The sequence below is a fragment of the Streptomyces sp. NPDC055189 genome, from assembly GCF_053606765.1.
On sequence record NZ_JBSGSG010000060.1, the window covers coordinates 1 to 57179 of the forward strand.

General features: G+C 68.2%; 53 protein-coding genes and 1 pseudogene (1 of these 54 running past the window's edge). 40 read left to right on the forward strand and 14 right to left on the reverse strand.

The features are described from left to right. Positions 1-194 precede the first annotated feature (194 nt). Both ACWFR3_RS31950 and ACWFR3_RS31955 read right to left on the reverse strand, forming a co-directional pair. A complete protein-coding gene (locus tag ACWFR3_RS31950; protein WP_453738148.1) occupies positions 195-410 on the reverse strand; it encodes a hypothetical protein in 216 nt (71 codons plus the stop codon). Between the two features lie 101 nt (positions 411-511). Next, complete coding sequence (locus tag ACWFR3_RS31955; protein WP_453738149.1) at positions 512-799, reverse strand: hypothetical protein; 288 nt, start codon at positions 797-799, stop codon at positions 512-514. 154 nt (positions 800-953) lie between these two features. Here ACWFR3_RS31955 and ACWFR3_RS31960 point away from each other — a divergent pair, with 154 nt between their 5' ends. The 6 genes from ACWFR3_RS31960 (at position 954) to ACWFR3_RS31985 (ending at position 8691) form a co-directional block, all read left to right on the forward strand. Then, positions 954-1235, forward strand: coding sequence for a GntR family transcriptional regulator (locus ACWFR3_RS31960; RefSeq protein WP_453738150.1), 282 nt, complete (start codon positions 954-956; stop codon positions 1233-1235). A 79-nt stretch (positions 1236-1314) separates the two neighbouring features. After that, positions 1315-1956, forward strand: a complete 642-nt coding sequence (locus ACWFR3_RS31965; protein WP_453738151.1) for a hypothetical protein — start codon at positions 1315-1317, stop codon at positions 1954-1956. 117 nt (positions 1957-2073) lie between these two features. Then, positions 2074-6612: a DUF6531 domain-containing protein gene (locus ACWFR3_RS31970; protein ID WP_453738152.1), complete on the forward strand. Its 4539-nt coding sequence runs from the start codon at positions 2074-2076 to the stop codon at positions 6610-6612. 26 nt (positions 6613-6638) lie between these two features. Beyond that, a complete protein-coding gene (locus ACWFR3_RS31975; protein WP_453738153.1) occupies positions 6639-7190 on the forward strand; it encodes a hypothetical protein in 552 nt (183 codons plus the stop codon). A 291-nt stretch (positions 7191-7481) separates the two neighbouring features. Continuing rightward, positions 7482-8195: a hypothetical protein gene (locus ACWFR3_RS31980; protein WP_453738154.1), complete on the forward strand. Its 714-nt coding sequence runs from the start codon at positions 7482-7484 to the stop codon at positions 8193-8195. Beyond that, the gene (locus tag ACWFR3_RS31985) at positions 8188-8691 is read left to right on the forward strand and encodes an Imm26 family immunity protein (protein WP_453738155.1); all 504 of its coding nucleotides are present in this window, start codon (positions 8188-8190) and stop codon (positions 8689-8691) included. The genes ACWFR3_RS31980 and ACWFR3_RS31985 overlap by 8 nt, the downstream gene beginning before the upstream one ends. 99 nt (positions 8692-8790) lie before the next feature. On the opposite strand, the gene ACWFR3_RS31990 is transcribed toward ACWFR3_RS31985, so the two are convergent. Further along, positions 8791-9633 carry a S1 family peptidase gene (locus tag ACWFR3_RS31990; RefSeq protein ID WP_453738156.1) on the reverse strand — a complete coding sequence of 281 codons (843 nt, stop codon included), beginning with the start codon at positions 9631-9633 and terminating at the stop codon, positions 8791-8793. Positions 9634-10294: 661 nt separating this feature from the next. Here ACWFR3_RS31990 and ACWFR3_RS31995 point away from each other — a divergent pair. The 9 genes from ACWFR3_RS31995 (at position 10295) to ACWFR3_RS32035 (ending at position 16960) form a co-directional block, all read left to right on the forward strand. After that, positions 10295-11029: an RcpC/CpaB family pilus assembly protein gene (locus tag ACWFR3_RS31995; protein ID WP_453738157.1), complete on the forward strand. Its 735-nt coding sequence runs from the start codon at positions 10295-10297 to the stop codon at positions 11027-11029. A 17-nt stretch (positions 11030-11046) separates the two neighbouring features. Next, positions 11047-11913: a hypothetical protein gene (locus ACWFR3_RS32000; protein WP_453738158.1), complete on the forward strand. Its 867-nt coding sequence runs from the start codon at positions 11047-11049 to the stop codon at positions 11911-11913. Further along, complete coding sequence (locus ACWFR3_RS32005) at positions 11910-13220, forward strand: CpaF family protein (protein ID WP_453738159.1); 1311 nt, start codon at positions 11910-11912, stop codon at positions 13218-13220. Before ACWFR3_RS32000 ends, ACWFR3_RS32005 begins: the two co-directional genes overlap by 4 nt. Positions 13221-13227: 7 nt before the next feature. Continuing rightward, the gene (locus ACWFR3_RS32010; RefSeq protein ID WP_453738160.1) at positions 13228-14274 is read left to right on the forward strand and encodes a type II secretion system F family protein; all 1047 of its coding nucleotides are present in this window, start codon (positions 13228-13230) and stop codon (positions 14272-14274) included. Next, a complete protein-coding gene (locus ACWFR3_RS32015) occupies positions 14271-15206 on the forward strand; it encodes a type II secretion system F family protein (RefSeq protein WP_453738161.1) in 936 nt (311 codons plus the stop codon). Before ACWFR3_RS32010 ends, ACWFR3_RS32015 begins: the two co-directional genes overlap by 4 nt. An 80-nt stretch (positions 15207-15286) precedes the next feature. Continuing rightward, complete coding sequence (locus ACWFR3_RS32020) at positions 15287-15538, forward strand: hypothetical protein (RefSeq protein WP_453738162.1); 252 nt, start codon at positions 15287-15289, stop codon at positions 15536-15538. Positions 15539-15657: 119 nt separating this feature from the next. After that, complete coding sequence (locus ACWFR3_RS32025) at positions 15658-16041, forward strand: TadE family protein (RefSeq protein WP_453738163.1); 384 nt, start codon at positions 15658-15660, stop codon at positions 16039-16041. Then, positions 16041-16499 carry a TadE/TadG family type IV pilus assembly protein gene (locus tag ACWFR3_RS32030; RefSeq protein ID WP_453738164.1) on the forward strand — a complete coding sequence of 153 codons (459 nt, stop codon included), beginning with the start codon at positions 16041-16043 and terminating at the stop codon, positions 16497-16499. The genes ACWFR3_RS32025 and ACWFR3_RS32030 overlap by 1 nt, the downstream gene beginning before the upstream one ends. Then, on the forward strand, positions 16496-16960 hold the full coding sequence (locus ACWFR3_RS32035) for a Tad domain-containing protein (protein ID WP_453738165.1): 465 nt from the start codon (positions 16496-16498) through the stop codon (positions 16958-16960). Before ACWFR3_RS32030 ends, ACWFR3_RS32035 begins: the two co-directional genes overlap by 4 nt. A 32-nt stretch (positions 16961-16992) precedes the next feature. Here ACWFR3_RS32035 and ACWFR3_RS32040 read toward each other — a convergent pair whose 3' ends face one another. Continuing rightward, positions 16993-18897 (reverse strand): serine/threonine protein kinase, encoded by a 1905-nt coding sequence (locus tag ACWFR3_RS32040; protein ID WP_453738166.1) that lies wholly within the window; start codon positions 18895-18897, stop codon positions 16993-16995. Between the two features lie 127 nt (positions 18898-19024). Further along, entirely contained in the window at positions 19025-19468 is a 444-nt protein-coding gene (locus ACWFR3_RS32045) for a VOC family protein (RefSeq protein WP_453738167.1), read from the reverse strand. Positions 19469-19535: 67 nt separating this feature from the next. Here ACWFR3_RS32045 and ACWFR3_RS32050 point away from each other — a divergent pair, with 67 nt between their 5' ends. Then, a complete protein-coding gene (locus tag ACWFR3_RS32050) occupies positions 19536-19994 on the forward strand; it encodes a MarR family winged helix-turn-helix transcriptional regulator (RefSeq protein WP_453738168.1) in 459 nt (152 codons plus the stop codon). On the opposite strand, the gene ACWFR3_RS32055 is transcribed toward ACWFR3_RS32050, so the two are convergent. The 5 genes from ACWFR3_RS32055 to ACWFR3_RS32075 form a co-directional block, all read right to left on the reverse strand. Next, positions 19991-21601 carry a PstS family phosphate ABC transporter substrate-binding protein gene (locus ACWFR3_RS32055; protein WP_453738169.1) on the reverse strand — a complete coding sequence of 537 codons (1611 nt, stop codon included), beginning with the start codon at positions 21599-21601 and terminating at the stop codon, positions 19991-19993. The two genes, ACWFR3_RS32050 and ACWFR3_RS32055, sit on opposite strands and share 4 nt — an antisense overlap. 249 nt (positions 21602-21850) lie before the next feature. Continuing rightward, the gene (locus ACWFR3_RS32060) at positions 21851-22198 is read right to left on the reverse strand and encodes a hypothetical protein (protein ID WP_453738170.1); all 348 of its coding nucleotides are present in this window, start codon (positions 22196-22198) and stop codon (positions 21851-21853) included. Positions 22199-22376: 178 nt separating this feature from the next. Further along, positions 22377-23342 carry a barstar family protein gene (locus ACWFR3_RS32065; protein ID WP_453738171.1) on the reverse strand — a complete coding sequence of 322 codons (966 nt, stop codon included), beginning with the start codon at positions 23340-23342 and terminating at the stop codon, positions 22377-22379. A 17-nt stretch (positions 23343-23359) separates the two neighbouring features. After that, positions 23360-24430: a hypothetical protein gene (locus ACWFR3_RS32070; RefSeq protein ID WP_453738172.1), complete on the reverse strand. Its 1071-nt coding sequence runs from the start codon at positions 24428-24430 to the stop codon at positions 23360-23362. Between the two features lie 2 nt (positions 24431-24432). Then, on the reverse strand, positions 24433-25062 hold the full coding sequence (locus ACWFR3_RS32075; RefSeq protein ID WP_453738173.1) for a hypothetical protein: 630 nt from the start codon (positions 25060-25062) through the stop codon (positions 24433-24435). A gap of 437 nt (positions 25063-25499) precedes the next feature. Here ACWFR3_RS32075 and ACWFR3_RS32080 point away from each other — a divergent pair, with 437 nt between their 5' ends. The 4 genes from ACWFR3_RS32080 (at position 25500) to ACWFR3_RS32095 (ending at position 31247) form a co-directional block, all read left to right on the forward strand. Then, entirely contained in the window at positions 25500-28490 is a 2991-nt protein-coding gene (locus ACWFR3_RS32080; protein ID WP_453738174.1) for a BTAD domain-containing putative transcriptional regulator, read from the forward strand. A gap of 100 nt (positions 28491-28590) precedes the next feature. Beyond that, a complete protein-coding gene (locus ACWFR3_RS32085) occupies positions 28591-29316 on the forward strand; it encodes a prepilin peptidase (RefSeq protein WP_453738175.1) in 726 nt (241 codons plus the stop codon). A gap of 124 nt (positions 29317-29440) precedes the next feature. Beyond that, positions 29441-30640 carry a cyclic dehypoxanthinyl futalosine synthase gene (gene mqnC / locus ACWFR3_RS32090; protein ID WP_453738176.1) on the forward strand — a complete coding sequence of 400 codons (1200 nt, stop codon included), beginning with the start codon at positions 29441-29443 and terminating at the stop codon, positions 30638-30640. A 7-nt stretch (positions 30641-30647) separates the two neighbouring features. After that, positions 30648-31247, forward strand: a complete 600-nt coding sequence (locus ACWFR3_RS32095; RefSeq protein WP_453738177.1) for a hypothetical protein — start codon at positions 30648-30650, stop codon at positions 31245-31247. A 56-nt stretch (positions 31248-31303) separates the two neighbouring features. Here ACWFR3_RS32095 and ACWFR3_RS32100 read toward each other — a convergent pair whose 3' ends face one another. Beyond that, the gene (locus ACWFR3_RS32100; RefSeq protein ID WP_453738178.1) at positions 31304-32338 is read right to left on the reverse strand and encodes a chitinase; all 1035 of its coding nucleotides are present in this window, start codon (positions 32336-32338) and stop codon (positions 31304-31306) included. 217 nt (positions 32339-32555) lie between these two features. On the opposite strand from ACWFR3_RS32100, the gene ACWFR3_RS32105 reads away from it, so the two are divergent. The 6 genes and pseudogenes from ACWFR3_RS32105 to ACWFR3_RS32130 all read left to right on the forward strand — a co-directional run bounded on the left by ACWFR3_RS32105 (position 32556) and on the right by ACWFR3_RS32130 (position 39867). Then, positions 32556-32918: a hypothetical protein gene (locus ACWFR3_RS32105; protein ID WP_453738179.1), complete on the forward strand. Its 363-nt coding sequence runs from the start codon at positions 32556-32558 to the stop codon at positions 32916-32918. Next, complete coding sequence (locus ACWFR3_RS32110; protein ID WP_453738180.1) at positions 32915-35110, forward strand: bifunctional polysaccharide deacetylase/glycosyltransferase family 2 protein; 2196 nt, start codon at positions 32915-32917, stop codon at positions 35108-35110. The genes ACWFR3_RS32105 and ACWFR3_RS32110 overlap by 4 nt, the downstream gene beginning before the upstream one ends. Further along, entirely contained in the window at positions 35110-36198 is a 1089-nt protein-coding gene (locus ACWFR3_RS32115) for an acyltransferase family protein (RefSeq protein ID WP_453738181.1), read from the forward strand. Before ACWFR3_RS32110 ends, ACWFR3_RS32115 begins: the two co-directional genes overlap by 1 nt. Before the next feature lie 42 nt (positions 36199-36240). Continuing rightward, positions 36241-36933, forward strand: coding sequence for a demethylmenaquinone methyltransferase (locus ACWFR3_RS32120; RefSeq protein WP_453738182.1), 693 nt, complete (start codon positions 36241-36243; stop codon positions 36931-36933). A 225-nt stretch (positions 36934-37158) separates the two neighbouring features. Then, positions 37159-37227 (forward strand): annotated as a pseudogene (locus ACWFR3_RS32125) (zinc-ribbon domain-containing protein); the annotation flags it as partial. A 351-nt stretch (positions 37228-37578) separates the two neighbouring features. Then, positions 37579-39867, forward strand: coding sequence for a hypothetical protein (locus ACWFR3_RS32130; RefSeq protein WP_453738198.1), 2289 nt, complete (start codon positions 37579-37581; stop codon positions 39865-39867). Between the two features lie 39 nt (positions 39868-39906). Here the strand turns inward: ACWFR3_RS32130 and ACWFR3_RS32135 are convergent, their stop codons facing one another. Together ACWFR3_RS32135 and ACWFR3_RS32140 are read right to left on the reverse strand one after the other, a co-directional pair. Further along, positions 39907-40242 (reverse strand): PASTA domain-containing protein, encoded by a 336-nt coding sequence (locus ACWFR3_RS32135; protein ID WP_453738183.1) that lies wholly within the window; start codon positions 40240-40242, stop codon positions 39907-39909. A gap of 89 nt (positions 40243-40331) precedes the next feature. Further along, the gene (locus ACWFR3_RS32140) at positions 40332-40868 is read right to left on the reverse strand and encodes a GNAT family N-acetyltransferase (protein WP_453738184.1); all 537 of its coding nucleotides are present in this window, start codon (positions 40866-40868) and stop codon (positions 40332-40334) included. Between the two features lie 97 nt (positions 40869-40965). Between ACWFR3_RS32140 and ACWFR3_RS32145 the strand changes: the two genes are divergently transcribed. Continuing rightward, the gene (locus tag ACWFR3_RS32145; RefSeq protein ID WP_453738185.1) at positions 40966-42255 is read left to right on the forward strand and encodes a geranylgeranyl reductase family protein; all 1290 of its coding nucleotides are present in this window, start codon (positions 40966-40968) and stop codon (positions 42253-42255) included. A 72-nt stretch (positions 42256-42327) separates the two neighbouring features. On the opposite strand, the gene ACWFR3_RS32150 is transcribed toward ACWFR3_RS32145, so the two are convergent. Continuing rightward, on the reverse strand, positions 42328-43146 hold the full coding sequence (locus ACWFR3_RS32150) for a C40 family peptidase (protein ID WP_453738186.1): 819 nt from the start codon (positions 43144-43146) through the stop codon (positions 42328-42330). Between the two features lie 1055 nt (positions 43147-44201). Between ACWFR3_RS32150 and ACWFR3_RS32155 the strand changes: the two genes are divergently transcribed. The 13 genes in view from ACWFR3_RS32155 to ACWFR3_RS32215 are tightly spaced (at most 38 nt apart) and all read left to right on the forward strand, a layout consistent with a single transcriptional unit that may run on beyond the window. Further along, the gene (locus ACWFR3_RS32155; RefSeq protein WP_003992243.1) at positions 44202-44561 is read left to right on the forward strand and encodes an NADH-quinone oxidoreductase subunit A; all 360 of its coding nucleotides are present in this window, start codon (positions 44202-44204) and stop codon (positions 44559-44561) included. Positions 44562-44581: 20 nt separating this feature from the next. Then, a complete protein-coding gene (locus tag ACWFR3_RS32160) occupies positions 44582-45136 on the forward strand; it encodes a NuoB/complex I 20 kDa subunit family protein (RefSeq protein WP_160506582.1) in 555 nt (184 codons plus the stop codon). Continuing rightward, positions 45133-45855 carry an NADH-quinone oxidoreductase subunit C gene (locus ACWFR3_RS32165; RefSeq protein WP_453738187.1) on the forward strand — a complete coding sequence of 241 codons (723 nt, stop codon included), beginning with the start codon at positions 45133-45135 and terminating at the stop codon, positions 45853-45855. The genes ACWFR3_RS32160 and ACWFR3_RS32165 overlap by 4 nt, the downstream gene beginning before the upstream one ends. After that, positions 45855-47234, forward strand: coding sequence for an NADH-quinone oxidoreductase subunit D (locus ACWFR3_RS32170; RefSeq protein WP_453738188.1), 1380 nt, complete (start codon positions 45855-45857; stop codon positions 47232-47234). Before ACWFR3_RS32165 ends, ACWFR3_RS32170 begins: the two co-directional genes overlap by 1 nt. 38 nt (positions 47235-47272) lie before the next feature. Further along, the gene (gene nuoE, locus ACWFR3_RS32175) at positions 47273-48079 is read left to right on the forward strand and encodes an NADH-quinone oxidoreductase subunit NuoE (RefSeq protein WP_453738196.1); all 807 of its coding nucleotides are present in this window, start codon (positions 47273-47275) and stop codon (positions 48077-48079) included. After that, positions 48079-49440 carry an NADH-quinone oxidoreductase subunit NuoF gene (gene nuoF / locus ACWFR3_RS32180; protein ID WP_453738189.1) on the forward strand — a complete coding sequence of 454 codons (1362 nt, stop codon included), beginning with the start codon at positions 48079-48081 and terminating at the stop codon, positions 49438-49440. The genes nuoE and nuoF overlap by 1 nt, the downstream gene beginning before the upstream one ends. Continuing rightward, complete coding sequence (locus ACWFR3_RS32185; RefSeq protein WP_453738190.1) at positions 49437-51956, forward strand: NADH-quinone oxidoreductase subunit G; 2520 nt, start codon at positions 49437-49439, stop codon at positions 51954-51956. Before nuoF ends, ACWFR3_RS32185 begins: the two co-directional genes overlap by 4 nt. Next, entirely contained in the window at positions 51956-53329 is a 1374-nt protein-coding gene (nuoH, locus tag ACWFR3_RS32190; protein ID WP_453738197.1) for an NADH-quinone oxidoreductase subunit NuoH, read from the forward strand. Before ACWFR3_RS32185 ends, nuoH begins: the two co-directional genes overlap by 1 nt. Next, entirely contained in the window at positions 53322-53993 is a 672-nt protein-coding gene (gene nuoI / locus ACWFR3_RS32195) for an NADH-quinone oxidoreductase subunit NuoI (RefSeq protein ID WP_453738191.1), read from the forward strand. Before nuoH ends, nuoI begins: the two co-directional genes overlap by 8 nt. Continuing rightward, complete coding sequence (locus ACWFR3_RS32200; RefSeq protein ID WP_453738192.1) at positions 53990-54805, forward strand: NADH-quinone oxidoreductase subunit J; 816 nt, start codon at positions 53990-53992, stop codon at positions 54803-54805. Before nuoI ends, ACWFR3_RS32200 begins: the two co-directional genes overlap by 4 nt. Further along, entirely contained in the window at positions 54802-55101 is a 300-nt protein-coding gene (nuoK, locus tag ACWFR3_RS32205; protein ID WP_249588397.1) for an NADH-quinone oxidoreductase subunit NuoK, read from the forward strand. The genes ACWFR3_RS32200 and nuoK overlap by 4 nt, the downstream gene beginning before the upstream one ends. 14 nt (positions 55102-55115) lie before the next feature. Continuing rightward, positions 55116-57011, forward strand: a complete 1896-nt coding sequence (gene nuoL, locus ACWFR3_RS32210; protein WP_453738193.1) for an NADH-quinone oxidoreductase subunit L — start codon at positions 55116-55118, stop codon at positions 57009-57011. Positions 57012-57016: 5 nt separating this feature from the next. Then, on the forward strand, positions 57017-57179 hold the 5' end (the start) of the coding sequence (locus tag ACWFR3_RS32215) for an NADH-quinone oxidoreductase subunit M (protein ID WP_453738194.1). The gene runs 1409 nt beyond the window's last position; 163 of the gene's 1572 nt are visible here — the first part of the coding sequence; the start codon lies at positions 57017-57019; its stop codon lies off the right edge, out of view.

Genomic DNA, 57179 nt, shown 5'->3' on the forward strand with positions numbered 1-57179 from the left:
TCGGACGCTCCCCTCGATGACCTCTCCACGCACCGTCCTGCCCCCGCGCCGTCCCTTCCCGCCCGGCTCCCCCCGGCCCTCCCTCCCTCCCTCCCTCCCTCCCGGCGAGTGGACGGATTGCAGAAAAGTCCCGGCGAAATGCGGCAAAACCGCCCCCGCAGCGGGACTTTCCTGCAACGCACACCTCGGCCGGGTCAGCCCCCGGACAGGAGCCGATGCGCGTCGTCGCCGTCCGCGACGACCTCGACCTCGCCGCGGTCCTCGATGACGACTCCGTCGGCATTGACCTTGTAGACGCGGAGGGTGAGGCGGGACGGGGGGCGCCGGACCGGGGCGGCCGCCAGCTCAAGCAGCTCCAGGACATCGACGGACGGCGGATAGGACGCGGCACACTCCCCGCACGCATACACGTTGAACCCCGGCCCGGTCGCCGCATGTACTTCGTGTACGAGAACGGGTGCGTCGGTGGTGCACTGGCACCGGGCACACATCCGCACCGGAGGACGCGGGTTCACCGCGCGGCCACCGCTACGCCGTGAATGCGGCGCGGGCCGGTGTCGATGCCTAGGGTCGCCAGGTAGAGGGCGCGGCGGCGTTCGCGCTGGAGCCGGGTCTCGCTCGGCGCGAGCACGTAGGGGCGGACGAGGGCCGACGCGCGACCGTCGAGGCGCTCGGTGAAGCGGGGCGGGGGCGGGGGGACGAGTGGACGCGGGGCGGCTGCAAGCCGGTGCCGGCCCCGAGGACGCGGGGCGAATGCGGCAAGCATCCGTCCCAGGAATCGAACGATAGGGTCGCTCATGTCGACGCTCCTTGAGCAGCGTTGGCCATGCCCCGGGGCGGTGCCAGCCGTCGCCGGGGTCTGTGTTGCGTACGCCACAAGGCTAGCAAGCCGCATATAGCTATGTATAGCTCTTGGATGGTTTCTGCAGGTCAGCGGTGCTTACGGTGGCTCCATGAGTGGGCAGAGCAGGGTCCCGGACTTCGACCCGCAGGGTCCGCAACTGGTGTACGTCGCCATTGCCGACCACATCGCTGCGCGTATCGCCGCCGGTGAACTGCGTCCTGGAGCCCGGCTGCCCGCCGAGCGGGACCTCGCGGCCGAGTACGGAGTCGCGTACTTGACGGTCCGCCGCGCAGCTCAAGAACTCCGCGAGCGCGGACTCATCGTCACGGTCCACGGCAAGGGAACCTTCGTCGCCGACCCGCTCCCGGAAACCCCAGGCAGCGGGGACTGACTCTGCACGCCTCGTACGCTGACGGCGACAGTCGACTGTCGGCAGTCGACGGAACGACACAGGGGACGGGGACAACAGCATGGCCCGCTACACCGAAGCGCAGACCATCGCCCGCGGCGGATTCAGCATCAAGGTGCCGGAGACCTGGTGGGAGTTCGACGTCCGCCCGGAGTCGCGCGACGCCAGCATCCGGCAGATGATCAACGACCGCATACGCGAGCGCCCCGAGCTCGAACCGCACCGGGGCGCCTTCGAGGGCTTCCTGCGCAAGGCCTCCAAGGAGGCGTGGCAGTCCGGCGCCCTGTACTGCGGCTGCATGGCGGAGAGCTTCGGCGGCGACGTGCCGGTCACCGGCTCGGTCACGGTCTCCCTGGTCGGCGCCCGCACGTCGAACGGCGACGTCATGCCGACCGACCCCGCGGCGATCGTGGCCCAGCTCGGCGTACGGGAGGCCAAGCGCGAGGGCGACACGTACCGGAAGGTGAAGACGGTCGAGATACCGGGCGTTGGGCTGGCGGCCCGCACGTACGGCATCGAGGACGTCTCGGTCCCCGGCGACGACCGCACGATCCGCGTCGTACTGATGCAGACGTTCATTCCGGTGCCGGGCCAGGAGGGCAAGGTCGCACTGGTGGCGGGGAGCAGCCAGGTCCTGGACCTGGCGGAGTCGTTCTTCGACATCTTCGACGCGGTGACGTCGACGTTCCGCTTCGCGGAATAGGCGGGCCAAGCGGGTGAAGCCCCGTCGGCCCTGCCGCCTTCCCATCCTCCGTACACGGCTAGTAACTTCGCATGTGCGTACGGATACTTGCGAGGCGGAAGCGGCGGGGGTTGCGGGATGGCGGGGAATCGTCCGGCGGATTGGCACGTCCTGGACCTGGACAAGGACCCAACGCCCGGCGATCCGGACCGCGTCCGCAACCTGGCGAAGAACCTGCACGACTTCGCCGACGACGTGTCGAAGGTGCTCCGGGACATCAAGGGGATGGCGGGCGAGGACGCGATCCTCACCTGGGCGGGCAAGACGGCGGAGTCGTTCACGGCGGAGTTCGAGGACGCGCCGGGCAAGCTGAAGAAGCTCAAGAAGAGCTACGAGATGGCCGGCGACGCGCTGTCCACGTACTGGCCGGAGCTGGAGCGAGCCCAGGCCCTGGCGGACAAGGCCCTGGCCAAGGGCCGCGAGGCGCAAGGTGACTTGTCCTCCGCGCAGACCCGCCTGACCTCGGCGGACTCCTGGGTGGACAAGGCGGGCAAGGAAGCCGACAAGTACAAGGACGACGGCGGGTCCAAGGACAAGGACGTCCCCAAGCCGGACCCGGACAAGGTCAAGGCCGCCACCCGCAACGCCACTTCGGCGGAGAAGGCCCAGACGGCGGCCAAGTCGGACGTCACCGCCGCGCAGGGCAACCTCGATGCCGCGAAGAAGATGGCCGAGGACGCCCGCAAGATGCGCGAGGAAGCGGCCGGGACGGCGAAGAAGAAGCTCGAAGAGGCCTCCGACGCGGGTATTCAGAACCGCAAGTGGTGGGAGGAGGTCGGCGACTGGGTCACCGACAACTGGGACACCATCGTCGAAGTCTGCAAGGTCGTCGTCGCCGTCCTCGGCGTCATCGCGATGATCATCGGCGGCCCCATCCTGGGCGCGATCGTCCTCATCGCCGCCCTCGTCGTACTCGCCGACACCCTCAACAAATACGCCAAGGGGGAAGCAGGGCTGCTCGACGTGGCCTTCGCCGCCCTGGACTGCATCCCCGGCATGAAGGGGCTGACCTCACTCCGCGGCCTCGCCAAGGGCATGAAGGGCCTCAAAACCGGAATGAAGGGCCTGGCCCTCGGCGCCAAGGGCCTCGGTAAGGGCACCCGTGCGATGGGTCGGCAGATGAAGAAGCTTTTCACCTGCGGAGACCCCATCGACATGGCCACTGGCGAGATGGTCATGTCTGCCACCGACGTGGCTCTACCCGGTGTCCTGCCTCTTCTTCTGGAACGCCACCACCGCACCTCCACAAAGGCTGGCCGATGGTTCGGGCCGAGTTGGACCTCAACGCTTGATCAGCGTCTCATTCTCGACAAAGACGGCGTTCGGTTCATCAGCGACGACGGAATGGTCCTTCATTACCCGGTCCCGAACCCTGACGAGCCGGTCCAACCTGTCGAGGGGCCGCGCTGGCCACTGTTTTGGGATGGCGTCCCGGGGTCTGCAATGACCCTCCGCCAGCCGGAAAATAATCTCGTTCTGCACTTCAAGTCGGTGCCAGGGTGCTCGTCGTCCGAGCTTCCTCTTGCAGGCATGTCCGACCGCAATGACAACACCATCGCGATCAGCTACGGACAGAACGGTGAACCGCAAGAACTAGTTCACGATGGCGGCTATCGAGTAGGCGTCTCCACTGATCGAGGTCGTGTCACTGCCTTCACGCTTCTCAATGACGCCGATCAGCCAACACTCCTCCGCTATGCATACGACAACCGAGGGAATCTTGCCGAGATTTACAACTCTTCAGGGATTCCACTAAGGCTATTCTATGACGAACGTCGCCGAATCGATGGCTGGGAGGATCGAAATAGGACCTGGTATCGCTATGAATATGATGACGATGACCATTGTGTTCGTACAAGCGGAACGTCCGGCATCCTCGACTACACCTACGTCTATAACACCGAGACGAATACCACCCTCGCTGTAAATTCCTTGGGACACACCACCACCTATCAATTCAGTGAGGCCCTGCAGCTTCATGCCGAAACGGATCCCCTTGGACACACCACGACGCGCGAGTGGACCCGCTTCGATCAGTTGCTTTCTCTTACCGACCCGCTTGGCCGCACCACCTCGTACAATTACGACCTTGATGGAAATCTAACCTGTGTCACCCACCCCGACGGGGCGGAGGTCGTAGCCGAATACAATGAGTTGGGGCTACCGGCGAGGATTATTGATCCAGACGGTGTGCAGTGGTTGAGAGAGTATGACGGTCACGGGAATCTTACGAGGGAAACAGATCCTATCGGTGCAACGACGGAGTTGGATTACGACGATCGAGGTCATCTGAAGGCAGTGACTGATGCTCTGGGAAACACGCATGGCTTCCTTAATGATGCAGCAGGGTTGATTATTTCCACTACGAGCCCACTATCGGCCGTAACTCGAATCAGACGTGATTCATTCGGCCGTGTGTCATCAGTTTGTGAACCCTCTGAGGAGGAGACGCGATATGGCTGGACACTAGAAGGGGAGTCGGCGTGGCGCATCGACCCCGACGGATCGGAATCGCGTTGGACGTACGATGCTGAAGGAAATCTGCTTGAGCACGTTGACCCGGAACATGGAGTCACGCGATACGAAGTTGGTGGGTTCGATCAGCCCAGCCGCAGAGTAGATCCAGATGGGCGGATGAATGAATTCACCTACGACACCGAACTTCGCCTGACGAGTGTCACGACGCCACTCGGAACCTGGGTATACGAATATGACGCTGTCGGCAATCTTGTCAGAGAGAGCGACTTCAACGGCCGACCCGTTCAGTATCAGTACGATGCGGCATGCCAACTCATCGCTCGTATCAACGGTGCCGGACAACGAGTTGAGTACGTATACAACCCGCGTGGTGCTACCGTTGAACAACGCGCCGGCGGGAAAGTCACCTCATTCGAATTTGACGTGAACGGGGTGATGATGCGTGCGTCCAACTCTGAATCAGAAATTGTATTCGAGCGGGACGTCTGTGGTCGCTCGCTAATTGAGACTTGCAATGGCCGCATACTTGAACGTGCCTACGATGGCCTGGGGCGTACAACTCTCCTGCGCACGCCAAGTGGCGTTTCAAACGAATGGACTTGGGGCCCGGGTGATCGTCCCGTGAGTCTTCAAGTTGCCGGACGCACTCTCACATTCGACTACGACACCGCAGGTCGTGAACTGGAACGACGTCTCGACACGGGTGTTACGTTGCGTCAAGAGTGGGGAACCGAGAACAGGCTCACGGCCCAGTCCTTGATCAATCCGGAAGGAGCGATCACCAAACACCGCCAGTTCAGCTACCGAGCGGACGGTTATCTCACAGGAATCAGTGACTCGGGGAACGAATTCAGAAACTTCACACTTGATTCCCAAGGGCGAGTTACTGCCGTCGATGCCGAATCATGGAGCGAGGACTATGCCTACGATGCCGCGGGTAATCTAAGCCGGGCCGTATGGTCAGATGGAACTGCCGGTACCGAACCTCAAGGGTCACGCAGATATGAGGGATCGCGTCTCCGGGAGACTCGCCGTGATCGCTATGAGTACGACGGTCAGGGGCGCGTGGTCCGACATGTCCGGAAACTTTTGTCGGGTGGGCGGCACGTCTGGAGCTACACGTGGGATGCGTACGACCGGCTCACGCATGTCATCACTCCGGATGGACGAAGCTGGCGCTACCTGTATGACGCGCTTGGACGTCGCATAGCGAAACAGCTCCTGGCCGATGACGCGGAGACCGTCTCTTCTCAAACCATATTCACTTGGGACGGGAGCCGACTCACAGAGCAAGAGCAGTTCGCGGAGAATTTGGAGAAGAGCACGATCACTTGGGGGTGGGAGCCGGAATCGCATCGCCCAATTACCCAGGTCGAACGCAGAGGTGCACGGGATATCTCGCAGGAGGAGGTCGATGAGCGATTCTTCGAAATTGTCACAGACCTTGTCGGTACTCCAACGGAACTTGTGGACGATGTCGGCGATATAGCTTGGCGTAGTTCGTCCAACATTTGGGGTAGTCCTATTGGGGACTCTCGCTGCAGCGATACTGATTGCCCGCTTCGCTTCCCTGGTCAATACTATGACGCCGAGAGCGGACTCCATTACAATCTGTTTCGTTACTATGACCCAGCCGTCGGTCGATATTACACACCCGATTCGCTAGGCCTTGCTCCGGCCCCGAACCCGTACAGCTATCCAGTCAACCCTCTTCTCTGGGCTGATCCGCTCGGACTCACCCCCTGCGTAGCCAAGCAGCTCTCGAAGAGGGCATCTGAAATACACGCACAAGCTGGGCATCCGATTGCTAAATCAAAATCTACGGTTGCCGTTATTCGAGCCCGGACCCCTTATGGCGACATAGACGTCGTGGCTGGCAGCGGTCGTGGCCTCAACAAGACACAGGAGGGTATGCTTCGGAGAGGAGAACTGCTTGCGGATAACATTGACGGAATTCATGCAGAACAGAATGCGATGCTCCACATCATCAAGAACGGCTGGACTCCTGTCGCGGGCGGTGCTTCACGAAGCGTATGCGATGAATTTTGTGCACCCCTGATCCGCGCATCTGGCGGGCGAATTACAGGCGACGTATTTCAGCGTGAATCCGGGACAAAGATTAGGACCTTCCTGTGGTAGATCTTCAGCATCGACTCACTGCTTTCGTGGAGAATGCATCACCCATCCCGTGCCAAATTTTTCTGGCAGGCTGTGTCGAGCGCGCATCAACGTCATTCTTCTGGGGTCTGAGCGGCAAAGAAGGACGCTCACAAGATGCCGACGTATATCTTTCGTCGTTGGATTCCTTGTGGCGGATTGGCTCGGAAACAGCAGGAAATTCCGAATATGAAGAGATTCGGCAACGGATCTATGCCTTTCCGGAGCTGATGCAGGAGGACGAGCCATCTGGAGTCGACGCCTACGTCTCAGATGCGCTATCAGCTCTATATTATGCGTACTCCTACATGGCGACTCGCGATACATCATGGGTCGAATATACCTCTTCCTGCCTGGTGGATTCTGCGCACTTCCTGGGTCGGGCGGCAGGCAGTGGGGAATCTACTTGGGAATCCGAGGTCGCTGAACAACTCGAATACATCGATCTACTTTCATCCGATGTGGGAGCGGCCATCGCCTCGATCGCCACGTTGAGGGAGAAGTCGCAGACGGTGGGTCGAGATCGAGTGGCACTTCTTCAGACGCTGAGCTTCAGGTGAACTGAGTCTGGTGATGGTCACGGAAGTCTGGCGGAAGTCAGAGTGTTCGGGTCGACCTCCGTCGATCCGACGGTCAAGATTCAGGCCGTGAACGACGGGTTCGACATCCTCCTGATCCTCAGAAACCAGGAAAACGGTTAACGCGGTGGATGTATCAGGGCCCGATACCGAGGGGGTGGACCTCCGATTGCTGTACGACGGAGTTGATGTATTCCGCACCCCAGCAAGCCAGTTGCTCAAAATGTTTGGGGATCGCGGATATCGGGGCACTGGTACGCATCGGCCCCGGTCGTGGACGGCCTGCATCTGTTGGACGTTCCGGGCTTCTGGGCCGCTCATCTCGCGGATCTCAGCGAAGGCTTCCCGACGGAGGCGTTCGGTGTCGATGCCGCGGATGCCGGCGCCGCCCTTGAGCGGCTGCATGACCGGTCGGCCTGGCCGGTGTTCACCGTGCCGCTCGCCGGGGGCTTCGTGATTCTCGTGCATTACAACAGCGGCGAGGAGTTCACGACCACGGACTACTTCCTCATGCATCGGGACTGGTCGGCCTCCCGTGCCCTTGTCCTCACTTCCGGCGACCAGGACCGCATCGGCCCCGGCCTCTGCTGGCCGGAGCTGGCGGCTCTGCTCGACGCCCCGGCAGAAGCCGTCGGAGTCACCGATCCGCACGCTCGGCTGCTCCTCCTTCTCCCCGTGCTGGGAGACGCGGACGCGCCGCCCGCGGCCGTGGACGCCGTCGTCGAAGCGCTGGTCGCGCAAGGCGCCACGCCCGACTGTGACGGTTTGGCTGCCCAGTTGCTGAAGGGCCACCCCATGTGGGGTGCCGAGACATGGACGTACGACACCGATGAGCGGAGCTGGATCTGCGACGGCGAGCACAGCCCGCGGCAAGAGCCTCTCGGGGAGCGCCTGCCCGAGGTGCAGCGGGCCGCGCTTGAGGCAGTTTTGGGCGGGCGAGGCTTGGAATGGCCGGAGCTCGGAATGAGTGAGGCGCGAAATGGGTGACATCTTGAAGAAGATGCGGGGGCAGCGACGGCAGCATCTGGCGGGAGATGTGTTTGTTCTCCATTTGGCGGACGACAGCTACCGCTTCGGCCGAATTGTCAAGGTGGCCGAGGACACCCGGGAAGCGCGGTTTCCCGGCGGCATCCTTGCGTACATCTACGACATTCCCTCGGCCGACCAGGCTCCTGACCTGGCACAGCTCACCCCCGACCGGCTGCTAATGCCGCCCTTCTTCACCATGGGCTGGGTTTGGTACAAGGGCTACTTCCGTACGGTGACGCACGCGGAATTGAATCCGGGTGATCTGTTGAAGCAGCACTGTTTCTACGACGCGTACTACAAGGGCTATGTCGACGAGAACGATCGCCGCATAACCGAACGTGCCGACCCCTGCGGCGTCTTCGCTCTCTCCAACTTCGAGTTCTTCCAGCACCAAGTCGACGAGGCGCTCGCCGGGCGGCCCATCGTGGGCCGGCGCAGGGCCGGGGACGAGTAGCGCGGGCGGGGAGCCTCACCCCCGGGGGCGGGCGGGCGGGGGAGCCTCACCCCCGAGGATCGTGGATCGTGCCCCCGCCCGCGTGGTCGGCGTGGCGCTTCAGCGGCGGTTCATCCCTCGCTTGATCTTCTTCCCCGCCCCCGACTCATCCAACGTCTTCCACAGCTTCGACGAGCTAAGAGACGTGTACACCCCCGGAGCCCCCTGCGCCCCGCACCCATCCCCGTAAGAGACGACGCCGATCTGGATCGGAGTCCTGCGGCCGGGGACGTTGCGGAAGATGGGGCCGCCGCTGTCTCCCTGGCAGGAATCCTTCGTTTCGACGCCCGCGCAGAAGTTGACCTTTGAGTTGTACTCCGCGTAACTCGTCCCGCATTCCGCGTGCGAGAGGATCGGGACCTTTACCTGGCGGAGGCGGTCCGGGGTGCTCGGGAGGTCCGTGTCCGTGTTGCCCCAGCCTGCGACCGTGGCCTTCTGGCCGGGGCGGATCAGGGCGTCCGTGCCCTGGGTGGGCAGGGGGATGGGCGAGATTCCCCTTACCGGCTTGCTGAGTTGGATGAAGGCGACGTCGTACGCCTCCTGGCCCTTCAGGTAACGCGGGTGGACCACCACTCCGCCCGGAGCCACATTGCGTATCTGGCCCTGGTTGGCGGAGGACAGGACCGTACGGCCCACCGCCACCTGGAGCTTCTTCGGCTTCAGGGGCTTGCCCGCGTCGTTGACGAGGCAGTGGGCCGCCGTCACCACCGTGTCCGGCGTCACCAGGCTGCCGCCGCAGAACTGGCGGTCCAGCGCGCTGCCGGAGCCCTTGTCCATCACCGCCGCCATGAACGGATAGGCGTCGTTGGAGACTTCGGTGCCGCCGATGATCGCCTGCGCGGCGGGGGTGCCGGTGGCCAGCAGGGCGAGCGTCGCCGTGGCTACGCCGGCCGTTGCCGCCATTGACTTGCGTGATGTCGCCGTTGCCGGTGAGGGGCGTCGGACGTACGAAGGGAAGGAAGGGAAGGAGAGTCTCATGGGGGTGAACTTCTCTTTCGTTCTCAATGTGGGGCAGAACAGCTGTCTCTGTCGCGGTACGCCGACACTGCGGATCTCGGCGTTCCGGATGGTGAGAGGGGCAAGCGGGCGCCGGGGTTCATCGGGGCAGAGGGGAACCGAAGAGGCGCCAATCGCGCGCCAATCGCGCCCCGCGCGACCGCACATGGCCGAACTCCGCCCAACCGGGAACCACTTCCGTCCCTCCCGGCGTCATCCGTGCGGCTGATGGTCGGCGGTTGCCTCGGCCACCGAGCACCGGGTGTTCCTCATCACCGCCGCTCGCGGCACCCGTTGCGCAAAGGGAAAATATTCGCGTCCGCACATCGTCATCTCCACCCGGAATCCCGGAATGCGTGGGAACCATGGAGTACGGATTGCGCGTGGATAACGATGAGGGGTGCGAGCTGCAGCAGTCTTAACGCGCCTTGAGGGGCTTATGTGCTGCTGATACGGTGCGATGACTTGACACTGTGCCTGGGGCTGAATAGCCCGCCCGAGGCGGGCGAAGAGAGTCGCGAGTGTCTGAAAATGACCGAATCTTCTTGGGCGTGCGGGGAGCAGTTGCGTGAAGATCCAAGAGCGTACGGGGGCGGGCAACAGCCGTTCCGCCGCGCCGGTTCAGCCAGCGGTCGGTGAGCGCCTTCCCGCGCCGCCTCGCGAGCGCAAACCGGCACTCGCCGCCCTGGCCGTTCTGCTCATCCTCATCGGCGCCCTCGGTGCCACCGTCCTCGTGCTGCGCGCGGGCGACCGCGTAGAGGTCGTGAAGGTGACGGCGGAGATCCCCGCGGGGGAGTCGGTGAGTGACGACAACATCACCTCCGTCATGGTCGCCGACGACGCGGGCATCAACTACATCAAGTGGTCGCAGCTCAACCAGCTGAGGAAGCTCAAGGCCACCAACACCATCCCCAAGGGTGTCGTGGCCGTCGGCGAGATGTTCTCCGGCAAGGGCGGCCTGCCCGCGGGCAAGTCCGCGGTCGGCGTCTCCCTCAAGGAGGGGCAGTACCCCGCGTCCGGCCTGAAGGCCGGCGACACCGTCGACGTCTACCAGGTCGGCGACGGCGCCTCGGGGGCAGGCGACAAGGGCAGCAGCAGCGGCTCCGCCGGATCGAGCGCGAGCGACTCGCCCATCGTCTCGGCCGCCCGCGTCAGCAACGTCGCGAACAAGAGCGACGCCACCGTGAGCACCGGCGCCCTCGGCGTCACGCTCCAGGTGGACACCGCCGACGCGGCTGCCGTCACCAGGGCCGCTTCCGCCGGTGCCGTCTCCCTCGTCCAAGTGTCTCCCAACGGCAACTAGAGGCGAGTAGAAGAGACATGGCGCTCATTGCTCTCGCTGCGGAAAAGGGATCTCCCGGAGTCACCACCGCGGCCGTCGCGCTCGCAGCCGTCTGGCCGCGGCGCGTCCTCGTCGCGGAGACCGACCCTGCCGGCGGCGACCTGGTCTACCGCAGTGCCGCCGCGCACGGCGGACCGCTCAACCCCAACACCGGGATGCTCAGCATCGCGGCCACCGCACGCCGCGGCCTCGTGCCCGATCAACTCTGGGACCATACCCAGCCGTTGAGCGGCGGCCTCGAAGTGCTCGTCGGGCTCGGTGTCGCCGAGCAGGCCGCCGGTCTCGCGGGGCTCTGGCCGACCCTCGGCCGTGCCTTCTCGCAGCTCGCCGACTCCCCGCACGCGCCCGCAGATGTCATTGCCGACTGTGGTCGTATAAGTGGGGACACCCCGGCCGTCGAGCTCTTCCCGCAGGCGGCCCTCGTGCTGCTCGTCTCGCGGACCGAGCCCGAGGCCATCGCGCGCGTACGCGACCGTGCCGCCGCCCTGGCCACCAAGCTGCACGGCGGATCGCGCGGGGCCGCGTCGCTCGCGACCCCGCTCATCGGCGTACTCCTGATCGCGGATCCCTCGACGTCCGCCAAGCTCGTCCACCAGGTCAACGACATGCTGATGGCCGCGCAGACCGGCGCCCGCGTCGTCGGCACGCTCGCCGAGGACCCGGCCGGCGCCGAGCAGTTGGCGGGACGCAAGCGCGGGCGGCTCGACAAGTCGATGCTCATTCGCTCGGCCCGTAAGGTCACCGTCGACCTGTACCAGCAGTACGGCGCCGCCTGGGCCAACCCGAACGCGGGCGTACAGGGCACGCACGGAGGCGCGCACGGCGTGCACGGGGCAGGCCGATGAGCACACCCGTCGATCACCAGCTCGTGAAGCGGTTCCGGCAGGACGCCGGTGACCGCATCGCCGAGCAGCGCCGCCTGGACCAGGTCTCCGGCGTCACCCCCATGTCGGGCGAGGACGAGCGGCAGTACGCCCGCGCGGTCATCGCCCAGATCCTGGAGGAGTACGCCCGGATAGAGATCAACGCCGGGCGCACCCCGCTGGACGCCGACACCGAGGAGAAGTACGCGGCCGCCGTGCATGCCGCGCTCTTCGGAGTGGGACGGCTCCAGCCGCTGCTCGACGACCCCGAGGTCGAGAACATCGACATCAACGGGTACGACCAGGTCTTCGTCGGATACGCGGACGGACGCGAGGTCAAAGGCGACCCGGTCGCCGAGACGGACGAGGAGCTCATCGAGCTCATCCAGATCCTCGGCGCCTACTCCGGTCTCTCCTCGCGCCCCTTCGACTCCGCCAACCCGCAGCTCGACCTCCGGCTCCCCGACGGCTCGCGTCTGTCGGCCGTCATGGACGTCACGCGGCGCCCGGCGCTCTCCATCCGTCGTGCCCGTATGGGCAAGGTCTTCATGTCGGACCTGGTGGGCAACGGCACGGTGACCCCCGAGGTCGCGCACTTCATGGCGTGCGCGGTGCGGGCCCGCAAGAACATCATGATCGCGGGCGCCACGAACGCCGGAAAGACGACTCTGCTGCGGGCCCTCGCCAACGAGATCCCGCCGCACGAGCGTCTGGTGACCGTCGAACGAGCCCTGGAGCTCGGCCTCGACCAGTACGCCGATCTGCACCCGAACGTCGTCGCCTTCGAGGAGCGCCTGCCCAACTCCGAGGGCCAGGGCACCATTTCGATGGCGGAGCTCGTACGCCGTTCGCTGCGTATGAACCCGTCGAGGGTCATCGTCGGTGAGGTGCTCGGCGACGAGATCGTGACGATGCTGAACGCGATGTCGCAGGGCAACGACGGCTCGCTCTCCACGATCCACGCCAACAGTTCGAGTGAGGTCTTCAACCGCATCTCGACGTACGCCCTCCAGGCCACCGAGCGGCTGCCCATCGAGGCGAGCCAGATGCTGGTGGCCGGAGCCGTCAACTTCGTCGTCTTCATCCAGCGGCGCAACAACTACCAGACCGGCGGCAAGCTCCAGCGCATGGTGACCTCGGTCCGCGAGGTCAACGGCGTCGACGGCCGCGTCCTGTCCAGCGAGGTCTTCGCGGAGGCCCCGAACGGACAGGTCGTGGCGCACGCGCCGATCGCCTGCATGGACGACCTGGCCGTATTCGGCTACCGCCCCGCCGGGCAATGGGGGTGAGCACGACATGAACTCACTCGGCTCGATGGGCGGCCTTTTCTCGCTGCCCGTCCTGTACGCACTGGGCTGCGGCATCGCGGTCGGCGGAGGCCTCGCGGTCCTCGCCATAGCGCTGCGCGGACTGCCGGTGAAGCCCGAGCACGAGAAGCAGCGGGCCAGCGAGCGGATGGGCGAACTCATCCGGTTCGCGGGCCAGCGAGGCTCCCTGGCCATCGGCGTGGGCCTGGTGGTCCTTCTCCTCACGCGATGGGCGGTGGCGGGCATCGCGTCCGGCATCCTCGTCTTCTTCTGGGACAAGCTGTTCGGCGGCGCGAAGGAGGAGCGGGCGCAGATGCGCCGCGTCGAGGCCCTCGCCGCCTGGACGGAGTCCCTGCGCGACACCATCGCGGGCGCGGTCGGCCTGGAGCAGGCGATCCCCGCTTCGGCGCGGGCCGCTGCTCCGGTCCTGCGCCCGCACCTGGACGCCCTGGTGGACCGGCTGCGTGCGCGTACGCCGCTTCCCGAGGCCCTTCAGATCCTCGCCGACGAGATCGACGACGCGTCGGCGGACATCATCGTGGCCGCGCTGATCCTGAACGCGAAGCTGCGCGGTCCGGGTCTGCGTCAGGTCCTCGGCGCCCTGGCCAAGTCGGCGCGCGAAGAGGTCGACATGCGCCAGCGCGTGATGGCGCAGCGCGCGTCGACGCGGCGTTCGGTGCAGATCGTGGTCGCGGTGTCGGTCTCGTTCGTGCTCGGCCTCTCGATCTTCAACCGCGACTTCGTCTCGCCCTACGGCACGGCGGTCGGTCAGCTCGTGCTCGCCTGCGTCTGCGGCCTGTTCGCACTCGGCTTCTGGTGGCTGCGCAAGCTCTCGACGGTGGAGACCCCGGACCGCTTCCTGGTCAAGGACGAGCCGGGCGTGCAGTTCGTGCGGCCTCGGGGGCCGGCCGCCCCTGGTACGGGCGGCGAGCAGGCGCCGCTGACGGGTCAGGCGGGGCCGTACGGGCAGCCGCAGGCGCAGCAGCCGCAGCCGGGTGGTCAGGCCTACGGGAATCCTGAGGGGGTACGTCGATGAGCCTGACGATGCCGATAGTGATCGGCGCCATCATGGGCCTGGGCATCTACGCCCTCGTACGTGCCCTGATGCCTTCCAAGCGGAGCGCGGTCGCCACTGTCGCGCGGATCGATGCGATGCGGGCGCGGGGGGCGGCGTATGAGTCGCATCGCGCCACGTCCGACGACACCAAGGGCGACGCGGGCCGGCTCGGCTCGGCCCGTGCCCGGGTGGGCGCGCGAGTCGCCGACTTCTACTTGCAGCAGGGCTGGGAACAGCGTTCGCTGCGGGCCGACCTGGCGGTGCTCGATCGCAGCTGGGAGAAGTTCCTGGCCACGAAGACGCTGCTCGCGGCCACGGGCGTCTTCTTCGGACCGTTCCTGTTCGCAGTCATCTGGACGCTGGGGGTCGGCCGCAGCCCGATCATCCCCGTCTGGCTGGCCCTCATGTTCGGCGCATTGTTCTTCTTCCTGCCCGATCTGGAAGTACGCAGGGACGCCGCGAACAAGCGGCGCGACCTGCGCCGCGTCATCGGCGCCTATCTGGACCTGGTGTCGATGAGCCTGGCGGGCGGCCGGGGTCTCCCGGAAGCCCTGATGGCCGCGGCGGAGATCTCTGACGGGTGGGCGACGCGGCGCATCCGCGCGGCGCTTGCCGATGCCCGCATCACCGGCATCAGTCAGTGGCAGGCACTCGGCGCCCTCGGGGAGGAACTGGGCGTCGAGGAGCTCAAGGACCTGTCGGCGTCCCTGGCGCTGGTGGCGGACGACGGCGCCAAGGTGCGCGAGTCGCTCGCCTCGCGTGCCGAGACGATGCGGCACCGCGAAATGGCGGAGATCGAGGGCAGCGCGGGCGAGAAGTCCCAGTCGATGCTCGTCGCCCAGCTTCTTCTGTGTGCAGGCTTCCTGGTCTTCCTCATCTTCCCGGCGGCCATGCGCGTGTTCCAGGTCTAGCGATCTCTACGGCGATGGACGGGCCGGCGGACGGCGGCGGCCCGGGACCCTTCCCCCCACTCCTGAAAGGACAACTCACCATGAACGGACGGAACTTCAGCACCGGCAACCCCGGTCTGGACCTCGTGATCACCTTCCTGCAGGGCCGCGTACAGCGGGCCCGATCCGGCGAGCTCGACCGTGGTGCGTCCGCGGTCGAGTGGGTCATCATCTCGGCGGTCGTCGTGGCGATCGTCGGCGTGGTCGCCGCGATCATCAACGAGGCGCTCGGCACGGGCGCCGAGAAGGTCGGCGAGTGCATCAAGGGCGCGGACGCCGGCAGCACCTGCTGATCGGTCGGTTAGCTGATCAATCGGTTACCGGGGAACGAAGGCGGGGACGAGTGCGCGGGTGCGTGAAGCGATGGGTACGCCGCAGGGTGGAGGCAGCCTCCACCCGCGGTGAATCCGGCATGACCGCGATCGAGTTCGTGCTGCTCACTCCGGTCCTCTTCTTCATGATCTTCGCGACGGTGCAGTTCGCGCTGTACTTCTTCGCGGACCATGTCGCCCAGGCCGCGGCCCAGGCGGGCGCGCGCAAGGCCCGCGCGACGGCCGACGAGAACCCGGGCGGCTGGCGGGGCAACTCGCGCGACGTGGTCGACGCCTACATCCGGCAGCTGGGGCCGCAGCTGGTGATCGGCCCCGACGTGAAGACGATCGAGCCGAAGGCGAACACGGTCGGGGTGGAGATCACCGCGAAGGTGCCCTCGGTCTTCCCCGGCCTCGACCTGACGGTGCACGCGCAGTCGTCCGGGCCGGTGGAGCGGTTCGTGAAGGAGGGGGAGGGCGGCTGATGGGCAACGTACGAGTACGTGCTGCTCTGCGTCGGTGCCGTGAGCTCGTCCTCAGGACGGGTGACGACCGGGGGCTGTCGACCATCGAGGTGGTCATCCTCGCCCCCGTGATGATCCTCTTCATCCTGGTCCTGGTGGCCTTCGGTCAGCTCGTGGACGGCCGTGGCGCCATCGACGGAGCGGCACGTGACGCGGCACGCGCGGGCTCGATCCAGAAGGACTCGGGCACGGCGATGGCCGAGGCGGAGGCGGCCGCGCAGGCCGACCTCGCGGACGTCTGCTCCGGTCCGGTCGACGTCGTCAAGACGAGCAATGGCTTCGAGGCCGAGGTCGACCCGTTCTTCACGGTCGAAGTGAGCTGTGAGATCCGGGGGTTGGACATGATCGGCCTGAATGTCCCGACGACTCTGAAGGCCAGCTTCAGCTCCTCGCTCGACCCGCTCCGGAGGTCGGCATGAGCACCGTCTCCCCCCTTCGTGAATGGTTCTCGACCCGCCGCGAACGCCTGGACGACCGCGGCTCGGGCGCGGGCGCCGTGATCATCTTCGCGCTGGTCTTCCTCTCCCTCTCGGCCTTCGTGATCGACGGCGGCCTGTCCATCTCCAAGCGGGAGCGGGCCGCCGACATCGCGGAACAGGCGGCGCGTTACGCGGCGCAGGACATAGACCGCGAAGGCATATACGAAGGCGCCAAGGGCGCGCCCATCAACTACGAGAACTGCGGCGCACGGGCGCAGGCATTCGCCCGCGAGCTGGGCATGAGCGGCCCCGACGTAGCGGCGACCCACTGCGTGACGGCCAACGCCGACCAGGTCGAGGTCGAGGTCCAGATGACCTACAGCCCGGTCTTCACCGGGATGTTCTACGGCGGCGACGTGACGGTGCGGGGCAGCGCGATCGCGGAGAACGAGGTCGGCTGAGCGGGGTGGCGTGACGCGCACGCCCTCTTCCGCTACAGCTCTGGCTTCCACTGGGTCGCTGTCACCACGTACGTACGGAGATTGTCGTTCTCCGGCTCCTTGTTGACCCTGGTGATCCACAGGTGTGTGACGGGCCCGTCGCTGGACTCGACACAGATGCCGGTGTTGGCCTTGAGGAGCGAGTCGTTCCGGATCTTGCTCAGCGGGACCGGGTTGGGCAGATTCGCCTCACGCGCGGAGTCACGGCACGCGCTGGGGGTGGGGCGCTCCTCGGTGGTGGTGCTGAAGCCGCCGCTGCCGTCGGCGAGACGGATGCCATTGATGCTGAGGGGATCCGCGCAGTCCGTGTATGTGATCCAGGGGCCGGAGCGCGGCGCGGATTCCCTGTTCAGCTTCAGTTCCAGGTCGTTGATACCGAGCTGGGTGACGTCGCCGGGCTGACACACGGAGTCAAGGCCGGCGTCCTTCGAGTTGGGGTAGTACTTGGGCGCCCGCAGGGTCAACGGCTTGTTCTGCGCGCTGATCTGCCACCCCGCCTCGGTCTTCGGCCCCGCAGGCCCCTTGTCGGCGCCGCTGTCGGCCTCGCTGCCCGCATCGGGCTTGTTCCCGGCCTTGGCGTCCGAACTGCCCTTGGCTGTACCGCCCTTGTCGTCCGAATTGCCCATCAGCTGGTACGCGGCGAAGGAGCCGCCACCCACGGCGAGTACTCCGACGATGGCGAGCACGGGAACGAGGAGCGGACGGCGGCGCTTGCCGCTCTGCCCCGGCTGCTGGGCCCGGGACGGCACCGGAGCCTGGCCCGGCCGGGTCGGTGCGCCGGCAGCAAAGGCGGCACCCGGGCTCTGCGCGGGCTGGGTCGGTACCGCGGCGGCGTACGCGGCACCGGGGGAGTGGGCGGGCTGCGTCGGAACAGGCGGCGCAGTAAAGGGGCCACCTGGAGCACCGAAGGAACCCGGCGCACCGAAGGAACCCGGTATACCGGGTGAGCCTGGCGCACCGGATGAGCCGTGCGCACCGGAGGCGGAGGATGAGCCGCTCTGCAGCCGCATCGTCTGCTCCCGCTCCTGCTGTGCGATCTGCTGCGCGACGGCGGGCGGCAGCCACCACCCCTCCTGCCGGGCGAGTCCTGACGTACCCGCGAGCGACGCGCACGCCTCGACCAGCTGGGCCGGGGTCGGCCGGGAGCCGGGCTCCTTGGCGAGACAGGCGGCGATCAGCGGACGCAACTGGTCCGGGCAGACGGTGAGGTCGGGCTCGTTGGAGACGATGCGGTAGAGCAGCGCGTGCGAGGAGCCGTCGCCGAACGGATGCTTCCGGGTCGCGGCGAAATACGCCACGAGGCCGAGAGCGAAGACGTCGAGAGCCGGGGTGACCTCGCCGCCCATGGCCTGCTCGGGGGCCATGTAGGCGGGTGTGCCGAGCCGTACGTCCGTGCCGGTCAGTGCGGTGGTGTCGGCGGCGCGGGCGATGCCGAAGTCGATGACACGGGGGCCGTCGGCGGCCAGTAGGACGTTCGAGGGCTTGAGGTCACGGTGGATGACACCGGCGGCGTGGATGGTCTGCAGGGCTTCGGCGATGCCGGCCATCAGCTGCAGGACGGTCGGTACGGGGAGTACGCCGTGCTGGTACACGGCGGAGGAGAGGGAAGGGCCGGGGACGTAGCTGACGGCGAGCCAGGGCTCGGGCCCGTCGGTGAAGCTGTCCAGGACGGGCGCGGTGTAGGGCCCCTGAACGCGGCGGGCTGCGGTGACTTCCTGAGTGAAGCGCTGCCGGAACTCGGGGTCCTGCGCGTACTCCCGCCGCACGACCTTCAGGGCCACTGGCTGACCGCCGCGCGTGTGCGACAGATAGACGACGCCCATACCGCCCTCGCCCAGGCGGGCGCGCAGCCGGTATCCGTCAATCTCGCGGGCGTCGTCCGGCGCCAGCTCGTCCATGGTGGATCCTCCCCGAATCGTTGGGGGCCATGGTACGGAAGGGGCCTGCGGGGACTGTTGCCGCAGCCGCTGGACCTGGCGCAGGTCGTACCTGCCGCGCACCGTCAACTGGGTGTGATGCGTCTCGTCATCCGGCGGCGTTGTGGAGGGTGAGGCGGTAGCCGTCGGGGTCCGTGACGGTGAACATGCGGCCGAAGGGGCCGTCCACGGGCTCTCCCTCCGCCTGCGCGCCGCTTGCCGTGGCCGCCGTGACCGCCCTGTGGAGGGTGTCGACGTCGTCCACGGCGATCCAGAGCGTCACTCCGTGTCCGGCGGTTCCGGGCTGCGGCGTGTTGTCGGTACGCAGTGCCATGAAGACCGGCCGGGTGGCGATGAGCTGGGCTCCGGGCGGGCTGGTCGGCGCGGCGGGCAGGCCCAGTGTGTCGCAGTAGAAGGAGCGGGACTTGTCCATGTCGCTGACCTGCAGGGATACGAAGTCCACGCCAGTGGGGGCGGCGGGGGTGGCGGGGGCTGTGGTGTCGATCGTGTTGCTGGTCGAGCTGGTGGTGTCGGTCGTGTCGGTGGTGCTCATTGGGTTCCTCCGGGGCGTACGCGAAGACCGTTAGGGTGCTAATCGTTGCCAACGTAGCATGCAGCCCATGGACGACGCGCACTTTGACCCATCGGTCTCGCTCGGTTTCGCCGTCAAGCGGCTGCAGCAGGCCATGCGGCGCGAGATGGACGCCAAGCTGGCCGCGCACGGGCTGACCATGCCGCAGTACTCGGCGTTGAATCTGCTGGCCAAGAGCCCCGGCATGAGCAACGCGGAGCTGGCGGGGCGGGCCTTCGTCACGCCGCCCACCATGCTGCGCATCATCGACGGCCTCGTGCGGGCACGGCTGGTCCACCGTGCCGACATGACCGGGCGCCACCGCACCCTGTCCCTCACCGAGCAGGGCACCGCCACCCTCGCCAAGGCGTCCGGCGAGATCGGCGGCATCGAGGACACCCTGCGCGACCGTGTCGACTCGCCGGACCCGGAGCGGTGGCGGGAAATCCACGCATGGCTCACGCGGGCAGCCGAAGCGTTCGAAGGCTCGCCTGAGAGGGAGCGCTAGTCGGCAGGGCGGCAGAGCAGCGGCTTCTCCAGCTCCGAGCAGGGGCGGTGGCCGTGCACCGGGAGGCTGTCCTTGCCCGCGCCTTCCGTGAGGTAGCGCAGGAAGCCCGCGGCCACGGAGTCGGCGGGGGGTTCGCCGTAGGTGTAGGCGAACTCTGTCTGCCAGTACGGGTACGCGCCCGCGTCCGCGCCCTCCACCGTGGCGGGGTAACCGGCGATGCGGACCTGCTGGATGCCCTCGTGGGTGAGCGCGGCGCCCGCCTCGCTGTGGCCGATGGCTCCGGGGATCGACGCCACGTTGTCCAGGAGCGTGTCGGTGCCGCCGACCTCGCAGCGGCCGGGCTTGCTCCGGTCCATGCCGGCGCAGTCGCCCGAGGTGACCTCCAGGAGCTCCTTGTCGGCGAGGACCTGGTGGACGAGCGTGGAGCGGGTGCCGGAGCCCGGGTGGCGGCTCACGAGGTGGATGGGGACGTTGTTTCCGTTCACCTGGCGCCAGTTGGTGATGTCTCCGGAGTAGATCTGGCGCAGCTGTTTGAGGGAGAGGTCCTGGACACCGGTGTCCTTGTTGACGGCGAGGGTGAAGAGGGAGAGCGCGACGGGGCGGGGGAGCAGTTGAGGGCGGCCGTCGCCCTTGGCGCCGTCGGTGAAGGCGAGCCGGTCGGGCAGACCGAGGCCGCCCGCTCCCGCACTCGTGTCGGTCTTACCCGCATTACCGGCCTTGTCGGCCGCCTCCTTGGCTCTCTTCTTGCCCGCTGCTTCCAGTGAGTCGAGGCCCGCGACGCTGCCTTTGAACGTGTCGTCCGTGATGGTGATGCCGGCGTCCGTGCACTTCGCGACGTACCGCTTCGCCGCATCGGCGACGGCGGCCCTGAAGGCGGTGGAGCCGGAGAGGGTCAGCGTGCCCTCGGCGCAGTCGACCGGTGCGGCCTGGGCGGGGGCGTCATCCCTGGTGAAGGAGGTGAAGGACTGGGCGGCGGCGACGAGCACCAGGAGCGCGATGAAGACCATCACGGGCTTCGAGGCGAAGGTGTGGCTCGCGGTCTTCTTGATCCGCCCGCCGCGCACGCCGCCCTTTATGCCCGCGACGACCACAGGGTCGGGGAAGTCCTGGTCGGCCGGGAAGGCCCGGTCGCGTTCCAGGACGGCGAGGACCTTGTAGTGGTTGCCGCGGTTGAGGGGTACGCGGGGCAGTTCGATGTGGCCGTCGGCCATGCGCAGGCCGGTGGCGTCGTCGAAGCAGGGGCGCAGGTAGTCGTGGCTGAGCTCGGTGACGACCATGCCGTCGACGCGGCGGCCGGGGAAGTTGATCCGGATGCCGACTTGATCGTCGTCGCGTACGACGTAGTCGGTGGCGTCGATGTGGGTCCAGCCGCTGTTCTGGATGCGGAGGAGGACGAAGGAGGGGTCGAGGAGGGAGTGGCCGTTCTGCTGCATCTGCCGGAGGACTCCGGCGTGCGGGTGGGTGTCCGCGTTCTTCGCGGTGGTGTCCATCTGTACGCGGTAGCCGAGCCGTTTGCGCCCGGCGAATCCGAACTCCCACAGGGCGGCGCCGACGGGTATCGCGATGCCGAGGACGGCGACCATCGACTCCCAGGACAGACCACTCATCACCGAACCGACCCCCGTTTGTCCGTACCCCGGTTGTGGGGGTGGGGCCAAATTACGAGGGAGAGGGTGAGGGCGGCAGTCAACGCCCCTTGTTTCAAGGAGAGTTCATTGAGTGGCCACTCGGGGTGGGGCGGAGTTCACCGGTTGTTGGGGGAGGGGGCGCCGGGCGGGCTGGCTTAACCGGGGGAGCTGGAGGGCTTCCCGGTGGGGCGTCCCGTTAGGGCTTCCTGGCGGGGCTTCCTGGTGGGGCTAATCGCCCTCGCCCTTGCCCTTACCGCCCTTGCCGCCCTTCTCCTTCACGCCCTCGGAGACGTCCTTCGCCAGCTTGTCGTCCAGCTTCTTGAACTCGCGTACGACCGCGTCGGACATGTCGGCCAGCGCGCTCAGCTGCTGGGTGATGTCCTCGCGGCCGTCCTCCCAGTTGGACTCGAAGTCGTCGAGCGCGTCGTACACGCCGCCGTCGCCGATGTCGTCCTTGTAGGACTCGAAGGTCTTCTTCGTCCGGTTCATCCGGTCCTTGACGGACCGCAGCCGGCTTCCGTAGTCCTCAAGATCGCTGAGCGGGAGCGCGAGGTCGCTCTTGCCTTTACCACCCATGCCAGTTCCCTCTCAGCTCTGTCGCAGGCGCGTGCCGTGGAACCCCTCGGCCAGGCCGAGGGCGTGGCTTGCCCTCCGAAGACGATTATGACCTGCTCTGTGGTTCCGGGGGCGGGGATATGTGCCCGGGGCAGCGGCGGGCGCAGGTTGCGGGGGCCGCCGTTGCCCCGGCCGAGCGTCAGCCCCAGTCCTCGCCATCCGGGGGCATCGGGATTCCCTCTGCTTTCGCGATCTGCATCGCGCAGCCCTCAGGGATTTCCGGCGCACGGAAATCGACCGATTCGATGTGCTGGAGGAATTCGGCCGGTGGGGCGACCCGGTGGTACCGCACGTAGTCGGCCCAGGACAGCTGCCATACCCACACCCCGTCGGTCATGATTCCGATGCGTACGCGCATCTGCTCGCTGTCGGAGAAGGGGTCAGGCAGGGTGCCGGGCGAGGAGAGCAGCGGTTCGGCGTTCTCCAGGAACGCGGACAGTCTGTCGACGAGTTCCGCGGGCAGTGAATCGACGACCCCTTTCACCTCTGTCTCGGCCTCGCCGAGTCTGTGCGGCGCAGACACTCTCTCCGTGGCTTTCGGCCCCGGGGCGACGTCGGGCCAGTCCTCGCCGGTCAGTGTTGCCGTCAGGCGGCCCTCGTCGAGTCTTACGGCGACGTCCATGTCGGTTGCCGCGGGTCCGGCGAAGGCGGTTGGTGGGGTGTTGTTGAGGAGGAAGGCGGTGTGGAGGGTGAAAGGGGGCGTGCCTTCGTCCGGGTTGCCGTCTGCGTCTAGTCGGAGGTTGGCCCGCCATGCTGCCTGGCAGAGGACCGAGACGAAGCAGCCCAGGAAATCGGCGCTCAGCAGGTCGTCGGCACTGTCGATGACAACCGCGGCGTCCCGAGAAGCGCCCCCGTGGCCGTGCCAGTCCTGGAGGCAGTCCACCAGCGCGTCCCAGTTGTGGCCGAAGTAGGCCGGGAAGCGGAGCTCGCGGGCGAAGGTGGCGAAAAGGGTGCGCGGGTCTCGTAGTTGCCTGCCGTCCATGCGGATCACACGGCCGCCCAGCCTCTGGAGCTTCGCGGTTTCGTCGTTCAGCCATGGGTCGTCGTGGCGCGTGAAGACGACCCATGGCGCACGGCGTTCGGTGAGGGTGGCGTGCCCGCGCATGGCGTGGAGCCCCTTGATCAGCGGTTGATCGACTGGACTTCCTGGACGTCCATGTCCTGGGTCGTCTCGAAGGTGCCGTTCGGCAGGTTGTGCTTGCCGTCGTTGTCCGAGCCCTCCCAGGAGATCTCCCAGGTGATGGATGCCTTCAGCTGGTACGGCTTTCCGTCCGTGGCGCGGAGATAGCGGATGCCGCACGGCGGGTCCTGCTTCGACTTGCCCTTCGCGTAGGGCGTGCCGATGCTGCCGTCTTCGTTGATCTCGCATTCGCCGGATGCGGGGAAGGTCTCCGAGTCCCCCGTGCCCGGTTCCAGGTGGAGGCTTACCGGCTTGGCCGTGGTCTCCGCCCAGATGCCCGTCTTGGGAAGTTCCGCGCGCACCTGGACGTCCTTGAAGGTGCCCTTGTCCAGCCAGACCCAGGTGGGCAGATTGACCGTCGACTTGGCCTCGGGCTTCAGCTCGACCTTGGTGTCGGGGACCTTCACCTTGTCGTACGCGTACTCGGCGAGCATTTCCGGCGTCGGGGCGTGCGGAATGTCGGGGACCGTTCCCGCGTCCTGCCAGAACATGATGCGGCCGCAGTCCCAGGAGTCCGGGTCGGTGTCGTCCGGTGCGACACCGCGCCAGAAGTAGCCGTCCTTGCCGATGTTGTAGTTCTTGTAGCCCTCGGCGCGACTGTTCTCGTCGTCGAAGTTGTCGTTGGCCTCGCCCTTGTCGTAATGGTCGATGAAGATCGCGTCCGACCAGAACTCGTGGATGCCGGCGTCGTCGACTTCTCCGGCCTCGGCGGCCTTCTTGAGCTGCTCGGGCGTGTAAGCGGGCTCGTACCAGCAGGCCGGGGGCTTCCAGTTGGGGTCGATCGGCGCCAGATTCCCCTTCTTGCCGCCGCCGTCTCCGCCGCTCTTGTACGAGATCTTGATCGAGGAGTGGTTGACGCCGGCCCCGAGGTTGCCCTTGTCGTCCGCGCTGCCGCCTTCGTGGCCCGGCCCGCCCAGGGCCAGCGCGGGCGACGGAACAAGGGCGGAGACGATCGCCAAGGGGGCTATCACCCGGACGACAGCGGTGCCTACGGTCCTGCGAGTGGAGCCCATGATCAGCATCCTCCAGGGGCGGTCTCTACCGAGGTGGTGACCCAGACGCCGTTGTCGCCCTTCTCCAGGGCCGTGCGGTACTGGACCTTGGGGGACTCGCCTTCGGGAGTCCCTTCCTTCTTGCCCGTCTTGAGGTCCTTGCTGAAGCCCTTGCTCTCGTCCACGCAGTAGAACAGAGTCGCCCGGCCCTTCTCGCGGATCTCCGCCTCGGGGTTGGTGGCCTTGACCTCGCCGGTGATCGTCAGCCCCTTGTAGCCCTGGACCCACTTCTGGCCGCTGTCGAGGGCGGACCGGGCGCTGTAGAAGGCCAGGTAATCGGCCTCGGGGTCGGCCTCGCCGATCGCGGCGTACGTCCCGCGGAGCCGCTCCTTGCCGTCGTTCAGGATCGACTGGATCTTCGGGTCGCTGTCCGTCCAGCCCTCGAAGTCAGCCTTGAAGGACTCGGGGAGCGTGATCTTGGGGCGGTCGACGTCCGACGACTCCGACGCGGTGGGTGTCGGCTTGCTCGACCCCTTCCCCGCCCCCTCGATCTTGTCCGAGGAGTCTTCGCTCCCGCCGCTTCCACAAGCGGTCAACAGCAGGGTCGCGCTCGCCACTACGGCGGCAAGGACGGGCATAGTGCGACGGGCCACGATTGCAGTCCCCCAGAGTTTCGAAACGTGTGCAGGAGAAAATGAAGCCGAACGAAGTTATCAGGTGCGGGTTATCAGCACTGGTGGGCTTTGTGAAGGTTCTCGCGCTTCGTGCGGTGACGGAAGCGAACGGGAGCGAAGGTTGCTCAAGTGCTACGGGGGCGCAGCGATTCCGTGCCGGAACTGTGACGCGCAGGGATGGATGCCTGCCTCAAGCGGACATTCGTGGTCGGCGACCGCACGGGGAGCGTTGGACGTACGGTGCGACTCGGGCGTAAACGGGCAACCGGTGGAGTTCATTGAGCGCCCCCGAAAGCCGCTGCCCCTGTCTGACCTCCGGCCCCTTCCGTACCATCGCCTCAGTACGCTCGGCTGATCTCCAAACGATCTCGTCGATCTCTATCCGCTCCCTCTCAGAGGACAACAGGACACCCGCCATGGCGCGCACCTCTTCAAGTTCGACAGGCGGCCCGTCGGCTCCACGGAATCGGACGCCGCAGCCGCTGCCCCGGCGTCGACGTACGGCCGGGGACTTCGTCAAGGCGTTCCTCGCCTTTGTCGCGTTGGCCGCGCTCGTCGTCGGCGTGCCTGGCGCCCTCGCGTTCACCGTGGGGTGGCCGCTGCCGGGCGGTGCGCCCTCCCTTGACTGGTTGCAGCAGGAGATCACGGTCACGACGTTCGTCAACGTCCTGACCGTCGTCGTCTGGCTCGCCTGGGCCCAGTTCACCGCCTGCGTCCTCGTCGAGGTCAAGGCCGCGCTCTCCGGTGTGGGAATGCCGGGCCGCGTGCCCGGCGCCGGCGGCAGTCAGATCCTCGCCCGCCAACTCGTCGCCGCCCTGCTCCTGGTCGGCGCCACCGCCGCCAGCTTCGCGCCGGGGCTCTCGCAGTTCGGGCAGTCCCTTGAGGGGAATCAGAAGCCCGCGTCCGCCGCCTCCGCCCAGCAGACCCCCGGTGGTCTCTTCGGACAGGAGCAGGCCGGGAGCGCGGCCAGTGCCGTCGCCGAACAGGCCGAGCAGGCCGCCGCTCACGCAGGCAGCAGCACCGCCAAGGACGGCGACACCAAGTACTACCGGATCCAGCCGCCCGAAGGGCGTCACCACGATTCGATGTGGGAGATCGCCGAGCGGCACCTGGGAGACGGCCGCCGCTACAAGGAGATCTACCAGCTCAACAAGGACAGGGAGCAGCCCGACGGGTCCCGCCTGTCCGAGGCCAGCCTCATCCGGCCCGGCTGGATCATGGAGATGCCCGCGGACGCGCACGGCGGCGAGCTCGTCGAGATGCCCGACGAGGCGCCCAAGGTCTCGCAGGACGTGAAGGAGCAGATCTCCGACTACGCCAAGTCCGGGCAGCAGGGCGGCGGCGCCAAGGAGCAGGGCGGCGGTCAGCAGGGCGGCGGATCCGTCGATCGCGACACCGCTCACATCACCGTCCCCGAGCAGCGGCCCTCCGAAAGCGGCGGCGGGCGGCAGGAAGCTCCCGTCGCCAGCAGCGGCAGCGAGTCCGAAGGGTTCTCCTTCGGGCTGCCCGAAGCCCTCATCGGAGCCCCGCTCCTCGCCGCCGGACTCCTCGGCGCCCTCGGCCGCCGTCGGCGCCACGCGCTGTGGCAGTCGGCCATGGGCGCCGTCGGCGGACGCCGCGGCATGGAGCCGCCGACGCCGACCGGGGGTGCGGCCGATGTGCAGGACGCGCTGCTCGTGGGCGCCGACCCCGAGGGCGTACGGCTTCTCGATCTGTCGCTGAGGGGGCTCGCCGCGGCCCTCGCCGAGGAATCGCGGGCCCTGCCCACCGTCTACGCCGCCTGGCTCAGCAACGGCGATCTGCACCTCCAGCTCGCCCAGCCCGCCGGACGGCCGCCCGCTCCCTGGCAGTTGGGGCAGGACCAGACGTTCTGGATGCTGGCCAGGACCGACGCCGAGCGGTACGAGGACGTCGACACCGCCGCTCCCTACCCGGGGCTCGTCAGCCTCGGCACGCTCGACGACTCGCGGCTGTTGCTCAACCTCGAAGCCGTGCCCGGTGTCGTCTCGCTGAGCGGTACCGAGGCCGACCGCGCCGCCGTCTTCGCCTCCGTCGCCGCCGAGCTCGCCACCAACGGGTGGTCCGACCGCATGACCATCACCCTCGTCGGCTTCGGGCAGGACCTGACGCCGCTCGCGCCCAACCGGCTGCGGCATCTCGACGACATCGAGGCGCTCATCGAGACGATGGAGGCGGAGACGCGGCAGCGCCGGGGGGCTCTCGGGGCCGCCGGGCACGACTCCGTCCTCACCGGGCGTACGGGACCCGCCCAGCACACCCGCTGGGCGCCGCACCTGGTGCTGCTCGCCGCCGAGCCCACCGGTGACGACGCCGTGAAGCTCGCCGAGCTGGCCGCCGATGCCAGCCGTCTCGGCATCGGGTACCTCGTCGGTACCGAGTCCGGAGACCTGCCGGGTGCCGCTTGGGAGATGGAGATCACCGCCGAGGGCAAGCTGCTCGCACCGCTGCTCGGCCTTGAGCTTGAGGCGCAGGCGCTGCCCGAGGCCCAGCAGCGGGCCGTCGTGGAGCTCTTCGTCGACGCCGATCCCGGCGAGGGCGAGGGCCAGGGCCAGGGCGGTGGCGCTTCCGGTCGTACGGCGGCAACCCCGCCGTTCCTCGTCGACGTCACCGAGCAGGGGCGGCCCGCGGTGTACGCGCGCCTCGTCGGAACGTACGAGATCATCGGCCTCGACACGCCTGACGGTGAGCGCAGCCCGCTGATGCACGAGGCGCTGGCGCTGCTCCTGCTGCACCGCGAGGGAGTGCACCCGCGGGTGCTCGCCTCCGCGCTGTGGCCGCGCGGTGTCACCGAGGACGTGCGCGACGCGCTCGTCGAGCGGCTCCGGGAGTGGCTCGGCACCGAGCCCGACGGGTCGCCCCGGCTGCGGGCCGACCGCAGCGGGCGGCTCACGCTCGCCAAGTCCGTCGTATCCGATCTTGATGTGCTGCGGTCGCTGTACCACGAGGCGACCCAGGGGCGCGGTGCCAACAGCCGTGCCGTACGTGGGCGGATGCTCACCGATGCCCTGGTGCTCGTCCGCGGGCCGCTGCTCGAAGACCGGCCGCAGGGGCGGTACGCGTGGCTCACGCACGAGATCATCGACGCGCAGCTGCCGCTGCTCGTCGCCGACATCGGGCTCGCCCTCTCCGAGTTCCACCTGGAGAAGGGGCGTGCGGAGAAGGCCATCGAGGCGTTGAACGCTTCGCTCAATTCCGCGCCGGGGGACGAGCGGCTCTGGAACGAGTTGCTGCGGGGGACTCATGCGGTGGGGGATCCTGCCCGCTTGCAGCAGGTGGCCGCCGATCTTGTTGCGCGGAGTGGGGCTCGGGGCGTGCCGCCTCGGACCGAAGCCTTGCTGGACGAGTTGCTTCCTGCTTGGCGTAGTGGGCTCTCTGCTGTCGGGTAGTTCTTTCGCTGCGGGGCGGGTGGGGCGGATTCGCGGCCGCCGCTTCGCGGCGGATGTCTCCCGCCCACCCACCCGTATCTCCGCGTCCAAAGGGTGAACGTTGGAACCGCTCTTGTACGTCCTCGGTGGCGCCCTCTGGGGCGCCCTCGCCGGGCTCCTCGTGCCCCGCGTCGCCTATCGGCTCTCCGTGGCGCCCGACGAGGGGTGGCGGGACAGCTGCCCCGACGGGCATCCCGTGGGCGGGTGGATCGGGCTTGCGCGGTGTCGCCAAGACGGGACCCGCTACGGGCCCCGGACCACGACCGTCGCCCTCGCCACCGCCCTCGTCTGCGCGGTCCTCGCCGCCGCCACCGGCACGCGGCCCGAGCTCGGGGTCTGGCTGCTGCTCGCGCCCTTCGGGGTGCTGCTCGCCGTCGTGGACTTCGGGGTGCACCGGCTGCCCGACGTGCTGACGCTGCCGCTCGCCGGGGCCGCGCTCGTACTCCTCGGAGGTGCCGCCGTGCTGCCCGAGCACGCCGGTTCCTGGATCCACGCGCTGTACGGAGGGCTCGGGCTCGGCGCCGCGTACTTCGTGCTCTTCCTCATCAGCCCGAACGGCATGGGCTTCGGCGACGTGAAACTGGCGCTGAGCCTGGGTGCCGTCCTCGGCTGGTACGGGTGGGGCGCGGTGCTCCTCGGCACCTTCGCCGGGTTCCTGCTCGCCGCGCTGTACGGCGGATTCCTGGTCGTCGCCCGCCGTGCCGGGCGCAAGACGGCCATCCCGTTCGGGCCGTTCCTGATCGGCGGGGCGTTCCTGGGACTCCTGGTCGGGGCGTACGCCGCCTGACGTCAGGCGGCCGGACGGGCTGGCGTACGCTGAATCAGTCCGCCCACCCGTCTCCCACCACCACCCTTATTTCGAAGCGCTTCGCGCCTTGCTTTTTCAAAACCCTTACGAAAGGGACGCCCCGGTGACCGAGAAGGCCGACCTTCAGTCCGTGCTCGACCGTGCCGCCGCAGGTGGGCGGATTACTGAGGAAGAGGCGCTCGACCTCTACCGCGATGCCCCGCTGCACGCGCTCGGCGCCGCCGCCGACGCGATCCGCCGCCGCCGGTACGCCGGGACCGAGCACATCGCGACGTACATCATCGAGCGGAACATCAACTACACCAACGTGTGTGTGACCGCCTGCAAGTTCTGCGCCTTCTACGCCGCCCCGAAGGACACCAAGAAGGGCTGGACGCGCGACCTCGACGACATCCTGCGGCGCTGCGCCGAGACCGTCGAGCTCGGCGGCACGCAGGTCATGTTCCAGGGCGGGCACCACCCGGACTTCGGCGTCGAGTACTACGAAGAGCACTTCTCGGCGATCAAGAAGAACTTCCCGCAGCTGGTCATCCACTCCCTCGGCGCCTCCGAGGTCGAGCACATGGCCCGCATCTCGAAGGTCTCCGCCGAGGAGGCCATCCAGCGCATTCACGCCGCCGGGCTCGACTCCTTCGCCGGCGCGGGCGCCGAGCTGCTCCCGGCCCGCCCGCGCAAGGCCATCGCCCCGCTCAAGGAGAGCGGCGAGCGCTGGCTGGAGATCATGGAGATCGCCCACCGTCTCGGCGTCGAGTCGACGTCCACGATGCTCATGGGCACGGGCGAGACCAACGCCGAGCGCATCGAGCACCTGCGGATGATCCGCGACACGCAGGACAAGACCGGCGGCTTCCGGGCCTTCATCCCGTACACGTACCAGCCCGAGAACAACCACCTCAAGGGCCGGACGCAGGCCAGCATCTTCGAGTACATCCGCATGATCGCGATCTCGCGGATCTTCCTCGACAACGTCGCCCACATCCAGGGCTCCTGGCTGACCACCGGCAAGGAGGCCGGCCAGCTCACCCTGCACTACGGCGCGGACGACCTCGGCTCCGTGATGCTGGAGGAGAACGTCGTCTCCTCCGCCGGTGCCAAGCACCGCAACAACCTGCGCGACATGATCGACATGATCCGCAGCGCGGAGCGGGTCCCGGCCCAGCGCGCCACGACGTACGAGCACCTCGTCGTGCACGACGACCCGGCGAACGACCCGACCGACGACCGCGTCGCCTCGCACATCTCCTCCACGGCGATCGAGGGCGGCACGGCTCACCCCGAGCTGAAGCTCCTCGCCTCCAACTGAGGCCGCCGTGCGCACACTTCACGTCGCCGAAGGGACACCCGAGGCGGCGGTCCTGGCCGACGGGGCGGTCGTCGCCGCCGTCGGCCCGTACGAGGAGCTGGCCGCGGCGCACCCCGCCGCCCGCGTCCGGCGCTGGCCCGGCATCCTCACGCCGGGCCTGCTCAACCCGTACGGCCCCGAAATCCTCGAAGGCACCTACCACCCCGACCCGCGCGAGGCCGACCGGCTCGGCACCGTGCCCATCGGCGGTGAGCGCGCGCGGGCGATCTTCCGCGCCGATCCGTCCCTTCTCGGTGGCAGCGCCCGCCGGGGCGTGCAGCGGCTCCTCGCGCACGGCACGGTGGCCGTCGCCGGCGAACTGCGCTCCCGTCCGGTCCTCGACGCCGTCCGCGGGGTGGGCCTCGCATCGGGCCGACGCCCACCACGCCTGCCCGGCCCCGTATCCCTGTCCCCGACCCCCCTGGTCCTGCTGCCCCCGCTGACAGTGGGAGGCCCTGCCCGCTTCGCGGTGTTCGACGTGGCCGACCGGGCGGACCTGGTGCGACGCGGTCCGGCGACGTGCGTGGCAACGGTGATCGGCGGCCGCTTGGTGTTCCGGCGGCGGTAGGGGGTCTTTATTGCTGCGGGGCGGTGGGGGCTTGTCGCGCAGTCCCCCGCAGCTGGTCAGCCTGACAGGGCCTCTGCGAACGCCCCCCGCTCCTGCTCAACCCCACTGCACGAGTTCTGCGCCTTTGTCGTCGACGTTCCCGCCCCGCACTGCTTGTCGCGGAATGTTGCCCACATCGACAGCCACGCGACGCCCTTCTTCTCGGCGTACGAGCGGAGTTGGGCCGCATCGGCGAGCGTGAATGTCTCGCCCTTGACGTCGTTCACGCCGATCATCGCGGTGACCGCAAGGCCCTTCCAGGCGTTCCGGTCCGAGAGGCCGAAGACCTTCTTGATCTGGGCGTGCGCCTTGGTGGCCGACGTGGTCGCGTAATCGCCCATGTCACCGGCGAAGGACGTGCCGTAGTTCATCGCCATGATGTTCACGGTCGAGACCCGCGCATCGTGGTCGTTGGCGGAGTCGAGCAGCGCCAGGCTGTCGGCGTCCAGGCCCGACGGCATCACGGGGAGCGTGAACGTGGCCTTCAGGTCGCGCTTCTTCTGGAGCAGCGCGATCGCCTCGGAGCGGCGGTCCACCGAGGCGGAATCGGTGAGCGCGTCGCCCTCGATGTCGAAGTCGGCCTCGGTCGCGCCGGTGGCGTCCAGGATCTTCGCGTAGGCGGCGGCGAGTTGGGACGCGCTGTCGCAGGCGAGCGCGAGTTCCTTGCCCGCCGCGCCGCCGAAGGAGACGCGGACGGCGCCTCCCGAGGACTTCAGCTTCGCCGTCCGGGTCGCCACCGCGTCGTCGTCGATGTCCGTGGTTCCGCCCCATACGGGCGTGCAGTCGCTGCCGTCCGCTACGGAGAAGGCCAGGTTGTACGTCGACGGGGAGCCGGAGGTGTCGGAGTCCCCGGCGGTCGTGGCGCTGACGTACGGGGCGAACGCGGTGGTGGCTTCGGGCGCCTCGGAGGACGTCGCGGAGGGGGAGGAGGGCGAGGACGGGGAGGACGCGCTCGACGGGGACGAGCCGTCGTCGGACGTGTCCCCGGACGCCGAGCAGCCGGAGCACACCAGCGCGGCCAGACAGACGAGACCGGCGGCCGGCTTCAGCAAGCGCCGGGTATTCCGCACGCCTCGTATATTCCGCACGTTCACTCGCTCACATGCTCACTTGCTCGGGAAAGGCTGACCTTTTCAACGTACCCGTAATGGGGTGTGCGGACGAACGGTCGCCAACTCTCCCAGCTCAGTGACAGGTTGGCGCGAATCTCACGGGCTGCTCACAGTCCGCTCAGGGAATTTTGCGAAATTACCCTGCTTACCTCCTCGAATGCATTCCGATTCCGCCGTTCCCGCCGCCGAAAAGCGCGCCGCCCCGCGTCGCGGCCGCCGTCGCAAACGCGGCAACGGCCCCGCAGCGGGGCCCGTGTTCGTGGACATGTCCGGACGCAGGGCGCGCCTGCTGCGCCGCGCCGGAATTCTCGCGGGCATCGCCTGCCTCGGCTACGCGATCGTGCTCGGCATGGCCTTCATGGGCTGGGGCACCTCGCTCAGCCCCGCCGAACTGCTGCCCTTCGACGGTGGCGGCGCCCCGGGAGGTGCCCCGGGAGGTGCCCCGGGAGGTGCTCCGGGAAGCGTCCCCGGCAGCGTCCCGACCGGCACACCTCCGACCGGATCCCCCACACACTCATGACCCATACGACGACACCCCCACCCGCGGGTCCGCGCGGCCGGCGGCACGCCACCCCCAGCAGGATCGAACGCGCGGGCCGCCGCGCCGCCGCGCTGCAGAAGCCGCGCGTCATCCTCGCCCTGCTGCTCCTGCTCGCCCTCACGAGCGTGATGCTCCTCGACGGATATCTGCGTGCCGAGATCGGCGACGACTCCCGCGTGCGTGTGGGAGCGAGTTCGAGCGACGTACCGGACAAGGTCATCGACGGCGGGCCGATACTCGATTTCCGTGCGGGCGAGGCGCAGAGCCGGTCCGTGCCGGGCAAGACCATCGCGCTCACCTTCGACGACGGCCCGGACCCGGAGTGGACGCCCAAGGTCCTCAAGGTGCTTGAGGACAACGACGTCGACGGCACCTTCTTCATGGTCGGCTCGATGGTCTCCCGCTACCCCGACGTGGTGAAACGCCTGGTGGCGCAGGGCAACGAGGTCGGGGTCCACACGTTCACGCACGTCGACCTCTCCTACCAGAGCGCCGCCCGCGTCGAACGTGAGCTGAAGCAGACCCAGCTGGCGCTCGCGGGGGCCGCGGGCATCACGACGACCCTCTTCCGCGCGCCGTACTCGTCGAAGCCGGACGCCATCGACAACTACTCCTGGTCGGTCTACAAGAAGCTCGGCTCGATGGGGTACACCAGCGTCTTCGTCGACACCGACAGCGAGGACTGGCAGAAGCCCGGCGTCGAGAACATCATCAAGTGGGCCACGCCGAAGAACGGCAAGGGCGCGTCTGTCCTCTTCCACGACTCCGGCGGCGACCGCAGCCAGACGCTCAAGGCCCTGGGCACGTACATCAAGAAGATGAAGGCCAAGGGCTACACCTTCACGACGGTCAGCGGGGCAGCTGGTCGTCCGACGGCCCATCACAAGGCCACCGGCGCGACCCTCTGGGAGGGCAGGTCGCTCGTCGCGGCCGTCGCCGTCGCCGAGTGGGTGGTGCCGGGGCTCGCCGTCGGTCTCGCCGTCGTCGGGGTCGCCGTCCTGGGCAGGTTCGGGCTGATGCTGGTCCTTGCCCGGCGCCACCACCGGCAGCGCAACAGACCAGGATTCTCCTGGGGTCCTGAGGTCAGGCGCCCGGTGAGCGTGATCGTCCCCGCGTACAACGAGAAGGAGTGCATCGCCGGCACCCTGAACTCCCTGGCGGCCAGCACCCACCCCATCGAGATCATCGTCGTGGACGACGGTTCGACGGACGGGACGGCGGAGATCGCCGAGTCGCTCGGACTGCCGAACGTCCGCGTCGTGCGCCAGGAGAACGCGGGCAAGCCCGCCGCGCTCAACAACGGCGTACGGCATGCCCGGTACGACATCGTCGTGATGATGGACGGCGACACCGTCTTCGAGCCGGACGCCGTGCGGCAGCTGGTGCAGCCCTTCGCCGACCCGGAGGTCGGCGCGGTCGCGGGCAACGCCAAGGTCGGCAACCGCGGGACCATGATCGGCGCGTGGCAGCACATCGAGTACGTGATGGGCTTCAACCTCGACCGCCGCATGTACGACCTGCTGCGCTGCATGCCCACCATCCCGGGCGCGATCGGCGCGTTCCGCCGCGACGCGGTGCTTGCCGTCGGCGGCATGAGCGAGGACACGCTCGCCGAGGACACCGACATCACGATCGCCCTGCACCGCCAGGGCTGGCGGGTCGTGTACGCCGAGCACGCGCGGGCCTGGACCGAGGCGCCGGCCTCCGTGCAGCAGCTGTGGCGTCAGCGCTACCGCTGGAGCTACGGCACGATGCAGGCGCTGTGGAAGCACCGCAAGTCCGTGACGGACAAGGGGCCTTCGGGCAGGTTCGGCCGGGTCGGAATGCCGCTGGTGGTGATCTTCCAGATCATCACGCCGGTCTTCGCACCGCTCATCGACGTGTTCACCGTCTACTCGATGATCTTCGTGGACGTACGGGCGTCCCTGCTCGCCTGGCTGGCCGTCCTCGCCGTGCAGCTGCTCTGCGCCGCGTACGCCTTCCGGCTCGACCGCGAGAAGTACCGGTATCTCCTGATGATGCCGCTCCAGCAGCTCGCGTACCGACAGCTGATGTATCTGGTCCTGATCCACTCCTGCGTCACGGCCCTCACGGGCGGCAGGCTGCGCTGGCAGAAGCTCAAGCGCACCGGCGAGGTCGGCGCCCCGCGGGCCGATGCGGGGGTGCGGTGATGGCGGGGGCGCACCGGCTCCGGGAAGTGGCGTCGCCTGCGGCGCCGGAGGCCGCGAGCAAGGCGCGTGACCGGTACTTCGACGCATTGCGCGCCTTTGCCCTGATACGTGTCGTTGCGTACCACACCTTCGAATGGCCTTGGCTGGGCTTCGCCTTCCCCTCCATGGGCGTGATGTTCGCGCTCGCCGGATCGCTGATGGCGAAGTCGCTTCAGCGGCCCGCGGTCAAGGTGATCCGTGGGCGGCTGCGCAGGCTGCTGATCCCGTTGTGGGCGTTCGCGGCGGTCATCGTCACGGCGATGCTGGTCAAGGGCTGGATGCCGGGCGCGGACATCCTCTACTGGGTGCTGCCGCTCGGCGATCCGCCGGGCAACGCCTGGGGCGAGCAGGCGTGGGCCGTGCTCTGGTACCTGCGTACGTATCTCTGGTTCGTGCTGCTCTCGCCCCTGCTCCTGCGGCTGTTCCGCCTCGCGCCCGTGCCCGTGCTCCTGCTGTCCCTCGTACCGGTCGCGCTCTTCGAGACGGTGTGGAGCCTGCCGGAAGGGCGCCTCGGGAGCGCGGCCGGCGATGTGTCGGTGTTCCTCTTCTGCTGGCTGCTCGGCTTCGCGCACCGCGACGGCGTGCTGCGCCGGCTCTCCCCGACGCCGGTGGTGGCCGCGGCGGTCGCCGCGCTGCTGGCGGGCGGCTGGTGGGCCCTGCACCACCAGGTGGACGGCACGTACGACCTCGACGACATCCCTCTCGCCCAGGCCTTGTGGTCGGCGGGCTTCGTCACGCTGCTGATGTACCTCAAGGTGTACTTCGAGGTCGACTTCGGGTGGCTCGCGCGCTTCAAGGTCCCCGACCGGCTCGTGACGGTCTTCAACGCCCGCGCCGTCACGCTCTACCTCTGGCACGAGGTCGCGCTGATGTGCAGCGTGCCGCTGATCGACCTGATGTGGCAGGTCCCCGCCTTCGAGCGGTGGCTGCCGCTGGACAGTACGTGGTTCCAGTTCGGCGTGGCCTGGGTCCTCATCGGCGTCGCCGTGGTGCTCGTGGGGTGGGTCGAGGACATCGCAGCCCGGCGCGGGCCACGGCTGCTGCCGTGAGCCGCCTCTTCGCGTGGGTGTCCGTACTGCCACAATGGTCGGGTGACCCGCGCATCTCTGGACAAGCAGCCGCACGAAGTCGCCTCGATGTTCGACGACGTGGCGGAACGGTACGACCTCACGAACGACGTGCTGTCGCTCGGGCAGGCCCGGCTGTGGCGCAAGGCGGTCGCCAAGGCCGTCGACGCGCGCCCCGCGCAGAAGGTCCTCGACCTCGCCGCCGGTACCGCCACCTCGTCGCAGCCCTTCGCGCAGGCGGGCGCGTACGTCGTGCCCTGCGACTTCTCGCTCGGCATGCTGCAGGTCGGCAAGGCGCGGCACCCCTGGATGCCGTTGACGGCCGGGGACGCGACGAAGCTGCCGTTCAAGGACGACACGTTCGACGCCGTCACGATCTCCTTCGGCCTTCGCAACGTCCAGGAGACGGACCGGGCGCTGCGGGAGATGTACCGCGTGACGAAGCCCGGCGGCCGGGTCGTCATCTGCGAGTTCTCGCACGCGACGTGGGCGCCGTTCCGCACGGTCTACGAGGAGTACCTGATGCGGGCGCTGCCGCCGGTCGCGCGCACGGTCTCCTCCAACCCCGACGCGTATGTCTATCTCGCGGAGTCCATCCGCTCCTGGCCGGACCAGCCGACGCTGGCCGCGCTGTTGCAGGAGGCGGGCTGGTCGAAGGTCGCGTGGCGGAATCTGACCGGTGGAGTCGTGGCGCTGCACCGGGGATTCAAGGCGTAGACCTGCCGGTGGAGCTGTCGCGGGACGCCTGCGGCCGGAAGCGTACAAAATCTTCCGCTGTGAACCGAGTTGACGGGAACCAGCCGCCGGGCAAGATGTGTCCGTTGTGATACGACTCCGCCGACGCGGCGGTGTCGATGCGAAGCCGCTCTTTCGCGTCGGCCGCCGCGGGATCGTTCGGCACGGGTCGGTCTTTGGTCATCTCCCCAATGACGGAGCGTCCCCATGGCGTCGAACTGTCCTCACTGCGGGGCCACCACCCCTGACGAGGCCCGCTTCTGCATGAAGTGCGGGCGCGAGCGTCCGCGTGACACGTCTGTGGATGCGGGGCCTTTGGTTCTGCCTGCCGCAGAGCTTGGCGGGCCGACTGCTGCGGATGTTGCCCCGGCTGCGGTCCCTGCTGCGGCATCGGTGGCGCCCGAGCCCGCGGCACCCGGCAGTGAGCCTGATGCCGGGCAGCCTGCTGGACCCGGGTTCACGGCAACTTCCCTGCCCGCGCCGGAACTTCCGGCCGCTCCCGCCTCTCCGCCCCCGCCCGCGTACGTTCCGGCTGCGCCCTCCTCCCCCGTAGGCGCCTTCTTCGGGCGGGCGTTCCGCGGGGACTGGGCCGGGTCCGCTCAAGCCGCCCTGTGGCCGCTGGGGTTGGTGCTCATCGCCGCTGTCGCGATGGCCATGCCCTCGTACGGGCAGGGCGACGGTGACGACGTCGTCGTCGGGTTCGGCGAGCGGATGCGGATCGCGCTCGCGACTCTGCTCCAGGCCGTGGGCGGCGGCTTCGAGGTATCGGGGAGCGAGCGGCAGCAGGCGTCCGTCTTCGGAGGTGAGAGCTCCGATGTGGGGGCCGCTTTTGACGGCACAGCCACCCTGCACCTCATTCCGCTGACCGCCACCGCCCTGTGGATCGGGGCCCTCTTCATCGGCGTACGCGTCCTGCGCTCCCGCATCCTCCTGCGCGACGGAGGCCACGGCGGCGGAACGGCGGGGCTCGAAGCGGCCGTGCGCGTCACGCTGCTGGTGACCGTGAGCACCCTCGTGCTCAGCCTCTTCGCGCAGCCCGAGATCGAGGGCGTCGAGCTCTCCTCATCGCCGGTACTCGCCGCCCTCGGTGCGTTCGTGCTCGGACTCGCCGTCTCCTTCGGCGTACTGCACCGCCACGACCTGGCCCCCTGGCTCGCTCAGCGGCCCAGCTGGCAGGCGGCGTTCCGTGCCACAGGGACCGCGCTGCGCGCGATCGCGATCGTGCTGGCACTCTGCTCGCTCGTCGCGTTCGTCAGTCTCGCCCAGATCGACGACCTCGAACGCGTCGCCGACCTCGACGAAGCCGACGTGTCCCCGCTCGTCATCGCCCTGCTCCTGCTGCCCAACCTCGGCGCCGCCGCCCTCGGCCTCGGCTGGGGAGCGCCGCTCGAAGCATCGGTGCAGGGGAGCAGTTCGGCGTACGGCGGTGGTTACGAGAGCGAATCCTTCGGGCTCTCGGAGCTGGGGGACGTCACCAACGACTGGGCGATCGTGGGTGCGCTCGCGCTCGGCCTCGTGTGCGCGCTGACCCTCGGCATCCTCGCCGCACGCCGCTCGGCGCACCGGGGTGAGCAACTGCTCGCCGCCGGGATCTTCTTCGGGCTCTTCCTGCTGCTCGCCGGGGTCGGCGGGGTCAGCGTCGACGCCTCCGGGAACGCGTCGGCGGAGTTCGGCGGAGGCAGCAGCTCGGGCGGCTCGGGCAACGGCACCTTCGAGGCGGGCGTGAGCGTGCCGGACGCGCTGCTCTTCGGGCTGCTCTGGGTCGCCGTCGCGGCGCTCGTCGCTCCGTTCCTGTTGCAGATGGCGGGGCAGCAGGCGGGGGCCGGTGCGATGCCGGTGCCGGTGGTGCCGCCGATGCCGGGCTCGCCTGCGGGTGCGGTTGCGACCTCCGAGGGTGCCGGGTCCGCGGGTGCCGGGGGCGGCGCGGGTGCGGTGGGAGCCGTAGGGCCCGTCACACCGGACGCCCCGACGCAGGGAGCTGTCACTCCGGCCCTTCCGGGCACGCCCGACACACCGGCCGCTCCCGCCACCCCCGCACCCCCGCCCGCCCCCATCCCCCAATCCGCCCACGACCAGCCCACGTACGTCCCGACCGCCAACCCCGCCTACGCGCCCGTCTCCTACGGCCCTTCCGCCTACGACCCCCACGCCTACCAGCCGCAGCCGCAGCCCGCCGCCCCGGAACCCCGGCGCACCGCCCTGTGGGCCGCCACCCTCGCCGCCGCCCTGGTCATCGGCGGCGGCATCGCGGCCGGTGTCCTGCTCCTGCAGAACGACGACGACGGCAAGGCGGACAAGGCCGGCGGCAAGGACGACAAGCCCGCCATCAGCCGGACCGAGGACACCGAGGACATCGACGGCTCCGCCGACGCGCCCACGCCTTCGCCCGCGTCCACCCCCTCGCCCACCCCGGAAGAGCCGAGCGACAGCCCGGACACCGTGGACGATGCCCCTGACGTGCCCACCGGCTCCGACCTGGTGTCCGACGTGAGCGGCTTCGAGTTCGCCGTGCCCGAGGGCTGGAGCAGGCAGGGGGAGGACCGCCCCGGCCAGACCGTGTACGCGGGGTCCACCGGCCGGGAGGAGTTCCTGGTCGGTGTGGTGCCGAATGCCACGTACACCTCGTACGAGAACTTCACGACCATCGAGAAGGACGCCAAGAAGGACCCCAAGAAGTCCGACTACCAGCGGATCCGGCTCGAACCCAACACCTTCCAGGGGCGCAGCGGCGCGATCTGGGAGTACACCTTCACGGACACGGCGGGGCGCGAGATCCACGCGCTGAACCAGAGTTACGTCGCCGACAACGGCACCGAGTACGCCATCCAGCTCTCCTGGCGCGCGGACTTCTGGCCCACGAGCGAGGGCGCGAGGATCCACCGGACCGCCCTTGAGTACTGGCGCATCAACGGCTGAGGCAAGGGGGCGCTCGCTCGGCGTCGGCCGGAGCCGCGGCTACCAGACGGCGCCGACCTCCGGCCCCGGCTCGTCGATTTCGCGGCGCAGCCCGCCGTCCGGTGGCCCCGGGCGGCGCGGCTCGCGGACCCCGGCGCCGCCGGCGTCGTCGGGGCCGAGCTCGAACCAGACGGTGACCACGGCATCGCGGGGGATCCACATGCCGGGTGTGGGGTACTGCCGGACCACGTAGTCGACGACGGCCAGGTCGAAGTCGGGGCGGTCCGGCGCCGCGAGTTCCACGCCGTGCTTCGCCGCCGACTCGCGCGCGTCCACGGCCATGAGACCGATGAGGCGCGGTACGCGCACTTCGTCTGTACTGGGCGTCTTCGGCACAGATGTCACCCCCGGCGGCGGTATTGGCAGGGTAGCCCCGCCGGAGCGCCGTCCGGAAGCGGTGCGGCGCCCCTCGCCGCCCTCGGTCGCTACAGCGTCAGCCCGAACTGGAGTGCCTCCCGCTTGCCCACCGGCGACGTGTAGGTTTCTGCCAGCTGCATGCCAAGGCGCCGGGTCACCGCCACGGACCGTTCGTTGCGGGCGTCGACCATCGCCACCACGTCCGGTACGCCCGCGGCGCGCACCCGTTCCAGGGTCGTCCGCGCGGCGGCGGTCACGTACCCCTTGCCCCAGGCGGCGCGGCCGAGCCGCCAGCCGATCTCGATCTTTCCCCTGGGCCCCCAGTCGTTCGGCCAGGGCTGCGCTCCGGTGAAGCCGATGGGCTCGCCGTCCGCGTCGAGCAACGTCCAGAAGCAGAAACCGAGTTCGGCGTCGTGTCTGCGCTGCCGGGCGGTCAGCTCCTCGTACACGGAGAGCTCGGACGACGCGCCGCCGAAGAACTCCATGACGTCCGGGTCGTCGAAGAGGCGGTGCCAGACGAAGGCGTCCTCGTGCGTCGGAACCCGCAGGTGTACGGCGGGCAGGGGCTTGGTCGGCAGTGTCTGCTTTGTCGCCTGCTTTGTCACGGGTGGCCCTTCGGCTGACTGATCAGTACCGCTGCATAGACTGCCCATAACCCGTGCCCGCCGGCACACAGATTTCGAGCTTTGGGGAGAACCCGCCGTGACCGAGCCCCAGCCCCTCACCGAACACACCGCTGATGTGATCGTCGTCGGGGCCGGGCCAGCCGGTTCCACGACCGCCTATTACCTGGCGAAGGCCGGGCTCGACGTACTCCTTCTGGAGAAGACCGCGTTCCCGCGGGAGAAGGTCTGCGGGGACGGCCTGACGCCGCGCGCCACCAAGCAGCTGGTGTCCATGGGGATCGACATCTCCGAGGAAGCGGGCTGGCTGCGCAACAAGGGCCTGCGCATCATCGGGGGCGGTGTCCGGCTCCAGCTCGACTGGCCGGAACTCGCCGCCTACCCGAACTACGGCCTGGTCCGTAAACGCGACGACTTCGACGAGCAGCTCGCGCGCCAGGCCCAGAAGGCCGGCGCCCGCCTGCACGAGCGCTGCAACGTCGGCGCCCCGATCATCGACGACCGCACGGGCCGCATCACCGGCGTGCACGCCAAGATGGGCGAGGAGAAGACCCCGGTCACCTTCCACGCCCCGCTGGTGGTCGCCGCCGACGGCAACTCGACGCGGCTCTCCCTCGCGATGGGACTGCACCGCCGCGACGACCGTCCGATGGGCGTCGCCGTCCGTACGTACTTCACCTCGCCCCGCCACGACGACGACTACCTGGAGTCCTGGCTGGAGCTGTGGGACCGCCGCGGCGCCGAGGACCGGCTGCTTCCCGGCTACGGCTGGATCTTCGGCATGGGTGACGGCACGTCGAACGTCGGGCTCGGCATCCTCGACTCCTCCGCCGCGTTCAAGGAGCTCGACTGGCGCGAGGTCCTCAAGGCCTGGTGCGCCTCGATGCCGGAGGACTGGGGCTACACCCCGGACAACATGACGATGCCGATCCGCGGCGCCGCCCTGCCGATGGCCTTCAACCGCCAGCCGCACTACACCAAGGGCCTGCTCCTGGTGGGCGACGCGGGCGGCATGGTGAACCCGTTCAACGGCGAGGGCATCGCGTACGCCATGGAGTCCGGGCAGATCGCGGCGGACGTCATCGTCCAGGCGCACGCCCGTCAGACACCCGGCCAGCGGGAGTTGGCGCTGCACCGCTACCCGAAGGTCCTCAAGGACACCTACGGCGGTTACTACACGCTGGGCCGTGCCTTCGTGAAGCTCATCGGCAACCCGAAGGTCATGAAGATCGCCACGCAGCGCGGTCTGACCCACCCGATGCTGATGCGTTTCACCCTGAAGATGCTGGCCAACCTCACCGACCCGACGGGCGGCGACGCGATGGACCGCATCATCAACGGCCTGAGCAAGGTGGCCCCGAAGGCGTAAGCGCCTGAGGGCACGCAGAAGGGCCGGAACCCCGCTGGGGGTTCCGGCCCTTCTTTGTGTCTGTGAGGGCCCTCAGAGGACGCGCACGGCACCGTCGGCGGGGTAACCCGACAGGTCCTGGATGACAACGCCCTTGCCGGGGTTGGCGGCGTCGAGGTACTGGCCGTTACCGATGTACACACCCACGTGGTACGCGGAGCCCGCGCCACCCCAGTAAAGGATGTCGCCCACCTGGACGTTGGAGAGCGAGACCGGCGTACCGGAGACCGACTGGTCCTGCGAGACGCGCGGAAGGTCCACGCCCGCCTGCTTGAACGCGGCCTGGACGAGGCTGGAGCAGTCCCACGCGTTGGGGCCGGAGGCACCCATGACGTACGCGTCGCCGAGCTGGGCCTTCAGGAAGCTGATGACCGTGCCGACGCTGCCGCTGGCCGGGGCGGGCGTGTCGGCGGTGGAGGCGCTGGAACCGCCTGCGGCGCTGAGCGTCGTGCGCTCGGCGGAACGCGAGGCGCGCTCCTCCTCCTCCGCCTTCTTCTTGGCGGCGGCCTCGGCCTTCGCCTTGGCTTCGGCCTTCTTCTCGGCCTTCGCCTGGTCTTCCTTGGCCTGCTTGGCGGCCTTCACGGCGGCCGCGTCCTGCTCGGCACGGAGCTGGTAGCTGTCGGCGGTCTGCTGGGTGGCCTCAGCGGACTGCGCGATCTGCGTGGAGAGATCCGTGGTGAGCGTCGGCATTTCGATGGTCTCGGTCACCGGCTCGGCGGCGGTCGCCGTGCCGGCAGCCGCGGCCACTGCCAGGGTGCTGAGGACGCCACCGGCAACTCCGGCGCGCAGGGCCTGCTTCGTGGCGCTACGACGGGGCTTCCGGTGGCTGGGTATGTGAGCGGTGTGGGACATGAGAACAACCGCTATCAGGGAGTCAGGGTTCCCATCAAGAAACGTGGGCTGCGCCACAGTTACCCCCGAGGGCCCCGAATCCCGGGCGTGTCACTTCTTATTGACGCCGTAACGGGCAATGCGGACAGTGGCGATCACGCGTGTGATCATGGGTTTTCTGCGATACGCCCGAATTGCCCATGGACTACCACCGGTTGAGTCGGTTGGCCAAGCCCGGTTTATTCACGATCCGTCAGGATGTGGCGCAGGTCACATGCGGGACCCTAGGGGGTCTCCCTGAGATCCGGCCGAGACCTTTCTGAGATATCCCGAAGAAATCAGGGGTGTTGCTCGCATGGGGGATCGGTGACGGATCGACGGGGGATCGACGACGGGCCGGTGTCGGGCGGGTGCTGATTTGTCCGCGCGGTGACGTCTTGTCCCTCGGGTGTCCGCCGGGTGCTCATGTATGCCGATGCGTGCCGACCGTGTGCGACTCGCGTGCGGCCCGCGCACATTCCGGCCGGGCTCGCGGCAGCCTCCATCTCCGGGGCTCTCCGTTGTCCCCTATATGACCCTCGTGCGGCCCTCGTGCGGCCCTCGTGCGGCCCTCGTGCGGCCTTCGCGCGGTCTTCCTTCGGCCCGCGCGGCGACCGCTCGTGAATCTGTGCACGCGGTCGCGGCCGTCCACGCTCATTCACACCTTTCCCTCGGGGGTGTGAATGAGCCGCCACTATCAAGCCGCCGTGTCCAGCGCCAATTTGCCTGTGGCGACCATCGCTTGATAGAGCGACCCCCTCTCGACCAGCGGTAACTCGCTGAGATGTCACCTCTGGTGATCACTCAGGCGCTTCGCGTATGAAGATCACCGCTCATCCGACTTCATGATCCTTCGTCAGGTGGTGGAGATCACAAAGCCGTTGTCGTACCCCGTGTCGCAGATCACAGACCGGCAGGCATAGGATGCGGGGCAGTTGGGCTTGTGACCTGCTTCACATGTACGCGATCTTCGTGAGTGCGGGCCGCGGTCCAATGCAACCGCCAACAGTCAACGCCGACTGAGAGGAGCGAGGAGCGTGAACGCCTATGCGCCCATCCTCGTGCTGGGAGCCCTCGGGGCAGGCTTTGCGATCTTCTCCGTGGTCATGGCCACGCTTATCGGTCCAAAGCGGTACAACCGCGCCAAGCTCGAGGCGTATGAGTGCGGTATCGAGCCGACGCCGACTCCGGCCGGCGGCGGGCGATTCCCGATCAAGTACTACCTGACGGCGATGCTCTTCATCGTCTTCGACATCGAGATCGTCTTCCTTTACCCCTGGGCCGTCACCTTCGACGCGCTGGGGATTTTCGGGCTCGTGGAGATGCTGCTCTTCGTGCTCACCGTCTTCGTCGCGTACGCGTACGTATGGCGGCGTGGCGGCCTGGAATGGGACTAAAGGTCTGAGGGGCCAAGAGCATGGGACTCGAAGAGAAACTGCCGAGCGGATTTCTGCTGACCACCGTCGAACAGGCCGCGGGCTGGGTGCGCAAGTCATCCGTCTTCCCCGCGACCTTCGGCCTCGCGTGCTGCGCGATCGAGATGATGACGACGGGGGCCGGTCGCTATGACCTGGCCCGCTTCGGCATGGAGGTCTTCCGCGGTTCGCCGCGGCAGGCCGATCTGATGATCGTGGCCGGACGCGTGAGCCAGAAGATGGCGCCGGTCCTGCGGCAGGTCTATGACCAGATGCCCAACCCCAAGTGGGTCATTTCCATGGGGGTTTGCGCTTCATCGGGCGGGATGTTCAACAATTACGCGATTGTGCAGGGCGTGGACCACATTGTCCCTGTTGACATCTATTTGCCCGGCTGTCCGCCGCGGCCGGAGATGTTGATGGACGCGATCCTCAAGCTCCACCAGAAGATCCAGGGCGGCAAGCTCGGGGTCAACGCCGAGGAAGCGGCCCGCGAGGCGGAGGAGGCGGCCCTCAAGGCGCTCCCCACCATCGAGATGAAGGGGCTGCTGCGGTGAGCGACGCGCCTGACGAACACCTCAACGGGAACGGCGTCCCGGCCCCCCGGGACGAGGCCGGCAAGGTCATCGGCGTACGCAAGGGCATGTTCGGCGCCAACAACGGCGGCGACACGTCCGGTTACGGCGGCCTGGTGCGGACGGTCACCCTGCCGGGCGCCACCGCGCGCCCCTACGGCGGCTGGTTCGACGAAGTGGCGGACGAACTGGAGGGGGCCCTCGAAGAGCAGGGGCTCCTCCCGGAGAACGCGATCGAGAAGACGGTCGTCGACCGCGACGAGCTGACCTTCCACATCGCGCGCGAGCACCTCGTCCGGGTCGCCCAGACCCTGCGCGACGACCCGGCCCTGCGGTTCGAGCTCTGTACGGGCGTCTCGGGGGTGCACTTCCTCGAGGACAAGGGCCGCGAGCTGCACGCCGTCTATCACTTGCGCTCGATCACCCACAACCGCCTGATCCGGCTCGAAGTCAGTGCCCCTGACGCCGATCCGCACGTCCCCTCGCTGGTCACGGTCTATCCGACGAACGACTGGCACGAGCGCGAGGCGTACGACTTCTTCGGCCTGATCTTCGACGGTCACCCGGCGCTGACGCGGATCATGATGCCGGACGACTGGCAGGGCTTCCCGCAGCGCAAGGACTACCCGCTCGGCGGCATCGCCGTCGAGTACAAGGGCGCCCAGATCCCGGCTCCGGACCAGCGGAGGTCGTACAGCTGATGTCCACTTCTCACGCTTCCTCCCACCCGTCGCCCGACCACCACCCCTCAACGAGTCCCTCCGGGACGCTGGGTTCTTCCCGAGAGACGACCGAGGGGACCGTATATACGGTCACCGGCGGCGACTGGGACGAGGTCGTCCAGTCCGCGGCCAGGTCCGACGACGAGCGCATCATCGTCAACATGGGTCCGCAGCACCCCTCCACCCACGGTGTGCTCCGGCTCATCCTGGAGATCGAGGGCGAGACCGTCTCCGAGGCCCGCTGCGGCATCGGCTATCTGCACACGGGCATCGAGAAGAACCTCGAGTACCGCACGTGGACGCAGGGCACGACGTTCGTCACGCGCATGGACTACCTGACGCCGTTCTTCAACGAGACGGCGTACTGCCTCGGGGTCGAGAAGCTCCTCGGCATCGAGGACCAGATCCCGGACCGCGCCTCGGTCATCCGCGTGCTCCTGATGGAGCTCAACCGGCTCTCCTCGCACCTGGTGTGCATCGCCACCGGCGGCATGGAGCTGGGCGCGACGACGATCATGATCTACGGCTTCCGCGATCGTGAACTCGTTCTCGACATCTTCGAGCTGATCACCGGCCTGCGCATGAACCACGCGTACATCCGGCCCGGCGGACTCGCCCAGGACCTGCCGCCGGGTGCGGTGGACCAGATGCGCGAGTTCGTGAAGAAGATGCGCAAGAACCTCGGCGAGTACGACAAGCTCGCCACCGGGAACCCCATCTTCAAGGCCCGCATGCAGGACGTCGGCTATCTCGACCTCGCCGGCTGCATGGCTCTCGGTGCCACGGGTCCGGTCCTGCGCTCGGCGGGCCTGCCGCACGACCTGCGCAAGTCGGATCCGTACTGCGGCTACGAGAACTACGAGTTCGACGTCCCGACCGCCGACACCGCCGACTCCTACGGACGCTTCCTGATCCGCCTGGAGGAGATGCGCCAGTCGCTGCGCATCGTCGAACAGTGCCTGGACCGCCTGGAGCCGGGTCCGGTCATGGTCGGCGACAAGAAGATCGCCTGGCCCGCGCAGCTCGCGCTCGGCCCGGACGGCCTGGGCAACTCGCTCGACCACATCAAGAAGATCATGGGCACCTCCATGGAGGCCCTGATCCACCACTTCAAGCTGGTGACCGAGGGCTTCAGGGTCCCGGCCGGGCAGGCGTACACCGCGGTCGAGTCGCCCAAGGGCGAACTCGGCGTGCACGTCGTCTCCGACGGCGGCACCCGCCCCTACCGGGTCCACTTCCGCGACCCGTCCTTCACCAACCTGCAGGCCATGGCGGCGATGTGCGAGGGCGGCCAGGTCGCCGACGTCATCGTCGCCGTCGCGTCCATCGACCCCGTGATGGGAGGCGTCGACCGGTGACCACCACTCCCCAGCAGGGCACGGGCGTCAGCCTGGGCATGCCCCAACTCCCCGCCCCCGACTTCCCGGCCGACGTACGGGCCAGGCTCGACGCGGACGCCAAGGAGGTCATCTCCCGCTACCCGGACTCCCGGTCCGCGCTGCTCCCGCTGCTGCACCTCGTGCAGTCCGAGGAGGGCCACGTCACGCGCACGGGCATGGCCTTCTGTGCGGAGGTGCTCGGCCTGACCACCGCCGAGGTCACCGCGGTCGCGACCTTCTACACGATGTACCGGCGCAAGCCCTCCGGGGACTACCAGGTCGGCGTCTGCACGAACACGCTGTGCGCCGTCATGGGCGGCGACGCGATCTTCGAACAGCTCCAGGAACACCTGGGCGTCGGCAACGAAGGGACCACAGAGGACGGCAAGGTCACGCTGGAGCACATCGAGTGCAACGCGGCCTGTGACTTCGCTCCCGTCGTGATGGTCAACTGGGAGTTCTTCGACAACCAGACTCCCGAGACGGCCAAGCGGCTCGTCGACGACCTGCGCGCGGGCGTGCAGGTCGAGCCGACCCGCGGCGCCCCCTTGTGCACGTACAAGGAGACGGCCCGGATTCTGGCGGGCTTCCCGGACGAGCGTGCCGGCGCCGTCGAGGCGAGCGGCGGCGCGGGCCCTGCCTCGCTGATCGGACTGCGCCTGGCCAAGGGCGATCTGCCGCAGCCGCGCGTGGTCCACCCGCGCACGGGCGGCCCGCAGGACGAGGTGCCCGCCGAGCACCTCAGCTCGCACGACGCACCGCAGGAGACCTCGGCATCCGACCCGGCCCACCCGGCCGGACCGACCGCCGAGGAGGGGGAGTGATGACCTTGGCAGCCGAGATCGACAACGAGACGAGCCCCGAGAAACTGCTCGCGCCGGTCCTTTCGGCGTTCTGGGACGAGGAGAAGTCCTGGACGCTGGAGACCTACCGGCGGCACGAGGGGTACGAGGGCCTGCGCAAGGCACTGGCCATGGCGCCGGACGACCTCATCGCGTACGTGAAGGACTCCGGTCTGCGCGGCCGTGGCGGCGCGGGATTCCCCACCGGAATGAAATGGCAGTTCATTCCGCAGGGAGATGGAAAGCCGCACTATCTAGTTGTCAACGCCGACGAATCGGAGCCGGGGACCTGTAAGGACATCCCGCTCCTCTTCGCGAACCCGCATAGCCTCATCGAGGGCATTGTGATCGCCTGTTACGCGATCCGTTCTTCGCATGCCTTCATCTACCTGCGCGGTGAAGTCGTCCCCGTGCTCAGGCGGTTGCACGAGGCCGTGCGTGAGGCGAAAGAGGCGGGATTCCTGGGCGAGAACATCCTGGGCAGCGGACTCGACCTCGAACTCACCGTGCACGCGGGCGCGGGCGCGTACATCTGTGGTGAGGAGACCGCGCTGCTCGACTCGCTCGAAGGCCGCCGTGGCCAGCCGCGACTGCGTCCCCCTTTCCCGGCCATCGCGGGCCTCTACGCATGCCCCACTGTTGTCAATAACGTCGAATCCATCGCGTCGGTTCCCGCGATCCTGAATCGCGGAAAAGACTGGTTCAAATCGATGGGGAGCGAGAAGTCCCCCGGTTTCACGCTCTATTCGCTGAGCGGCCACGTCACCAGTCCCGGCCAGTACGAGGCCCCGCTCGGCATCACGCTGCGCCAGCTGCTCGACATGAGCGGCGGGATCAGGGCAGGACACCGGCTCAAGTTCTGGACGCCCGGCGGCTCGTCGACGCCGATGTTCACCGACGAGCACCTCGATGTCCCGCTGGACTACGAGGGAGTGGGCGCCGCCGGGTCGATGCTCGGCACGAAGGCCCTGCAGTGCTTCGACGAGACGACCTGTGTCGTACGGGCGGTCACGCGCTGGACCGAGTTCTACGCCCACGAGTCCTGCGGCAAGTGCACGCCCTGCCGCGAAGGAACGTACTGGCTGGTGCAGTTGCTCCGCGACATCGAGGCCGGCAAGGGCGTCATGGCCGACCTCGACAAGCTCAACGACATCGCCGACAACATCAACGGCAAGTCGTTCTGCGCCCTCGGTGACGGCGCCGCTTCGCCGATCTTCTCCTCGCTCAAGTACTTCCGCGAGGAGTACGAGCAGCACATCACCGGCAAGGGCTGCCCGTTCGACCCGGCCAAGTCGACTCTCTGGGCCGACAGGCCCGCCGCACATTCGGAGGTGAACGCATGACAGTGACCACGAACAGCGCTCCCTCCGGAGGCGGCGAGGCGGCGGTTCCGCCGGAAGATCTCGTGTCGCTGACGATCGACGGCATCGAGATCAGCGTCCCCAAGGGGACGCTGGTCATCCGGGCCGCCGAGCTCCTCGGCATCGAGATCCCCCGGTTCTGCGACCACCCGCTGCTCGACCCGGCGGGCGCCTGCCGCCAGTGCATCGTCGAGGTGGAGGGCCAGCGCAAGCCGATGGCCTCCTGCACCATCACCTGCACCGACGGCATGGTCGTGAAGTCGCAGCTCTCCTCGCCGGTGGCCGAGAAGGCCCAGCGCGGTGTGATGGAGCTGCTCCTCATCAACCACCCGCTGGACTGCCCGGTCTGCGACAAGGGCGGCGAGTGCCCCCTGCAGAACCAGGCGATGCAGGTCGGCGACCCGGACTCCCGCTTCGAGGGCAAGAAGCGGACGTACGAGAAGCCGGTGCCGATCTCCACGCAGGTGCTTCTCGACCGCGAGCGGTGCGTGCTGTGCGCGCGATGCACCCGGTTCTCGAACCAGATCGCGGGCGACCCGATGATCGAGCTGATCGAGCGCGGTGCGCTCCAGCAGGTCGGCACGGGCGAGGGCGACCCCTTCGAGTCGTACTTCTCCGGGAACACGATCCAGATCTGCCCGGTCGGCGCGCTGACCTCGGCGGCGTATCGCTTCCGCTCGCGGCCCTTCGACCTGGTGTCGTCGCCCTCGGTCTGCGAGCACTGCGCGGGCGGCTGCGCGACCCGCACCGACCACCGGCGCGGCAAGGTCATGCGGCGCCTCGCGGCGGACGACCCCGAGGTCAACGAGGAGTGGCTCTGCGACAAGGGGCGCTTCGGCTTCCGTTACGCGCAGAAGCCGGACCGCCTCACCACGCCGCTGGTGCGCAACTCCGAGACCGGTGAACTGGAGACGGCCAGCTGGCCCGAGGCTCTCGAAGCCGCGGCCAACGGACTCGCCGCCGCGCGCGGCCGGGCCGGTGTGCTGACCGGCGGGCGTCTCACGGTCGAGGACGCCTACGCGTACAGCAAGTACGCGCGCGTGGCGCTCGACACGAACGACATCGACTTCCGCGCGCGCGTGCACAGCAGCGAGGAGGCCGACTTCCTCGCCGCACGCGTGGCGGGCCGGGGCCGGGATCTCGACGGCTCCGGAGTCACGTACGCGGAGGTGGAGAAGGCACCCGCCGTCCTGCTCGTCGGACTTGAGTCCGAGGAGGAGGCGCCCGGCATCTTCCTGCGGCTGCGCAAGGCCTGGCGCAAGCACGGCCAGCGGACGTTCTCCCTGGCGACGCACCAGACGCGCGGTCTGGAGAAGGCGGGCGGCACGCTGCTGCCGGCGGCTCCCGGCACCGAGACGGAGTGGCTCGACGCCCTCTCCGGCTCCGGCGGGGTCGGGCTGGAGGGCGAGGGTGCCACGGCGGCCGAGTCGCTGCGCTCCCCGGGCGCGGTGATCGTGGTCGGCGAGCGTCTCGCCTCCGTGGCGGGCGGGCTCACCGCCGCCGTACGGGCCGCGTCCGCGACCGGTGCGCGGCTGGTGTGGATGCCGCGCCGGGCGGGGGAGCGCGGCGCCATCGAGGCGGGCGCGCTGCCTTCGCTGCTGCCCGGCGGGCGGCCTTCCACCGACCCGCGCGCGCGGGACGAGGTCGCCGCCGCCTGGCGCGTCGCCGAACTCCCGCACCGCTACGGCCGCGACACCGGCCAGATCGTCGAGGCCGCCGCGACCGGCGAACTGGGCGCTCTCCTGGTGGCCGGCGTGGAGGTCGCCGACCTTCCCGACCCGGCACGCGCGCGTGAAGCGCTCTCCGAGGTCGGCTTCCTGGTCTCGCTCGAACTGCGGCCCAGTGAGGTCACCGAACACGCCGACGTGGTGTTCCCGGTGGCCGCGGTCGCGGAGAAGCCCGGCACCTTCCTCAACTGGGAAGGCAGGGCGCGGATGTTCGATGCCGCGCTCAAGCCCGACCACATGACACGCACGCTGGCCCCGACGGACGCGCGTGTGCTGCACATGCTGGCCGACGCCGGGGACGTACACCTGGGCCTTCCCGACCTGGCGACCGCCCGGCGCGAGCTCGACCGGCTCGGCGGCTGGGAGGGCACGCACGCCGTGGAGCCCCTGGAGACGGGTGCTCAGCCGCCGAGGCCCGCCTCCGGAGAGGCCGTTCTCGCGGGGCACCGGCTGCTGCTCGACCGGGGCCGTCTCCAGGAGGGCGACGAAGCGCTTGCCGGTACGCGGCACGCGGCGGTCGCCCGGCTCTCGGCGGCCACCGCGGCCGAGGCGGGCGTCAAGGACGGCGACGTCCTGGCCGTCACCGGGCCCGCAGGGGCGAGCGAACTGCCACTCCTGGTCACCGAGATGCCCGACCGCGTGGTGTGGCTGCCGCTGAACTCGACCGGGGGTGGCGTCACTTCCGACACCGGCGCGCGCCCCGGCGATCTCGTCCGCATCGGCCCGGCGCTCCTGCCGGAGCCCTCACAGGCCCCGGAGGTGACGTCGTGATGCACACCGTGGTGCCGCTTGCGGCGGAAGACCTGTCCATGTTCGGCCGTGACCCGTGGTGGCTGGTCGCCGTCAAGGCGGTCTTCTGCTTCGCGTTCCTGATGGTGACGGTGCTCTTCTCCATCGTGTGGGAGCGCAAGGTCGTCGCCTGGATGCAGCTGCGCATCGGACCCAACCGGCACGGCCCCTGGGGCATGCTGCAGTCCCTCGCGGACGGCATCAAGCTGATGCTCAAGGAAGACCTGATCGTCAAGCGCGCCGACAAGGTGGTGTACATCCTCGCGCCGATCGTCGCGGCCATCCCGGCCTTCATGGCGATCGCGGTGATCCCCTTCGGGCCCGCGGGCAACGAGATCTCCATCTTCGGCCAGCGCACGACGATGCAGCTCACCGACCTGCCGATCGCGATGCTCTACATCCTCGCGGTCGCCTCGGTCGGCATCTACGGCATCGTGCTCGCGGGCTGGAGCTCCGGTTCGACCTATCCGCTCCTCGGCGGTCTGCGCTCCTGCGCGCAGATGATCTCGTACGAGATCGCGATGGGCGCCGCGTTCGCCTCGGTGTTCCTCTACTCCGGGTCGATGTCGACCTCGGCGATCGTGGAGGCGCAGGCCGACCGCTGGTACGTCCTGCTGCTGCCCGTCTCGTTCCTGATCTACATCGTGACGATGATCGGTGAGACCAACCGCGCTCCGTTCGACATGCCGGAGTCCGAGGGCGACCTCGTCGGCGGCTTCAACACCGAGTACTCCTCGATCAAGTTCGCGCTGTTCATGCTCGCCGAGTACGTCAACATGGTCACCGTCTCGGCGGTTTCCGTCACCCTCTTCCTGGGCGGCTGGCGGGCCCCGTATCCGATCAGCACCTTCTGGGAGGGCGCGAACCACGGCTGGTGGCCGATGCTCTGGTTCGTGATCAAGGTCCAGCTGCTGCTGTTCTTCTTCATCTGGCTGCGCGGCACGCTGCCACGCGTCCGCTACGACCAGCTGATGAAGCTCGGCTGGAAGGTCCTGATCCCGGTCTCGGTCGTCTGGCTGATGCTCGTGGCGACGGTCAGGGCGATGCGGAACGAGGAGTACGACTTCACCTCGATCGCGCTCTATGTGGGCGGCGGAGTCATCGCCCTCCTGTTGCTCTCCGTCGTCGTCGACATCTTCCGCGACAAGCGCGAGAAAGAAGCGGCAGCCGAGGAGGAGCCGGTCGCCTTCGACCCGATGGCGGGCGGATTCCCGGTCCCGCCGCTGCCCGGACAGAGCCTGCCGCCCGTACCGAGGCGACGTCCGCGCCGTGAGCGCGAGTTGATTGTCAGTGGTGGGCCGGATACTCAAAGTGACGGAACCGGAAGTGACGGAAAGGAGGCGTCCGATGGCTGATCCGAAGAACGAGCCCAACCAGTCGCAGCACGAGTCGAACCAATCGAAGCAGGGGTTCCAGAACCCCGTCGCGGGCTTCGGCGTGACCTTCAAGGCCATGTTCAAGAAGCGGCTGACCGAGCAGTATCCGGAGCAGGAGAAGACCACCGCTCCCCGCTTCCACGGCAGGCACCAGCTCAATCGCCATCCGGACGGCCTGGAGAAGTGCATCGGCTGTGAGCTCTGCGCCTGGGCCTGCCCCGCGGACGCGATCTATGTGGAGGGCGCGGACAACACCGAGGAGGAGCGCTACTCCCCGGGCGAGCGTTACGGCCGCGTCTACCAGATCAACTACGCCCGCTGCATCCTGTGCGGCCTGTGCATCGAGGCGTGCCCCACGCGCGCGTTGACGATGACGAACGAGTTCGAGCTGGCCGACAGCAGCCGCGAGAAGCTCATCTTCACCAAGGAGCAGCTGCTCGCCGGCCTGGAGGAAGGCATGGTCGAGTCACCGCACTCGATCTTCCCCGGCACGGACGAGCAGGACTACTACCGCGGTCTGGTGACGGAGGCCGCGCCCGGCACGGTGCCCCAAGTGGCCCTCTCCAAGGGGGAGACGCCCCAGGAGGCCGCTTCCACCTTCGGGGACTCCGAGCCGGCGTCGGGGGAGGTGATCAACCGATGACCCAACTCGCCGCCTACACCACCTCCACCGGTGAGGCAGTCCAGTTCTGGGTGCTCGGCACGGTCGCCGTGATCGGCGCCCTGTGCACGATCCTCATGAAGAAGGCCGTGCACAGCGCGCTCTGTCTCGCCGGGACCATGATCATCCTGGCGGTCTTCTACCTCGCCAACGGGGCGTACTTCCTGGGCATCGTCCAGGTCGTCGTCTACACGGGCGCGATCATGATGCTCTTCCTCTTCGTGGTCATGCTCGTCGGCGTCACCGCCGCCGACTCCCTGAAGGAGACCATCAAGGGGCAGCGCTGGCTGGCGGGCCTCTGCGGCTTCGGCTTCGCCATCCTGCTCTTCGCGGGGATCGGGAACGCCTCGGTGAACGAATTCACCGGACTCGGCAAGGCGAACGCGGGCGGCAACGTAGAGGGCCTCGCCGAGGCCATCTTCACGAAGTACGTCTTCGCCTTCGAGATCACCGGTGCCCTGCTCATCACCGCCACCGTCGGCGCGATGGTGCTCACCCACCGCGAGCGCACGGAGCGCGCCAAGACGCAGCGCGAGATGTCCGAGGAGCGCGTGCGCTCCAACCACCTCCCGCCGCTGCCCGCCCCCGGCGTCTACGCCCGGCACAACGCCGTGGACGTCGCGGGCCTGCTCCCCGACGGCACCCCCTCCGAGCTCACGGTCAACAAGACGCTGCGTGAGCGCGGCCAGATCCGCGACGTGTCGAACGAGGCACTGGACGATCTGCGGGCCCTGGAGCAGCGCTCCGAGGACCGTCTCGAGCGGTCGTCCAAGACCGAGGAGGCGTCGAAGTGAATCCGGTCAACTACCTGTATCTCGCGGCGCTGTTGTTCTCGATCGGCGCCACCGGCGTGCTGATCAGGCGGAACGCGATCGTGGTCTTCATGTGTATCGAGCTGATGCTCAACGCGTGCAACCTCGCCTTCGTCGCCTTCTCGCGGCTGCACGGCAATCTCGACGGCCAGATCATCGCCTTCTTCACGATGGTCGTCGCCGCGGCGGAAGTCGTGGTCGGCCTCGCGATCATCGTGTCGCTGTTCCGCTCCCGTCACTCGGCCTCGGTCGACGACGCCAGCCTGATGAAGCTGTAAGGGGTCGCTGAAAAGTGGAGAACCTGATCGCGCTGCTCGTGGCAGCGCCTCTGCTCGGAGCGGCCGTACTGCTGTGCGGCGGGCGGCGGTTGGACCGTGTCGGCCACTGGCTCGGCACGCTGCTCGCGGCCGCCTCCTTCGTCGTCGGTGCGGTGCTCTTCGCCGACATGCTGGGCAGGGGCGCCGAGGAGCGCTCCATGTCGCAGCATCTGTTCAGCTGGATCCCCGTGGAGGGTTTCCAGGCGGACGTCGCCTTCCAGCTCGACCAGTTGTCGATGACGTTCGTGCTGCTGATCACCGGTGTCGGCACACTGATCCACATCTACTCCATCGGGTACATGGAGCACGACGAGCGGCGCCGCCGCTTCTTCGGCTATCTGAACCTGTTCCTCGCGGCGATGCTCATCCTGGTCCTCGCCGACAACTACCTCCTCCTGTACGTCGGCTGGGAGGGCGTCGGTCTCGCCTCGTACCTCCTGATCGGCTTCTGGCAGCACAAGCCCAGCGCGGCCACCGCCGCGAAGAAGGCCTTCCTGGTCAACAGGGTCGGCGACATGGGCCTGTCGATCGCCATCATGCTGATGTTCACCACCTTCGGGACCTTCGCCTTCGGGCCCGTCCTGGAGGCCACCGGTGAGACGTCGGAGGGCAAGCTGACGGCCATCGGCCTGATGCTGCTGCTCGCGGCCTGCGGCAAGTCGGCCCAGGTACCGCTGCAGTCCTGGCTCGGCGACGCGATGGAGGGCCCGACCCCGGTCTCGGCCCTCATCCACGCGGCGACGATGGTGACCGCGGGCGTGTACTTGATCGTCCGCTCCGGCGAGATCTTCAACGCCGCACCGGACGCCCAGCTCGTCGTCACCGTCGTGGGCGCGGTCACGCTGCTCTTCGGTGCGATCGTCGGTTGCGCCAAGGACGACATCAAGAAGGCACTCGCCGGGTCGACGATGTCCCAGATCGGGTACATGATCCTGGCCGCGGGCCTGGGCCCCATCGGCTACGTCTTCGCGATCATGCACCTCGTGACGCACGGCTTCTTCAAGGCCGGGCTGTTCCTCGGGGCCGGTTCGGTCATGCACGGCATGAACGACGAGGTCGACATGCGCAAGTACGGCGGCCTCAGGAAGTACATGCCGGTCACCTTCGTGACCTTCGGCCTGGGCTATCTGGCGATCATCGGCTTCCCCGGTCTGTCCGGCTTCTTCTCCAAGGACAAGATCATCGAGGCGGCGTTCGCCAAGGGCGGCACGGAGGGCTGGATCCTCGGCTCGGTCGCGCTGCTCGGCGCCGCGATCACCGCGTTCTACATGACGCGCGTGATGCTGATGACCTTCTTCGGAGAGAAGCGCTGGCAGCCGGACGCGGAAGGCAACGAACCGCACCCGCACGAGTCGCCCAGGTCCATGACGATCCCGATGATCGTGCTCGCCTTCGGGTCGGTCTTCGCGGGCGGATTCTTCAGCATCGGCGACCGCTTCATGCACTGGCTGGAGCCGGTCACCCACCACGACCACGGTGACTCGCCGCTGAGCGCCGCCACGGTCACGGGCGCCACCATGGTGGTCCTGATCATCGGTGTGGCCCTCGCCTACGTCCAGTACGGCCGCCGTCCCGTCCCGGTCACCGCCCCGCGCGGTTCGCTGCTCACCCGGGCGGCCCGGCGCGACCTCCTCCAGGACGACTTCAACCACGTCGTCCTGGTCCGCGGCGGAGAGCACCTCACCCGCTCCCTGGTCTACGTCGACCACACCCTGGTCGACGGAGTCGTCAACGGCACGGCGGCTTCGGTCGGCGGGCTCTCCGGACGGCTGCGCAAGATGCAGAACGGCTATGCCCGCTCCTACGCGGTCTCGATGTTCGGCGGCGTTGCGGTACTCATCGCCGCGACCCTGCTGATGAGGGCGGTCTGATACCGATGTCCTTTCCCCTCCTGACAGCGACGGCGGTCCTGCCCGCGGTCGGCGCGATCGCCACGGCAGCCGTCCCGGCCGCCCGGCGGACCGCCGCCAAGTGGCTCGCGCTGCTCGTCTCGCTCGCCACGCTCGCGCTCGCCGTGACCGTGCTCGTGCGCTTCGACC

What these genes read in the sequence shown, in the direction of transcription:
- ACWFR3_RS32200 (WP_453738192.1), top strand. Translation starts at nt 53,990, where the DNA reads ATGACCCAACTCGCCGCCTACACCACCTCCACCGGTGAGGCAGTCCAG.
- ACWFR3_RS32115 (WP_453738181.1), top strand. Translation starts at nt 35,110, where the DNA reads ATGGCGGGGGCGCACCGGCTCCGGGAAGTGGCGTCGCCTGCGGCGCCG.
- ACWFR3_RS32050 (WP_453738168.1), top strand. Translation starts at nt 19,536, where the DNA reads ATGGACGACGCGCACTTTGACCCATCGGTCTCGCTCGGTTTCGCCGTC.
- nuoE (WP_453738196.1), top strand. Translation starts at nt 47,273, where the DNA reads ATGCCCCAACTCCCCGCCCCCGACTTCCCGGCCGACGTACGGGCCAGG.
- ACWFR3_RS32030 (WP_453738164.1), top strand. Translation starts at nt 16,041, where the DNA reads ATGGGCAACGTACGAGTACGTGCTGCTCTGCGTCGGTGCCGTGAGCTC.
- ACWFR3_RS32080 (WP_453738174.1), top strand. Translation starts at nt 25,500, where the DNA reads ATGGCGCGCACCTCTTCAAGTTCGACAGGCGGCCCGTCGGCTCCACGG.
- ACWFR3_RS32170 (WP_453738188.1), top strand. Translation starts at nt 45,855, where the DNA reads ATGTCCACTTCTCACGCTTCCTCCCACCCGTCGCCCGACCACCACCCC.
- ACWFR3_RS32010 (WP_453738160.1), top strand. Translation starts at nt 13,228, where the DNA reads ATGAACTCACTCGGCTCGATGGGCGGCCTTTTCTCGCTGCCCGTCCTG.
- ACWFR3_RS32005 (WP_453738159.1), top strand. Translation starts at nt 11,910, where the DNA reads ATGAGCACACCCGTCGATCACCAGCTCGTGAAGCGGTTCCGGCAGGAC.
- ACWFR3_RS32055 (WP_453738169.1), bottom strand. Translation starts at nt 21,601, where the DNA reads ATGAGTGGTCTGTCCTGGGAGTCGATGGTCGCCGTCCTCGGCATCGCG.
- ACWFR3_RS32070 (WP_453738172.1), bottom strand. Translation starts at nt 24,430, where the DNA reads ATGGGCTCCACTCGCAGGACCGTAGGCACCGCTGTCGTCCGGGTGATA.
- nuoI (WP_453738191.1), top strand. Translation starts at nt 53,322, where the DNA reads ATGGCTGATCCGAAGAACGAGCCCAACCAGTCGCAGCACGAGTCGAAC.
- ACWFR3_RS32035 (WP_453738165.1), top strand. Translation starts at nt 16,496, where the DNA reads ATGAGCACCGTCTCCCCCCTTCGTGAATGGTTCTCGACCCGCCGCGAA.
- nuoH (WP_453738197.1), top strand. Translation starts at nt 51,956, where the DNA reads ATGCACACCGTGGTGCCGCTTGCGGCGGAAGACCTGTCCATGTTCGGC.
- ACWFR3_RS32105 (WP_453738179.1), top strand. Translation starts at nt 32,556, where the DNA reads ATGCATTCCGATTCCGCCGTTCCCGCCGCCGAAAAGCGCGCCGCCCCG.
- ACWFR3_RS32040 (WP_453738166.1), bottom strand. Translation starts at nt 18,897, where the DNA reads ATGGACGAGCTGGCGCCGGACGACGCCCGCGAGATTGACGGATACCGG.
- ACWFR3_RS32045 (WP_453738167.1), bottom strand. Translation starts at nt 19,468, where the DNA reads ATGAGCACCACCGACACGACCGACACCACCAGCTCGACCAGCAACACG.
- ACWFR3_RS32185 (WP_453738190.1), top strand. Translation starts at nt 49,437, where the DNA reads ATGACAGTGACCACGAACAGCGCTCCCTCCGGAGGCGGCGAGGCGGCG.
- ACWFR3_RS31960 (WP_453738150.1), top strand. Translation starts at nt 954, where the DNA reads ATGAGTGGGCAGAGCAGGGTCCCGGACTTCGACCCGCAGGGTCCGCAA.
- ACWFR3_RS32060 (WP_453738170.1), bottom strand. Translation starts at nt 22,198, where the DNA reads ATGGGTGGTAAAGGCAAGAGCGACCTCGCGCTCCCGCTCAGCGATCTT.
- ACWFR3_RS31970 (WP_453738152.1), top strand. Translation starts at nt 2,074, where the DNA reads ATGGCGGGGAATCGTCCGGCGGATTGGCACGTCCTGGACCTGGACAAG.
- ACWFR3_RS32000 (WP_453738158.1), top strand. Translation starts at nt 11,047, where the DNA reads ATGGCGCTCATTGCTCTCGCTGCGGAAAAGGGATCTCCCGGAGTCACC.
- ACWFR3_RS32015 (WP_453738161.1), top strand. Translation starts at nt 14,271, where the DNA reads ATGAGCCTGACGATGCCGATAGTGATCGGCGCCATCATGGGCCTGGGC.
- ACWFR3_RS32025 (WP_453738163.1), top strand. Translation starts at nt 15,658, where the DNA reads ATGACCGCGATCGAGTTCGTGCTGCTCACTCCGGTCCTCTTCTTCATG.
- ACWFR3_RS31990 (WP_453738156.1), bottom strand. Translation starts at nt 9,633, where the DNA reads ATGGCGGCAACGGCCGGCGTAGCCACGGCGACGCTCGCCCTGCTGGCC.
- ACWFR3_RS31985 (WP_453738155.1), top strand. Translation starts at nt 8,188, where the DNA reads ATGGGTGACATCTTGAAGAAGATGCGGGGGCAGCGACGGCAGCATCTG.
- ACWFR3_RS32020 (WP_453738162.1), top strand. Translation starts at nt 15,287, where the DNA reads ATGAACGGACGGAACTTCAGCACCGGCAACCCCGGTCTGGACCTCGTG.
- ACWFR3_RS31955 (WP_453738149.1), bottom strand. Translation starts at nt 799, where the DNA reads ATGAGCGACCCTATCGTTCGATTCCTGGGACGGATGCTTGCCGCATTC.
- ACWFR3_RS32160 (WP_160506582.1), top strand. Translation starts at nt 44,582, where the DNA reads ATGGGACTCGAAGAGAAACTGCCGAGCGGATTTCTGCTGACCACCGTC.
- nuoF (WP_453738189.1), top strand. Translation starts at nt 48,079, where the DNA reads ATGACCTTGGCAGCCGAGATCGACAACGAGACGAGCCCCGAGAAACTG.
- ACWFR3_RS32065 (WP_453738171.1), bottom strand. Translation starts at nt 23,342, where the DNA reads ATGCGCGGGCACGCCACCCTCACCGAACGCCGTGCGCCATGGGTCGTC.
- ACWFR3_RS32110 (WP_453738180.1), top strand. Translation starts at nt 32,915, where the DNA reads ATGACCCATACGACGACACCCCCACCCGCGGGTCCGCGCGGCCGGCGG.
- ACWFR3_RS31965 (WP_453738151.1), top strand. Translation starts at nt 1,315, where the DNA reads ATGGCCCGCTACACCGAAGCGCAGACCATCGCCCGCGGCGGATTCAGC.
- ACWFR3_RS32150 (WP_453738186.1), bottom strand. Translation starts at nt 43,146, where the DNA reads ATGTCCCACACCGCTCACATACCCAGCCACCGGAAGCCCCGTCGTAGC.